The organism is Mesorhizobium sp. LMG17149 (genome assembly GCF_024518695.1).
In the GTDB taxonomy this organism is placed as follows: Bacteria; Pseudomonadota; Alphaproteobacteria; order Rhizobiales; family Rhizobiaceae; genus Mesorhizobium.
The window spans coordinates 115,344-172,793 of the sequence record NZ_JANIFL010000013.1 but is presented as its reverse complement, the minus strand read 5'-3'; the positions used below and the strand labels follow the sequence as shown (position 1 = coordinate 172,793).

53 protein-coding genes and 1 pseudogene (2 of these 54 running past the window's edge) are annotated in these 57,450 nt (G+C 63.4%); 29 read left to right on the top strand and 25 right to left on the bottom strand.

The window, feature by feature from the left end:
• Positions 1-158, bottom strand: partial view of an RsmB/NOP family class I SAM-dependent RNA methyltransferase gene (locus NP945_RS27215; RefSeq protein WP_256748051.1) — the beginning only. It extends 1,270 nt beyond the left edge of the window; only the first 158 of its 1,428 coding nucleotides appear in the window; it begins with the start codon at positions 156-158; its stop codon lies off the left edge, out of view.
• The gene (gene htpX / locus NP945_RS27210; protein WP_256748050.1) at positions 116-1,132 is read right to left on the bottom strand and encodes a zinc metalloprotease HtpX; all 1,017 of its coding nucleotides are present in this window, start codon (positions 1,130-1,132) and stop codon (positions 116-118) included. The genes NP945_RS27215 and htpX overlap by 43 nt, the downstream gene beginning before the upstream one ends.
• A gap of 119 nt (positions 1,133-1,251) precedes the next feature.
• On the opposite strand from htpX, the gene NP945_RS27205 reads away from it, so the two are divergent.
• Positions 1,252-1,473, top strand: coding sequence for a DUF1674 domain-containing protein (locus NP945_RS27205; protein WP_256748049.1), 222 nt, complete (start codon positions 1,252-1,254; stop codon positions 1,471-1,473).
• Between the two features lie 7 nt (positions 1,474-1,480).
• Here NP945_RS27205 and NP945_RS27200 read toward each other — a convergent pair whose 3' ends face one another.
• Positions 1,481-2,146, bottom strand: coding sequence for an HAD-IA family hydrolase (locus NP945_RS27200; protein WP_127301864.1), 666 nt, complete (start codon positions 2,144-2,146; stop codon positions 1,481-1,483).
• Positions 2,147-2,317: 171 nt separating this feature from the next.
• Here NP945_RS27200 and NP945_RS27195 point away from each other — a divergent pair, with 171 nt between their 5' ends.
• The 3 genes from NP945_RS27195 to NP945_RS27185 all read left to right on the top strand — a co-directional run bounded on the left by NP945_RS27195 (position 2,318) and on the right by NP945_RS27185 (position 6,626).
• Complete coding sequence (locus NP945_RS27195) at positions 2,318-3,187, top strand: transglutaminase family protein (protein ID WP_127269220.1); 870 nt, start codon at positions 2,318-2,320, stop codon at positions 3,185-3,187.
• Positions 3,188-3,526: 339 nt separating this feature from the next.
• Complete coding sequence (locus tag NP945_RS27190) at positions 3,527-5,002, top strand: TadE/TadG family type IV pilus assembly protein (protein ID WP_256748048.1); 1,476 nt, start codon at positions 3,527-3,529, stop codon at positions 5,000-5,002.
• A 355-nt stretch (positions 5,003-5,357) separates the two neighbouring features.
• Complete coding sequence (locus NP945_RS27185; protein WP_128287919.1) at positions 5,358-6,626, top strand: cyclopropane-fatty-acyl-phospholipid synthase family protein; 1,269 nt, start codon at positions 5,358-5,360, stop codon at positions 6,624-6,626.
• Between the two features lies 1 nt (position 6,627).
• Here NP945_RS27185 and NP945_RS27180 read toward each other — a convergent pair whose 3' ends face one another.
• Together NP945_RS27180 and acs are read right to left on the bottom strand one after the other, a co-directional pair.
• Positions 6,628-7,371, bottom strand: a complete 744-nt coding sequence (locus NP945_RS27180; RefSeq protein ID WP_127272273.1) for an MOSC domain-containing protein — start codon at positions 7,369-7,371, stop codon at positions 6,628-6,630.
• Entirely contained in the window at positions 7,371-9,326 is a 1,956-nt protein-coding gene (gene acs, locus NP945_RS27175; protein WP_127268243.1) for an acetate--CoA ligase, read from the bottom strand. The genes NP945_RS27180 and acs overlap by 1 nt, the downstream gene beginning before the upstream one ends.
• Before the next feature lie 302 nt (positions 9,327-9,628).
• Between acs and NP945_RS27170 the strand changes: the two genes are divergently transcribed.
• Entirely contained in the window at positions 9,629-9,901 is a 273-nt protein-coding gene (locus NP945_RS27170; protein ID WP_013529022.1) for an usg protein, read from the top strand.
• 307 nt (positions 9,902-10,208) lie between these two features.
• Here NP945_RS27170 and NP945_RS27165 read toward each other — a convergent pair whose 3' ends face one another.
• Both NP945_RS27165 and NP945_RS27160 read right to left on the bottom strand, forming a co-directional pair.
• A complete protein-coding gene (locus NP945_RS27165) occupies positions 10,209-11,243 on the bottom strand; it encodes an aldo/keto reductase (RefSeq protein ID WP_127268244.1) in 1,035 nt (344 codons plus the stop codon).
• Positions 11,244-11,295: 52 nt separating this feature from the next.
• Positions 11,296-12,477 carry an MFS transporter gene (locus NP945_RS27160; protein WP_127268245.1) on the bottom strand — a complete coding sequence of 394 codons (1,182 nt, stop codon included), beginning with the start codon at positions 12,475-12,477 and terminating at the stop codon, positions 11,296-11,298.
• Positions 12,478-12,596: 119 nt separating this feature from the next.
• Between NP945_RS27160 and NP945_RS27155 the strand changes: the two genes are divergently transcribed.
• Positions 12,597-13,505 carry a LysR substrate-binding domain-containing protein gene (locus NP945_RS27155; RefSeq protein WP_256748047.1) on the top strand — a complete coding sequence of 303 codons (909 nt, stop codon included), beginning with the start codon at positions 12,597-12,599 and terminating at the stop codon, positions 13,503-13,505.
• 44 nt (positions 13,506-13,549) lie between these two features.
• Here the strand turns inward: NP945_RS27155 and NP945_RS27150 are convergent, their stop codons facing one another.
• The 3 genes from NP945_RS27150 to NP945_RS27140 all read right to left on the bottom strand — a co-directional run bounded on the left by NP945_RS27150 (position 13,550) and on the right by NP945_RS27140 (position 16,133).
• Positions 13,550-14,599, bottom strand: coding sequence for an aldo/keto reductase (locus NP945_RS27150; protein ID WP_256748046.1), 1,050 nt, complete (start codon positions 14,597-14,599; stop codon positions 13,550-13,552).
• 177 nt (positions 14,600-14,776) lie between these two features.
• Positions 14,777-15,031, bottom strand: a complete 255-nt coding sequence (locus tag NP945_RS27145; protein WP_127268248.1) for a type II toxin-antitoxin system Phd/YefM family antitoxin — start codon at positions 15,029-15,031, stop codon at positions 14,777-14,779.
• Positions 15,032-15,470: 439 nt separating this feature from the next.
• Entirely contained in the window at positions 15,471-16,133 is a 663-nt protein-coding gene (locus NP945_RS27140; protein WP_127273581.1) for a YggS family pyridoxal phosphate-dependent enzyme, read from the bottom strand.
• Positions 16,134-16,288: 155 nt separating this feature from the next.
• On the opposite strand from NP945_RS27140, the gene leuS reads away from it, so the two are divergent.
• The 3 genes and pseudogenes from leuS (at position 16,289) to NP945_RS27125 (ending at position 22,472) form a co-directional block, all read left to right on the top strand.
• The gene (gene leuS, locus NP945_RS27135) at positions 16,289-18,913 is read left to right on the top strand and encodes a leucine--tRNA ligase (RefSeq protein ID WP_127269445.1); all 2,625 of its coding nucleotides are present in this window, start codon (positions 16,289-16,291) and stop codon (positions 18,911-18,913) included.
• Positions 18,900-19,478, top strand: coding sequence for an LPS assembly lipoprotein LptE (lptE, locus tag NP945_RS27130; protein ID WP_127269446.1), 579 nt, complete (start codon positions 18,900-18,902; stop codon positions 19,476-19,478). Before leuS ends, lptE begins: the two co-directional genes overlap by 14 nt.
• Before the next feature lie 310 nt (positions 19,479-19,788).
• Positions 19,789-22,472, top strand: a pseudogene (locus tag NP945_RS27125) (DNA translocase FtsK).
• Between the two features lie 87 nt (positions 22,473-22,559).
• On the opposite strand, the gene fsa reads toward NP945_RS27125, so the two are convergent.
• Entirely contained in the window at positions 22,560-23,216 is a 657-nt protein-coding gene (gene fsa / locus NP945_RS27120) for a fructose-6-phosphate aldolase (protein ID WP_127320636.1), read from the bottom strand.
• 90 nt (positions 23,217-23,306) lie between these two features.
• Between fsa and NP945_RS27115 the strand changes: the two genes are divergently transcribed.
• Positions 23,307-25,490: a primosomal protein N' gene (locus NP945_RS27115; protein ID WP_256748045.1), complete on the top strand. Its 2,184-nt coding sequence runs from the start codon at positions 23,307-23,309 to the stop codon at positions 25,488-25,490.
• Between the two features lie 24 nt (positions 25,491-25,514).
• Here NP945_RS27115 and NP945_RS27110 read toward each other — a convergent pair whose 3' ends face one another.
• Positions 25,515-25,781 carry a type II toxin-antitoxin system Phd/YefM family antitoxin gene (locus NP945_RS27110; RefSeq protein ID WP_236382932.1) on the bottom strand — a complete coding sequence of 89 codons (267 nt, stop codon included), beginning with the start codon at positions 25,779-25,781 and terminating at the stop codon, positions 25,515-25,517.
• 69 nt (positions 25,782-25,850) lie between these two features.
• On the opposite strand from NP945_RS27110, the gene NP945_RS27105 reads away from it, so the two are divergent.
• The 9 genes from NP945_RS27105 (at position 25,851) to lepB (ending at position 33,656) form a co-directional block, all read left to right on the top strand.
• Positions 25,851-26,546 (top strand): aspartate/glutamate racemase family protein, encoded by a 696-nt coding sequence (locus NP945_RS27105; protein WP_127267281.1) that lies wholly within the window; start codon positions 25,851-25,853, stop codon positions 26,544-26,546.
• A 95-nt stretch (positions 26,547-26,641) separates the two neighbouring features.
• Positions 26,642-27,037 (top strand): DUF4345 family protein, encoded by a 396-nt coding sequence (locus NP945_RS27100; protein ID WP_127267282.1) that lies wholly within the window; start codon positions 26,642-26,644, stop codon positions 27,035-27,037.
• A gap of 246 nt (positions 27,038-27,283) precedes the next feature.
• Positions 27,284-27,844: a F0F1 ATP synthase subunit delta gene (locus NP945_RS27095; protein ID WP_023762496.1), complete on the top strand. Its 561-nt coding sequence runs from the start codon at positions 27,284-27,286 to the stop codon at positions 27,842-27,844.
• Entirely contained in the window at positions 27,844-29,373 is a 1,530-nt protein-coding gene (atpA, locus tag NP945_RS27090; protein WP_127267283.1) for a F0F1 ATP synthase subunit alpha, read from the top strand. Before NP945_RS27095 ends, atpA begins: the two co-directional genes overlap by 1 nt.
• A gap of 31 nt (positions 29,374-29,404) precedes the next feature.
• A complete protein-coding gene (locus tag NP945_RS27085; protein WP_127261419.1) occupies positions 29,405-30,289 on the top strand; it encodes a F0F1 ATP synthase subunit gamma in 885 nt (294 codons plus the stop codon).
• A gap of 70 nt (positions 30,290-30,359) precedes the next feature.
• Positions 30,360-31,955: a F0F1 ATP synthase subunit beta gene (gene atpD, locus NP945_RS27080; RefSeq protein WP_164748765.1), complete on the top strand. Its 1,596-nt coding sequence runs from the start codon at positions 30,360-30,362 to the stop codon at positions 31,953-31,955.
• Between the two features lie 3 nt (positions 31,956-31,958).
• Positions 31,959-32,183, top strand: a complete 225-nt coding sequence (locus NP945_RS27075; protein WP_256748044.1) for a hypothetical protein — start codon at positions 31,959-31,961, stop codon at positions 32,181-32,183.
• A complete protein-coding gene (locus NP945_RS27070) occupies positions 32,176-32,583 on the top strand; it encodes a F0F1 ATP synthase subunit epsilon (RefSeq protein WP_127267285.1) in 408 nt (135 codons plus the stop codon). The genes NP945_RS27075 and NP945_RS27070 overlap by 8 nt, the downstream gene beginning before the upstream one ends.
• Positions 32,584-32,909: 326 nt before the next feature.
• Entirely contained in the window at positions 32,910-33,656 is a 747-nt protein-coding gene (gene lepB, locus NP945_RS27065; protein WP_127397902.1) for a signal peptidase I, read from the top strand.
• A 45-nt stretch (positions 33,657-33,701) separates the two neighbouring features.
• Here lepB and NP945_RS27060 read toward each other — a convergent pair whose 3' ends face one another.
• A complete protein-coding gene (locus NP945_RS27060; RefSeq protein WP_256748043.1) occupies positions 33,702-35,231 on the bottom strand; it encodes a mannitol dehydrogenase family protein in 1,530 nt (509 codons plus the stop codon).
• A 142-nt stretch (positions 35,232-35,373) separates the two neighbouring features.
• Between NP945_RS27060 and uxaC the strand changes: the two genes are divergently transcribed.
• From uxaC to NP945_RS27020, 8 genes are all read left to right on the top strand, one after another.
• On the top strand, positions 35,374-36,786 hold the full coding sequence (uxaC, locus tag NP945_RS27055) for a glucuronate isomerase (RefSeq protein ID WP_256748042.1): 1,413 nt from the start codon (positions 35,374-35,376) through the stop codon (positions 36,784-36,786).
• Positions 36,787-36,822: 36 nt separating this feature from the next.
• Positions 36,823-37,800 carry a TRAP transporter substrate-binding protein gene (locus tag NP945_RS27050; protein ID WP_256748041.1) on the top strand — a complete coding sequence of 326 codons (978 nt, stop codon included), beginning with the start codon at positions 36,823-36,825 and terminating at the stop codon, positions 37,798-37,800.
• Between the two features lie 100 nt (positions 37,801-37,900).
• Complete coding sequence (locus NP945_RS27045) at positions 37,901-38,431, top strand: TRAP transporter small permease (protein ID WP_127269376.1); 531 nt, start codon at positions 37,901-37,903, stop codon at positions 38,429-38,431.
• 4 nt (positions 38,432-38,435) lie between these two features.
• Positions 38,436-39,716, top strand: a complete 1,281-nt coding sequence (locus NP945_RS27040; protein WP_127269374.1) for a TRAP transporter large permease — start codon at positions 38,436-38,438, stop codon at positions 39,714-39,716.
• A gap of 7 nt (positions 39,717-39,723) precedes the next feature.
• Positions 39,724-40,500 carry a FadR/GntR family transcriptional regulator gene (locus NP945_RS27035; RefSeq protein WP_127269375.1) on the top strand — a complete coding sequence of 259 codons (777 nt, stop codon included), beginning with the start codon at positions 39,724-39,726 and terminating at the stop codon, positions 40,498-40,500.
• 22 nt (positions 40,501-40,522) lie between these two features.
• On the top strand, positions 40,523-41,374 hold the full coding sequence (gene kduI / locus NP945_RS27030; RefSeq protein ID WP_127270496.1) for a 5-dehydro-4-deoxy-D-glucuronate isomerase: 852 nt from the start codon (positions 40,523-40,525) through the stop codon (positions 41,372-41,374).
• Positions 41,371-42,129, top strand: coding sequence for a 2-dehydro-3-deoxy-D-gluconate 5-dehydrogenase KduD (gene kduD / locus NP945_RS27025; protein ID WP_256748040.1), 759 nt, complete (start codon positions 41,371-41,373; stop codon positions 42,127-42,129). Before kduI ends, kduD begins: the two co-directional genes overlap by 4 nt.
• Positions 42,130-42,241: 112 nt before the next feature.
• Positions 42,242-42,577, top strand: a complete 336-nt coding sequence (locus NP945_RS27020) for a cupin domain-containing protein (protein WP_127270498.1) — start codon at positions 42,242-42,244, stop codon at positions 42,575-42,577.
• A 189-nt stretch (positions 42,578-42,766) separates the two neighbouring features.
• Here the strand turns inward: NP945_RS27020 and NP945_RS27015 are convergent, their stop codons facing one another.
• Positions 42,767-44,188, bottom strand: a complete 1,422-nt coding sequence (locus NP945_RS27015; RefSeq protein WP_256748039.1) for a coniferyl aldehyde dehydrogenase — start codon at positions 44,186-44,188, stop codon at positions 42,767-42,769.
• Between the two features lie 297 nt (positions 44,189-44,485).
• Between NP945_RS27015 and NP945_RS27010 the strand changes: the two genes are divergently transcribed.
• Together NP945_RS27010 and recQ are read left to right on the top strand one after the other, a co-directional pair.
• The gene (locus NP945_RS27010; protein ID WP_256748038.1) at positions 44,486-45,247 is read left to right on the top strand and encodes a sulfotransferase; all 762 of its coding nucleotides are present in this window, start codon (positions 44,486-44,488) and stop codon (positions 45,245-45,247) included.
• The gene (gene recQ / locus NP945_RS27005) at positions 45,247-47,088 is read left to right on the top strand and encodes a DNA helicase RecQ (RefSeq protein WP_256748083.1); all 1,842 of its coding nucleotides are present in this window, start codon (positions 45,247-45,249) and stop codon (positions 47,086-47,088) included. Before NP945_RS27010 ends, recQ begins: the two co-directional genes overlap by 1 nt.
• Before the next feature lie 374 nt (positions 47,089-47,462).
• Here recQ and NP945_RS27000 read toward each other — a convergent pair whose 3' ends face one another.
• The 11 genes from NP945_RS27000 to NP945_RS26950 form a co-directional block, all read right to left on the bottom strand.
• Positions 47,463-48,824: a Xaa-Pro aminopeptidase gene (locus tag NP945_RS27000; RefSeq protein ID WP_256748037.1), complete on the bottom strand. Its 1,362-nt coding sequence runs from the start codon at positions 48,822-48,824 to the stop codon at positions 47,463-47,465.
• A gap of 121 nt (positions 48,825-48,945) precedes the next feature.
• A complete protein-coding gene (locus NP945_RS26995) occupies positions 48,946-49,194 on the bottom strand; it encodes a TOBE domain-containing protein (RefSeq protein WP_256748036.1) in 249 nt (82 codons plus the stop codon).
• Between the two features lie 22 nt (positions 49,195-49,216).
• A complete protein-coding gene (locus tag NP945_RS26990; RefSeq protein ID WP_256748035.1) occupies positions 49,217-49,990 on the bottom strand; it encodes an ABC transporter ATP-binding protein in 774 nt (257 codons plus the stop codon).
• Entirely contained in the window at positions 49,991-51,010 is a 1,020-nt protein-coding gene (locus NP945_RS26985; RefSeq protein ID WP_256748034.1) for a dimethylarginine dimethylaminohydrolase family protein, read from the bottom strand.
• Between the two features lie 46 nt (positions 51,011-51,056).
• A complete protein-coding gene (locus tag NP945_RS26980; RefSeq protein ID WP_256748033.1) occupies positions 51,057-51,866 on the bottom strand; it encodes an ABC transporter permease in 810 nt (269 codons plus the stop codon).
• Positions 51,863-52,702 (bottom strand): ABC transporter permease, encoded by an 840-nt coding sequence (locus NP945_RS26975; RefSeq protein ID WP_256748032.1) that lies wholly within the window; start codon positions 52,700-52,702, stop codon positions 51,863-51,865. Before NP945_RS26975 ends, NP945_RS26980 begins: the two co-directional genes overlap by 4 nt.
• 48 nt (positions 52,703-52,750) lie before the next feature.
• Positions 52,751-53,770 (bottom strand): ABC transporter substrate-binding protein, encoded by a 1,020-nt coding sequence (locus NP945_RS26970; RefSeq protein WP_256748031.1) that lies wholly within the window; start codon positions 53,768-53,770, stop codon positions 52,751-52,753.
• 115 nt (positions 53,771-53,885) lie between these two features.
• Entirely contained in the window at positions 53,886-54,992 is a 1,107-nt protein-coding gene (locus NP945_RS26965; protein WP_256748030.1) for a LacI family DNA-binding transcriptional regulator, read from the bottom strand.
• A gap of 119 nt (positions 54,993-55,111) precedes the next feature.
• Positions 55,112-55,825, bottom strand: coding sequence for a GntR family transcriptional regulator (locus NP945_RS26960; RefSeq protein ID WP_256748029.1), 714 nt, complete (start codon positions 55,823-55,825; stop codon positions 55,112-55,114).
• 92 nt (positions 55,826-55,917) lie between these two features.
• Positions 55,918-56,841 carry an NAD(P)-dependent oxidoreductase gene (locus tag NP945_RS26955; protein WP_256748028.1) on the bottom strand — a complete coding sequence of 308 codons (924 nt, stop codon included), beginning with the start codon at positions 56,839-56,841 and terminating at the stop codon, positions 55,918-55,920.
• 3 nt (positions 56,842-56,844) lie between these two features.
• Positions 56,845-57,450 carry the 3' portion of a class II aldolase/adducin family protein gene (locus tag NP945_RS26950; RefSeq protein ID WP_256748082.1) on the bottom strand. Its footprint extends 162 nt past the window's final position, so 606 of the gene's 768 nt are visible here — the last part of the coding sequence; the start codon falls outside the window, past its right edge; it ends in the stop codon at positions 56,845-56,847.

Here is a 57,450-nt window from a genome sequence, read left to right as displayed (position 1 = left end):
GCGGCAAGCAGGCGCGCCGCCGCCTTGCGTGCGGCGAGACCGGCAACGAAGTCGCCGCCGTCCCTGTGTTCCTGATCACCTGAAACCGTGCGTCGTGGTCCTCTGTCCGCCACGCTCACGACCACCGGCCCTTGGGCCCGGTCGGATTGCGACCCCATGGGTTGGATTTGGGCTTGGCGGGCTCCGCCGGCTGCTCGGGCTGCGCTGCCTCGCCCCACGGGCCGGATGGCCGCGGTTGATCTGCCTGCCGTGGCGTCGACGCCTGGCGCGGGGCGGCCTGGGCTTCGCCTTGCATCTGCTGCGCCATCGCCTGCAAGGCTGCGATGCGGTTCTCAGTGGCGGGGTGGGTGGAGAACAGGCTGTCCATGCGCTCGCCGTGAAGGGGATTGATGATGAAGAGATGCGCGGTCGCGGGATTGCGCTCGGCATCGGGGTTGCGGATGCGTTCGGCGCCGCGGGCGATCTTGTCAAGCGCCGATGCCAGCCAGAGCGGGTGTCCACAGATTTCAGCGCCACGCCGGTCGGCCTCGTATTCGCGGGTGCGGCTGACCGCCATCTGCACGACCATCGCGGCAAAGGGCGCTACGATCATCGCCGCCAGCACGCCGACAAAGCCGAACGGATTGTTGTCGCGATTGCCACTGAAAAAGAAGGCGAAATTGCCGAGCATCGAGATGGCACCGGCAAAGGTGGCGACGATCGTCATGGTGAGCGTGTCGCGGTGCTGCACATGGGCGAGCTCGTGCGCCATGACGGCTGCGACCTCTTCAGGCGTCAGCGCCTGCAACAGGCCGGTGGAGGCAGCAACCGCCGCGTTCTGCGGGTTGCGGCCGGTGGCAAAGGCGTTCGGCTGCGGGTTGTCGATCAGATAGGTCTTCGGCATCGGCAGGCCGGCCTGTTTGGCCATTGCCTGGACGATGGCGTAATATTCGGGCGCGTTCCTTTCGTCGACCTCGACGGCACGGTTCATCGACAGCACCATCTTGTCGGCATTCCAGTAGCTGAACAGATTGGTGCCGGCCGCGAACAGGAAGGCGATCATCATGCCGCCGGTGCCGCCGATCAAAAAGCCGACGCCCATGAACAGCGCCGTCATCGCGGCAAGAAGCATGGCGGTGCGGATGGTGTTCATCGTCTGCTCCTGTCGAAATGGCACCGAAAAGGGGTCGATCGTCGTGCGTTCATGGCTATATGATGGGAAACGCCAGTTCCTGTTTCAATTGACTGGGCTCAATCTGCCGAGATTATCGCATGACCGACGAAATCAGTAAAACAGGCGCCGCTTCTGCCGAAGCGGCATCGCAGAGAGAGCTAACGCCGGCCGCACGCCGTGCGTTGGCCGAGGCCGCAGCGCGGCGGGAAGAGTACCGCGAAAAGGAGGCCGCGCTGCCGAAGGAGATCGGCGGCCGCGGCGGCAAGGAGCCAGGGCGCTACGGCGACTGGGAGGTAAAGGGCCTCACCAGCGATTTCTAGATGCCGCCTAGGCGGCGTTGCGCTGCGGCTCGAGCGCGATCCAGCCACGCTCGTCGACGGTGATGCCGACCATGTCGTAGCCTGCGATCGCGGCATGTTGCGTTGGCAAGGGGTGCTTGTGCGTGGCGCTGATGACCATGACCGCGGCGCCCGCCGCTTCGGCTGCCGCGATGCCAGCTGGAGCATCCTCGAAGACGAGGCAATCGCGCGCGTCGAAGCCGAGCCGTTCCGCGCCAAGCCGGAAGCAATCGGGCGCCGGCTTGCCGCGGGAGACATCTTCCGCCGCGACGATGATGGCCGGGACGGGGATGCCGGCGGCCTTCATGCGCAACAGCGCCAGCTCACGTGGGGCGGAGGTGACGATTGCCCAGCGTTCGGGCGGCAGCGAATCGAGGAATGCCACGGCGCCTGAGATCTGGATAATGCCATCGAGATCGGCCGCCTCGGCCTTCAGCAGCAGATCAGCCTCGTATGCCGGGTCGACGCCCGGCAGTGCCAGGCCGGTGATGGTCTCGATCGCGCGCACGCCATGGATCGTCGGCAGGAAGGCGGCGACGTCGAGCCCCTGGCGGAGAGCCCAATTGCTCCACACCCGTTCCGCCGAGGCGATGGAATTGATGAGCGTGCCGTCCATGTCGAAGAGGAAGGCCGCGAATTTTCTGCCTGAATACATGATTTTCCTTGAGTCCGGGGAGGCGCTTGGTCGGGTGACCGAACCTAACGTCTCGACTGCGGCAGGGGAAGACACGGGGGCGTGCTTTTCGATCGGCCCAGGGAACCACGATATCCTCCGGGCGTTTGGGAAGGACTGCTTCTCACAACAACGATCGAAGGGGGACCAACGGTGCTGATCCGGCTCGGCTACGAAATCGCCATCGAATGCGTAGCCGCCACGCCGGTGATTTCAGTGCTCGAGATCCATCGGGACAGGCAGGGCGACATCAAGCGGCAGACGCGGGTGCTGACCTCGCCCGCGGTGCCGACAAGACTGTACCACGATCTGCATGGCAATGCCTGCCGGCGCTTCACAGCGCCCGCCGGTGGTTTTCGCATCCTGTACGACGCGGTCGTAGAGGACAGCGGCGAGACGGACGAGGTAAACACCCTGGCCAGGGAAGTGCCGGTGGCGGATCTGCCCGACGAAGTTCTCGGTTATCTCCTCGGCAGCCGCTATTGCGAGACGGATCATCTGAGCAGCCTAGCCTGGCAGCTCTTCGGTGACATCCCGTCCGGCTGGGCGCGCGTGCAGGCGATCGTCGACTATGTCCACAACCGGCTGTCGTTCGGCTATGGCTATGCGCGCTCGACCCGCACCGCGGCTCAGGCGCATGAGGAGCGCGTCGGGGTTTGCCGCGACTTCGCCCATCTGGCGATCACGCTTTGCCGCTGCATGAATATTCCGGCACGCTATGTGAACGGCTATCTCGGCGATATCGGCGTGCCAGCCGATCCGGCGCCGATGGACTTCTCGGCGTGGCTGGAAGTGTTCCTCGACGGCAAATGGTACACGTTCGATCCTCGCCACAACACGCCCAGAATCGGCCGTATCGTCATCGCCCGCGGCCGCGACGCCACCGACGTGCCGCTGCTGCACAGTTTCGGCCCCCACCGGCTCAGCCTGTTCAAGGTGTGGACCTATGAACAGGAAGGCAATCTGTTCAACCCGCCCTACCACGGCATCGACAGGACCGTCAGCGCACAGATGCTGGCGTAGTCGCGATGCCTGCCGATGCGACAGGTGGCAGCGAGGTTCTTTCCAGGCACAATTTTCGGGACACATGGTCCGCTTCGGCACAGTGAGCTTGTGCCGCAACAGGACGCCGTCGATGGCGTCGCGATGCCTTGGGCCAGATCATGGTAAGCGGCCGGTAAACGCGAGCGCCACGGCGCGTTCCCGTTTACCAACCGTTCACCTTTGTGGGTTCCAAAACTTAACAAAAACAACGACTTGCTGTTGGAAGGCGAGCTCTCCGCCAGGCCAAGGCGTCATCCGGCGGGAATCCTGCATTGCCCTTTCCGCGGCGACGAGGCCGAGGCGAGTGGAGGCTGTAGGATGCGGAATTACGGGGGTCTTGTTCACGCGGTCGGCGGCTTCGCCAGGGATCGCGGTGGAAATTTCGCGGTCCTGTTCGGCCTTAGCGCCTCGGTCTTGGCGCTGGCAGCGGGCTTCTCGGTCAACGTATCGCAGCTCTACAATGCCAGATCGAGCCTCCAGAGCGTGGTCGACGCCGCGGTCACGTCAACGGCACGCGACCTGACGACCGGCGCCACCAACGAAGCCGATGCCGACACATCGGTGCAGGCCTTTCTCGACGCCAACAGCCAAGCAGGCATTCTGCAGGCCGACCAGATCGTGCTCGACAGGTTGATCGTCGACAGGACTGCCAAGACGGTTCAGGCCGACGCCCATATCGATGTCGCGCTGTACTTTCCGATTTTCGGCACGGGCGACATGAAACGCGTCACCGCTTCCACAACGGCGCTCTATTCGGACAAGACCGTCGAAGTGGCGATGATGCTGGACATAACGGGATCGATGGCCAAGCGCGGCAAGGTCGACAAGATCGGCGATCTGAAAGCTGCTGCAAAAAATGCTGTTCTGACGATGCTGCAGAAGCAGGATCCGCAGAACCCCCGCATCCGCGTCGCGATTGTGCCTTATGCATCTGGCGTCAACGCCGGCAAGCTGGCGGAAAACATCTATGCCGAGAAGCAAGGCAGCTCTGAGCTCCCACCCGTCGCCGGCAGTCCGCTTCTCGTCGCCAAGACAGGCAAAAATCTGCTGCCGTCCTTCAGCGACTACATCTCCATTGTCGGCGCGGCGATGCCACGCCCCGACAATTGCGCCACCGAGCGCAAGGACAAGAACGGCAACGCGGATATGAGCGCCGACGGCCCAGACACTGTTCGCACCGACAGGAACGGCAAGAAATACTATGCCCTGGTCAACCGGGACGATCATCTCGGCGGAGGTATGAACAGGTGCCCTGGTGCGGAGGTGATCCCGCTGACCGCCGACTCCGATGCATTGCTTGAATCGATCGAGGACTTCCAGGCCGATGGCTACACGGCCGGCGCGATCGCCATTCAGTGGACCTATTATATGCTGTCGCCGCAATGGCGCACTGCAATCAGGAACGCCGGTCTCGGCAAAGGCGCCTCGGATGCCGATCCGAAGAAGATCGCCAAGGTCGCGATCCTGATGACCGATGGCCAGTTCAATACCGCCTTCGCCGGGGCTGGGGACAGGTACAACAGCCAGGGCAACCTTGCGCGCGGCAACGCCGAAACGCTGTGCGAAAACATGAAAAATGATGGCATCGAGATTTTCACCATCGGCTTCGATCTGGACGACAAGGACATGTCGGCAACCGAGCGGGACCAGGCAAAGGCGGTGCTGAAGGACTGTTCGTCGAAGGACACCTCCGCCGCCAAGAGGCATTTCTTCGACGTGTCCACCGGAGCCGAATTGGACGACGCCTTTCAGGAGATCATTCGCAACACCGAAAAGGTCGCATTGACCCAGTAGTCCGCAAACGGAAAAGGCCGCCGCTTCTTTCGAAGCCGGCGGCCTTCCGTGTTTCCGTCCGTGGCGCGGCCTTGGCGGCGACCTATCGGGTCACCCGCCGCGCATTTCGCGCCTTAACGGGAAGACTGCTTCCCGAAAGTGCAATCCGCTGAGGCCACGTTCTGGAAAACGAAATCACTCGACATCGGATCACCTCCTTTCGATTTGTTGAGCACATACTGATGATGGGGTGCATTGCAGCAAAAGACAAGGTGCAGGTCTGAAATTAGCCAACGGGGGGCTTGGTGCGAGCCGCTTGCGATTGCCAGGCCGGCCGGGCAAACTTCTGCCTGGGGCCAGCATTCGGAGGAGTCGCATGGAGGCAGCCGAAAAGGCCGCTCGCATCGTTCGAACGGTGATCGAAACATTGAAACCGGGGTTTGCCGTCAGGCTATGGACCGGGGAGCGGATCGGCCCCGCCACGGGTCCGGTGCTCACCATCAATGACCAGGACATCGTCTGGCAGATCGTGAAGCGGCCGTCCCTGTCGACGCTGATCGAGATGTGGATTTCCAAGACGATCAACATCGAAGACGGGACGATTTTCGACTTTTATGCCCTGCCGTCGCAAGGCAAGCTCAGAACCAAGCTCAAATCGCTGCCGAAAATGGCGATCCTGCGCGACCTGCCTTCCGTGCTGTTGGCACGCAAGCAGATGACGGCGCGGACCGATCTGTCGGGGCGCAATCCCTATGTCAGCGGTTCGAGCCAGGAAGCGATCCAGCATCACTATGACATTTCGAACGCTTTCTACCGGCTCTTCCTCGACGAGCGCATGGTCTACAGCTGCGGCTACTTCAAGGATTTCGCCAATGGCATCGATCAAGCACAGATCGACAAGCTCGACCATATCTGTCGCAAGCTCCGGCTGAAGCCTGGCGAACGACTGCTCGACATCGGCTGTGGCTGGGGAGCGATGCTCATCCATGCCGCGAAGAACTATGGTGTTGTCGGCCACGGTGTCTCGCTGTCGCAGGCGCAGACCGATCTTGCCCGCGAACGCATCCGCGCCGAAGGGCTGGAGGACCGCATCACCATCGAGATCAAATCCTATGCCGAACTCACCGGCTCGTTCGACAAGATCTCGTCGATCGGCATGTTCGAACATCTTGGGCTCGCCAACCACGCCACCTATTTCAAGACCATTCATCGCCTGCTGAAGCCGGGCGGCATCTATCTGCACCACGCCATCACCCGGCGCAGCAAGGGCGACATGAAGAAGACCCTGCGCAAGGGGCCGGAGTACAAGGCGCTGCTCAAATACATCTTCCCCGGCGGCGAACTCGACACGATCGGAATGACAACAGGCAATCTCGAGGCGCATGGTTTTCTCGTCTACGATGTCGAGAACCTGCGCGAGCACTATGCCCGCACCTGCAGACTGTGGGCGGAGCGGCTGCACGAAAGGTTCGACGAGGCAATCGCCGAGGTGGGCGAAGCCAAGGCACGGCTATGGTTGCTTTACCTGACGGGCTGTTCGATCACCTTCGAACGCGCCTCGGCGCAGATTTTCCAGACCGTCGTGACCAAGCGCGCGCGTGGTCCAAGCGGCCTGCCGCCGACGCGGGCGGATCTGTATCGATAGCTTACAGGAAGCGCATCGCGTCGCCGGTTTCGACGCGCGCCGGCCGGTCGACCGTGCAATAGACGCCGAGATTGTGGGCGTTATGGCGAACCAGATTGCGCAGGATCGCCGGATCATGGTCGAAGCCATCCTGGGCGATGATGGTGAAACCGCAGCGGCGGCAGGGTTCGGAGATGGTCAGCAACAGGTCGCCGATGGCAAGCTTGCGGCCGATCCATTCCGTCTCCGGAAACGACCCTTCGAGTGCCGCCATGTCGACGACGATGTTGGGACGAAAACGGCGCGGATCGGGGGTGCCTTCCGGATGCAATGCCTTCAGGCGCGCCAGCGAAGCCGTGGTCAACAGATGGATCGGCGCCTTGCGATAACGCTCCGCCGTCAGCGGGCCGGAATAGTCAGGCGCGGCATTCTCGCGACGAAACGGCCGGATCGAGGCCTCGAAGCCGAGATAGGCCGATACCGCGCGGTCGCTCTCGATACTTGGCGCAGCCAGCCAGTTGCCCTCGGGAACGGCAATCTCGAGTTCCAGGGTCGGCGACAGCCGGGTTCGGATGCGCGGCACCTTGTGCCATTTCGGGTCGCGGTCCGGTCGCGCGATCTCATTGTCGGACGCGTCGACAAGGCCGAACATGCGGTCGCCCTTAATGCTCTCGATGTCGACCGAGATTGTCTCCCGGCGCTCGCCGGCAAGCGAACTCGCCGGATAGCGCCAAAGCTCACTGACAGTGCCAAGCGCTGCCTGCATCAGCTCTTCTTGTTTTGCCGGTTGGCGACCAAATCATCGACGACGGCCGGATCGGCGAGCGTCGAAGTATCGCCGAGCGCTGAAAAATCGTCCTCGGCAATCTTGCGCAGGATGCGGCGCATGATCTTGCCGGAACGCGTCTTCGGCAGGCCGGGCGCGAACTGGAGCTTGTCGGGCGAAGCGATGGCGCCGATCTCCTTGCGGACATGGGCGACCAGCTCCTTGCGCAGCTCCTCGCTCGGCTGCTCGCCGGCCATCAGCGTGACGTAGCAGTAGATGCCCTGTCCCTTGATGTCGTGCGGATAGCCGACGACGGCGGCTTCCGAAACCTTGTCGTGGCTGACCAGTGCGGATTCGACCTCGGCCGTGCCCATGCGATGGCCGGAGACGTTGATGACGTCGTCGACGCGGCCGGTGATCCAGTAATAGCCGTCGGCGTCACGGCGGCAGCCGTCACCGGTGAAATACTTGCCCTTGTAGGTCGAAAAATAGGTCTGCACGAAGCGGTCGTGGTCGCCATAGACGGTGCGCATCTGGCCCGGCCAGGAATCGGTGATGCACAGATTGCCGTCGGCCGCACCTTCCAGCACCTTGCCCTCGCCGTCGACCAGCTGCGGCTTGACGCCGAAGAAAGGCCGCGTCGCCGATCCCGCCTTGAGGTCGGTGGCGCCGGGCAGCGGCGTGATCAGGATGCCGCCGGTCTCGGTCTGCCACCAGGTGTCGACGATCGGCACCTTGCCGTTGCCGACGATGTTGAAATACCACTCCCAGGCTTCCGGATTGATCGGTTCGCCGACCGAACCCAGTACGCGCAGCGACTTGCGCGATGTCTTGGCGACATGCGCGTCGCCGGCGCCCATCAGCGCGCGCAGCGCCGTCGGCGCGGTGTAGAAGATGTTGACCTTGTGCTTGTCGATGACTTCCCAGAAGCGCGACTGCGACGGATAATTCGGCACGCCTTCGAACATCAGCGTGGTGGCGCCGTTGGCGAGCGGGCCGTAGACGATGTAGCTGTGGCCGGTGACCCAGCCGACATCGGCGGTGCACCAGTAGATGTCGCCGTCATGGTAATCGAAGACATATTGGTGGGTCATCGAGACGTAGACGAGATAGCCGGCGGTGGTGTGCAGCACGCCCTTCGGCTTGCCGGTCGAACCCGATGTGTAGAGGATGAACAGCGGGTCCTCGGCCTTCATCTTCTCGGGCTTGCATTCGGCTTTCACCGTCGCGACCTCGTCGTGGTACCAGACGTCGCGGCCTGAAACCCAGCCGGTCTTGCCGCCGGTGCGGCGCACGACCACCACCTTTTCGACTTTCGTTCCGGCTTTCGCGGCGATCTCGATCGCCTTGTCGGTGTTTTCCTTCAAAGGGATGGGCTTGCCGCCGCGCAGGCCTTCATCAGCCGTGATGACGAAGGTCGACTTGCAGTCGTCGATGCGGCCGGCCAGCGCATCCGGCGAGAAACCGCCGAAGACGATCGAATGGACGGCGCCGATACGCGTGCAGGCCAGCATCGCATAGGCGGCTTCCGGGATCATCGGCATGTAGATGGTAACGCGATCACCTTTCTTGACGCCGTGTTTCTTCATCACATTGGCGAGCCGGCAGACATGCTCGTAGAGCTCGTTATAGGTGACCTTCTTGTCATCGTAGGGATTGTCGCCTTCCCAGATAATGGCGGTCTGGTTGCCGCGCTTCTTCAGGTGCCGGTCGATGCAGTTGTAGGAAACGTTGGTCAGTCCGTCCTCGAACCATTTGATCGAGACCTTGCCGTCGAAGGAGGTGTTCTTGACCTTGCTGAAGGGCTTGAACCAGTCGATGCGCTTGCCGTGCTTGCCCCAGAATTTGTCCGGGTTCTTGACGCTGTCGGCATACCATTTCAGGTAGGTGTCATTGTCGATCAGCGCGTTTTTCTTCCACGCCGGCTGGACGCGATGGACATGAACCTCGGACATTCCTGACTTTCCTCCCGAACCAATCGCCGGCTTGAAATGCCGGCGGGATCGCGGCGACAGGGCCGCGAATTCGGCGGCATTATTACCAGTTCCGCCGTTACGGCAACATTAGACGTTGGATTCGCGCGGCGGGATGCCGCAGGGGGCTTCCCCGAGGCTGTCAGCACTCGGCCAAGTGCGCTGCTAACTGCATGTTTTCGCATGCTAAAGCCGGTTCAGATGAAGAAAAAATCAATAGACGATTAATCAGCGGCGCGCACAATCAGCCATGGGAGGACAGGCGAATCAACCTGGGGACCGTAATGCGCGACCATGCCGAAATGGACCTGATGCTCAAAGGCTATGGCTTGACCACGGCCAAGATTCTCTATCACTTTCCCGATCACCCGCATCTGCTGCAGAGCTTCATCTGGCAGGACTACGATCTGGCGCCGAAGTTTCCGGTGCTGATCAAGTTCATCGAATTCTGGAAGGCCAAGCTGGACGGGCCGCTGCATTCGATCAGCTACACCCACCAGAAGCTGATCGCGCCGAATGAGTGGCGCAAGGTGGATGGGGAGTTCGTGCTGCACTGAGAGCAGTAGGCAGGCATTTTGTCGACCATTAGTGGTTGGCGCAAACGCCTATCGCGTCGTCATCCACGGGCGAAGCAAGGAGCGAAGCGACGCGGCGCAGACCCGAGGATCCATGCCGGGACTCCGAAGCGTCACAACGGTGCAGAATTCTGCTCCGCTGCACTTTACGGCCAAGGTCGCGGCATGGATCCTCGGGTCTTCGCGACGCCGCTTCGCGGCTGCTCCGCCCGTGGATGACGAAGTTGAGGGGCTTCGGCTACCCCCAAATGTCTCTATGGCGGCCCCGGAACGTAAGACTGTGACTTAATCAAACAGCCGGCGGGTTCAGCCGGGCAAAGCCTTCCTGCCGCCGATACGGGAAGTACGGGTAGGGCGCGGTGACTTCGCTTGCGGCGTCGAGTTTCCCGATCTGCTCCGGCGTCAAGGTCCAGCCGACGGCGCCGAGGTTCTGGCGAAGCTGTTCCTCGTTGCGGGCGCCAATGATGACCGACGACACGGTCGGGCGCTGCAGGAGCCAGTTGATGGCGATCTGCGGCACGGTCTTGCCGGTTTCCTGCGCCACCGCATCGAGCGCATCCATCACCCGATAGAGATGCTCGTCCTCGACCGGCGGTCCGAAGCTTGCCGTGTCGTGCAGCCGGCTCTTTTCCGGCAAGGGCTGGCCACGGCGGATCTTGCCGGTCAGGCGGCCCCAGCCAAGCGGGCTCCACACGAGCGCGCCAACGCCCTGGTCGAGGCCGAGCGGCATCAGCTCCCATTCGTAGTCGCGGCCGACCAGCGAGTAGTAGACCTGGTGCGCGACATAGCGCGGATAACCGTGCTTGTCGGCTTGCGCCAGCGACTTCATCACTTGCCAGCCGGAGAAATTGGAGACGCCGACATAGCGCAGTTTGCCGGCGCGCACGAGTTCGTCCAGCGTCGACAAGACCTCCTCGATCGGCGTCCCGGCATCGAAAGCGTGCAGTTGCAACAGGTCGATATAGTCAGTGCCGAGGCGCTTCAGCGCGGCGTCCACCGACTTGATCAACCGCGACCGGGAAGAGCCATAGTCAGCCGGTCCGTCGCCCATCGGCAGCGCGGTCTTGGTCGATATCAGGACGGCATCGCGGCGGCCTTTTATGGCTTCGCCAAGCACCTCTTCCGAGGCGCCGTTCGAATAGACGTCGGCGGTGTCGAACAAATTGACGCCGGCCTCCAGGCAAATGTCGATCAGCCGCCGCGCTTCCCTGGCGTCGCTGTTGCCCCAGGCGCCGAACAGCGGGCCGGAGCCGCCAAAGGTTCCCGCGCCGAATGAGAGTGCGGGCACTTTCAGGCCCGATGCACCGAGACGTCGGTAGTCCATCTTTTTACTCCTGTGGAATGAAGGGTGTGGGAAGCGGGTTTGCAGAGGACGGTCACGACCGGATGGAGGCAGGCTCGCCGAGCGTGGCGGTGCGATCGAGACGCAGCGCCAGCCCCGCCACACCGAGTGCCGCGAGCGGCAGCAGGGCGGCGACCCAGGTAAGGGAGCCCAGGCCAAGGCCATGGGCAATCACCGCACCACCAAGCCAGGCGCCTGCCGCATTGCCGAGATTGAAGGCGGCGATGTTGAAGGACGAGGCGAGGCTCTGGCCGGCACCTTGCGCCTTGTCCAGCACCCACATCTGCAGCGGCGCCACTGTGGCGAAGGCGGCGGCACCGAGCAGGCCGACATAGATGACGGCCATGACCTGGCTGTGGATGGCGAAGCTCATGGTGGCGAGCACCAGGGCCAGCACCACGAGACTGCCCAGCACGGCCGGCACCAGCCAGCGGTCGGCGACCTTGCCGCCAAGCAAATTGCCGGCGATGAGACCGCCGCCGAAGACGAGCAGGATCGGCGACACGGCCGCTTCCTTGAAGCCGCTGATCTCGGTCAGCAGTGGTGCGATATAGGTGAAGACGGCGAAGACGCCGGCATAGCCGAGCACCGTGGTGGCGAGGCCGAGCAGGACGGGCGTGCGGCGCAGCACGGCGAGATCGGCGCGCAGATCGCTCTTTTCGGGCGCCGTCCGGCTGCGTGGCACCAGAGCCAGGATGACGGCGAAGGCCGCCACGCCGACCAATGTCACCGCCCAGAAGGTCGCTCGCCAGCCGAAGGCCTGGCCGAGCCAGGTGCCGAAGGGCACGCCGAGGATGTTGGCGATGGTCAGACCGGTGAACATCAGCGCGATCGCCGAGGCTTGTCTGTTGGGTGCGACCAGCCCGGTGGCGACGACAGAGCCGACGCCAAAGAATGTGCCGTGGGCGAAGGCGGTGATAATGCGGGCGCCCATCAGCGTCCAGTAATCGGGGGCCAGCGCACAGGCGAGATTGCCAAGCGTGAAGATCGCCATCAGTGCCAGAAGCACGGTCTTGCGTGGCCAGTTGCCGGTGGCGATGGTCAGCAGGGGCGCGCCGATGACGACGCCGAGCGCATAGCCCGAAATGAGCTGGCCGGCGGCCGTGATCGAAACGCCGAGATCCTTGCTGACATCGAGCAGCAGACCCATGATGACGAATTCGGTGACGCCGATGCCGAAGGCACCGGCGGCAAGCGCGTAAAGAGCAAGAGGCATGGCGGTTTCCACTTCGATGGCGAAGAGCGCCGTCCCGCGCCCCGACCCCTGAGATCGTGCTTCCCTGCATTGTGAACCAGACTTGCCTTGGGCACATTTTCTGTGAAATAGATTCACAAATGGCCAGGCCCGATATCAATCGCTCCGGCGAGATCGAAGTGTTCGTGCGCGTCGTCGAGGAAGGCAGTTTTTCCTCCGCGGCACGCGCGTTGCGCATGACACCGTCGGCGGTGAGCAAGCTGATCGCGCGGCTGGAGGCCCGGCTTGGCGCGCGGCTGGTCAGCCGCTCGACGCGAAAGCTGCAACTGACGCCGGAAGGTACCGCGTTCTACGAGAGCGGCCTGCGCATCCTCGCCGACATGGCGGCGGCCGAGCAGGAGGCGGCGGCGGGTGCTTCACCGCGCGGACGGTTGCGCGTCAACAGCTACGTGCCCTTCGGGGTACACCGGCTGATCCCGCTTCTGCCACGCTTCCTCGAACGCTACCCCGAGATTTCGGTCGATCTGGTGCTGACCGACAGCGTCATCGACCTGATGGCGGAACGCGCCGATGTCGCTATCCGTGCCGGGCCGCTGAGTGAGTCACGGCTGGTGGCGCGCAAGCTGGGGCAAAGCCCTGTGGTGGTCGTTGCAGCACCTTCCTACCTCGAAACGCAGGGCACGCCGCTGACGCCAGCCGATCTCGACAGGCATAACCGCATGGGCTTCGGGTTCGTCAGGCATCTCGATGGCTGGCCGTTCCTCGACGCGGACGGCCGCGCCATCATGGTTCCCATCACCGGCAACACGCTGGTCAGCGATGGTGAGGCGATGCGGCTGATGGCGCTGGCGGGCGCAGGCATCGCCCGGCTGGCGCGCTGGCATGTGGCGGAAGACATGGCGGCCGGCCGGCTGGTGTCGCTGCTGGAGGCATTCAATCCGGGCGACGAGGAGCCGACCCACGCCGTCTATGTCGGCCAGGGCCGGCATCTGCCGGCGCGGGTGCGTGCCTTTCTCGATTTTCTCGGAGAGAGCGTCCGGCTGAGCTGACATCTCCGGAGCCACGGCTCCCGGGATGTCAGCGTGGGCTGTATTTATGCTTTCGGCGTGAACGGCGCCGGGCGGCGGCCCACTGCCTGGCGCTCCAGCATCCAGCCGGGATATTCGGACGGCAGGGCGCTGACCTCGTCGAGACGAAGCAGATCGTCGGTGTCGAGCTTCACTTCAGTCGCGGCAAGGTTCTGCTCCAGCTGCTCCATGCGGCTGGCGCCGATGATGACGCTCATCACGAAGGGCTTGGCCAGGACATAGCCGAGCGCCACCGTGGCGACGCTGACATCATGCTTTTTGGCGATTTCGCGCATGACGGCCACCGCGGCCCAGGCGCGGTCTTCGTTGACCGGCGGGAAGTTGAAGGACGCGCGGCGGCCTTCGCCATTGCCGGGCGCGCCGGGGCCGTACTTGCCGGAGAGCAGGCCACCGGCCATCGGCGACCACACCATCAGGCCGAGCTTCTCTTCGTTGAGCAGCGGCACGATCTCGCGCTCGAGGTCGCGGCCGGCGATCGAATAATAGGACTGGACGGTCTCGAAACGGGCAAAGCCCTTGCGCTCGGCGATGCCGAGCGCCTTGGCGATGCGCCATGCCGCCCAGTTGGAGACGCCGACATAGCGAACCTTGCCGCTGGCAACGAGATCGTCGAGCGCCCGCAGCGTTTCGTCGATCGGCGTCACGGTGTCGGTGCCGTGCAGCTGGTAAAGATCGATATGGTCGAGCTGCAGCCGCTCTAAGCTGGCATCGACCGAGTCCATGATGTGGCCGCGTGACGAGCCGCGCTGGTTGGGGCCTTCGCCCATGGCGCCATGCGCCTTGGTGGCGATGACCACGTTCTGCCTGTTCACACCGAGATCCCTGAGCGACTGGCCGAGCAGCCGTTCGGATTCGCCAAAGGAGTAGACGTCGGCCGTATCGAAGAAATTCACGCCGGCGGCGAGCGAATGGGCAACGATCTCGTTGACACCCTTCTGGTCGAGGCTGGCGATCAGGCCCCATTGGGCATTCTGACCGGCGGCGCCGAAGGTCATGGTGCCGAGGCACAGTTCGGAGACGAACATCCCCGTATTTCCAAGCTGGTTGTAGCGCATGGTGGCGGCTCCAGAGAATTTGTGATGACGCAAAGCAAATAGGAACGGTACGTTTCGTTTCCAATTGCTGGCTCAACGAGCCCGCCGAGTTGGCCTATAACCCCTCACCGCATCTAATGCCGCCATCAGAAAAGCGCCCGCTGCATTCACCGAACGAGGTTCGCATGAGTATGCGGATTATAAGTCTATAACTCGGATCTTCGTCTTCGGGCGGCGATTGACCTCCTCGACGAAGTCGTCATCCCACACGGGACCTGAGAGAAGATATTCCGCAAGCGAAGGTGTTGCGCCGACCAGTCGGTCGTAGTCCTCGGGGGAGAGTACGACAGCAGTTGGCTTTCCGCGCACCGTGATGGTTTGTGGCCCTTGTTCCCGCGCCTGCCGTACGAGTTTCGCCAGATTGTTCTTCGCGTCCTTAAGATGCCAGTTCAAGGGCACTACTCGCTAGATGGCTTCGCTAGTCATATACCAGATGCCGTTGAAGCATGGCAGGGTTTCCGCTCGAACAGATGTGTTCGCTAGTTCCTCGACATGGGTTGGAAGCTATTGGCAGCGAGAATCTATAGCCTCTTTCGGCGGCAGATCGCAAACCTCGGGGATTGGCCTAAACATCTCTCTCGTCGTCATCCACGGGCGGAGCAAGGAGCGCAGCGACGCAGCGCAGACCCGAGGATCCATGCCGCGACATCTGCCGAAGAATGCAGCGGAACAGAATTCTGCACCGCTGCATTTTCCTTGTCGTCACGGCATGGATCCTAGGGTCTGCGCTCCGCTTCGCGTCGCTCCGCCCTAGGATGACGAAGGTGTGGTGGCCTGCAGCCAATCGAATATGTTGGAATTTAGCGACTAGAGACCGGTCTGTGCATCGGAACTATCGGCTGCCGAAGATCGCCGAACCGACGCGGACGCTGGTGGCGCCGAAGGCGATCGCGGTCTCATAATCGCCGGACATGCCCATCGAAAGTTTGGCGACGTTGGCTTCCTTGCCGAGCTTTTCCAACAGCGCGAAGTGCGGGCCGGGATTCTCGTCGGCCGGCGGGATGCACATCAGGCCCTCGATGGCGAGGCCATGGACGTCGCGGCAGCGGGTGACGAAAGCCACGGCCTCGCGCGGCTCGATGCCGGCCTTCTGCGGCTCGGAGCCGGTGTTGACCTGGACATAGAGTTTTGGCGCGCGGCCCTGTTTGGCGATCTCCTTGGCCAGTTCGGCGGCGATCTTCTCGCGATCGATCGTCTCGATGACGTCGAACAGCGCCACAGCCTCCTTGGCCTTGTTGGATTGCAGCGGGCCGATCAGATGCAGTTCGATGCCAGGAAAAGCGTCCTTCAGATCAGGCCATTTGCCTTGCGCCTCCTGCACACGGTTCTCGCCGAAGACGCGCTGGCCGGCTTCGATGACCGGGCCGATGTCGGCAGCGTCAAAGGTCTTGGAGACCGCGACCAGCGTCACGGCGCCGGCTTCGCGGCCGGCCTCGCGCTCGGCGGCGTCGATCTTCGCCTTGACCGCGAAAAACTGCTGAACGGCATCGCCCATATGCAAATCCTGCTGTTTTGACCGGCGTTTTTGTCAGACGCGATACCCATATGGTTGACGGGTTTGCCAAACCATGGTGAACACCCGGACCACATTCCCTGAACTGCCGAGCCGTCGCCCGCAGTTCGCGCATGCTTTTAAGTGAAAAACGTCCCATGGCAACCGAACGATACAATCCGCGCGCGTCAGAGCCCAAATGGCAGAAGGCCTGGGACGCCAAGAAGCTGTTCGAAGCGCACAATGACGATCCGCGCCCGAAATACTATGTGCTGGAGATGTTCCCCTATCCGTCGGGGCGCATCCATATCGGTCATACCCGCAATTACACGATGGGCGACGTGGTGGCGCGCTACAAGCGGGCCAAGGGTTTCAACGTGCTGCACCCGATGGGCTGGGACGCCTTCGGCATGCCGGCCGAAAACGCGGCGATGCAGAACAAGGTCCATCCCAAGGAGTGGACCTACCAGAACATCGCCACCATGCGCGAGCAGCTCAAGGTCATGGGGCTGTCGCTGGACTGGGCGCGCGAATTCGCCACCTGTGACGTCGACTATTACCACCGCCAGCAGATGCTGTTCCTCGATTTTGTCGAGAAGGGGCTGGTGACGCGCAAATCCTCCAAGGTCAACTGGGATCCGGAGGACATGACGGTGCTCGCCAACGAGCAGGTCATCGACGGGCGCGGCTGGCGCTCGGGCGCGCTGGTCGAACAGCGCGAGCTGACGCAGTGGTTCTTCAAGATCACCGATTTCGCGCAGGATCTGCTGGATTCGCTCGACGGCCTCGACGAATGGCCGGAAAAAGTGAAGCTGATGCAGCAGAACTGGATCGGCCGCTCGGAAGGCCTGCTGATCCGTTGGCCTCTGGCCGACGCCTCTGGTGGCGAGCATGAGCTGGAAGTCTATACGACAAGGCCCGACACCATCTTCGGCGCTTCCTTCATGGCTGTCGCCGCCGATCATCCGTTGGCCAAGAAGGCCGCTGCGCACAATCCGGCGCTGGCGAAGTTCATTGAGGATATCGGCCATATGGGCACCTCGGTGGCGGCGCTGGAGACAGCTGAGAAGAAGGGTTTCGACACCGGCCTCCGCGTCGTCCATCCGTTTGACGACAACTGGACGCTGCCGGTCTATGTCGCCAATTTCGTTTTGATGGAATACGGCACCGGCGCCATTTTCGGCTGTCCGTCCGGCGACCAGCGCGACCTCGACTTCGCCAACAAATACGGCCTGCCGGTGATTCCGGTGGTGATGCCGGAAGGCGAGAATCCGGCGACGTTCCAGATCATCGACGAAGCCTATGTCGATGACGGCGTGATGATCAATTCGCGCTTTCTCGACGGCATGAAGCCGGATCAGGCTTTCGACGAAGTCACCAAACTGCTGGAGCAGAAGACCATCGGCAACCGGCCGATGGCCGAGCGCAAGGTGAATTTCCGCCTGCGCGACTGGGGCATTTCGCGCCAGCGCTACTGGGGCTGCCCGATCCCGATGATCCATTGCGAGGCTTGCGGCGTGGTGCCGGTGCCGAAGGTGGACCTGCCGGTGAAGCTGCCCGACGATGTCGATTTCGATCGCCCGGGCAATCCGCTCGACCGGCATCCGACATGGCGCCATGTGAAATGTCCGCAATGCGGCAGGGATGCGCGGCGCGAAACCGACACGATGGACACGTTCGTCGATTCGTCGTGGTACTTTGCCCGCTTCACCGCGCCGTGGGCGCATGAACCGACCGATCCCAAGGCGGCCAACGAATGGCTGCCGGTCGACCAGTATATTGGCGGGATCGAGCACGCGATCCTGCATCTGCTCTATTCGCGCTTCTTCACCCGCGCCATGCGCGAGGCCGGCCATGTCGATCTGGCCGAGCCGTTCAAGGGCCTGTTCACGCAAGGCATGGTGGTGCACGAAACCTATCGCGTCGGCTCGGCATCGAATGGCCGCTGGCTGGCGCCCACCGAAGTTCGGCTGGAGGACGTCGACGGCAAGCGCAGCGCCATCGACATCGCCACCGGCGAGGCCGTCACCATCGGCCCGCTGGAAAAGATGTCGAAATCGAAAAAGAACACGGTGAGCCCGGAAGACATCACCGATGGCTACGGCGCCGATACGGCGCGCTGGTTCATGCTGTCCGATTCTCCTCCCGAGCGCGATGTCGAGTGGACCGACGATGGCGCTGCCGGTGCGCATCGCTTCATCCAGCGCATCTGGCGCCTGGTGTCGACGGCGGCCGAAACACTGGCCGGTATCAAGCCCTTAGCGGCCAGCAGCGGCGAGGCCGCGGTGGTTTCCAAGGCCGCGCACAAGATCCTGAAGGCGGTCGGAGAGGATATCGAGAAGCTCGCTTTCAACCGCGCCATCGCCCGCATCTACGAACTGGCCAACGCGCTGACCACGCCGCTCAACGAGGTGGCCGAAGGCAAGGCCGATGCAGCGCTGAAAGGCGCCTGTCGGCAGGCGGTGGAGATTCTCGTGCATCTGATCGCGCCGATCATGCCGCATCTGGCCGAGGAGTGCTGGGCAACGCTTGGCGGCACCGATCTCGTTGCCGAACGGCCCTGGCCGGTCTTCGATCCGGCGCTGGTGGTCGACAACGAAGTCACCTATCCGGTACAGGTCAACGGCAAGAAGCGGGGGGATTTGACAATTGCCCGCGACGCGGACCAAGGTGCGGTCGAAAAAGCGGTATTGGCTCTCGACTTCGTGCAGAAAGCACTTGAAGGTAAGGCTCCGCGCAAGGTGATCATCGTGCCGCAGAGGATCGTCAATGTCGTTGCCTGATCGGGAAAAGACAGAGTTGAACCATTTGCTGCGCCGCATTGCGCTTGCCGGCCTGATAGGTTCGCTCGCGCTTGTCTCGGCCTGCACGGTGCGGCCGCTCTATTCGAGCGCGCCACTGTCGGGTTCGCAGGCCAGTGCCAGTGCCGAACTGGCGTTGATCGGCATCAAGCCGGTCAATACGCGTTACGGCCAACAGGTGCGCAACAATCTGATTTTCGGGTTTGGACGAGGCGCCGGCGAGCCGGCCTCGCCGGTCTATTCGCTCAATCTCGGCGTGACCGAAGCGGTCGAGTCCGCGGCACTCGTGCAGGTCGGAACGGATGAAGACGAACCGACCGCCGGTTCCGTGACGCTGACCGGCAGCTATACGCTGGCCGATGCGAAGACCGGCGTGGTGATCGCATCCGGCAAGCGTTCGATCACCTCGTCCTTCGACAGGCCGCGTCAGGAATTCGCCGCATACCGGGCGCAGATCGACGCCGAGAATCGCGCTGCGCGAGAGTTGGCGGAAGCGCTGCAGCTGTCCATTGCCCAGGACCTTGTCCGGCACGGCAAGACCGGCTAGCGCACCTCATCGCTTCACGGAAACGGTCCGGCGCCCCAGGCATGATGGGGTGATCGCGGGATCATGACCAGATTCTCGAACAGAGCCAGATTCCGAACAGGGATTGTCCGAAGATACCCATCGAGCTGCTGCGGCACGGCGAGTAGATCGCGCCACCGGCGTGGATGCGGCGAGACGACGATCGTGCCGTGTCGCTCGCAGATTACCACGAAGATTTTGGTGCCCAGGATGGTCGGCGATCCATCCGGGAAGCAACTGTTAACCACTCGCTCCCTATTGCTCGGCAGACATTTCAGAGTGAGTCTTGAGAATGGAAGCCAAGCGTTTTTCCCGGGTCAATTTATCGACGGCCGCATCGCCTGATGATCCCGAGGGGAAGCGCTCCGAGAGCATCGGCGACAGGGGTGGTCAGCGAGGTTCTTCTGCGGCAGGCGACCTTGATCGTCCGGCTCGCAAGGAGCCGGGCGGCCGGCAGCCCGCCACACGCCAGGCCGGCTATTCAGCGCCGGTGGTCGATCTCGGTGGCAACAAGCGGCCCTATATGGAGCCGCGGGGCGGCTCGGACGACACGCTTTCGAAAATCGGCGATATCGAGAGCCCTGCCTGGCAGGAATATTTCTTCCTTGCACCCAACGTGCGTTTTACACGCACGCCGGACTATGAGGCCAGGAAGCATCGTCCGCAGCACGAGCGTGTTGTCGAACACGCCGCGACGCGCCCAGCAGAGCAAGCCGTTGCGCAATCCATGATCAAAGGGGCGTCCTCCGCGCCTTCGCTCCTGGCATTGCCGGCTTCGGTGAAAAGCCCTGCTTCCCAGCCGCTGGCCGGCCACGCCACGCAAGGGCCACTGCCGCCGGCTGCTGCTTTTGTTGCCGCGGGGCGCGCCAGGGAGAAGGTGCCAGCCGTTGCGCCGATGCCGCCGAGGACGGCCGCGACGGGGCAGGCATCCGCGCGTGCGTCCGTTGCTCCGGGCGGCCCGATCAAAACGACCACTTCCGAAAGGCTGCGCTGGCCGTATCTTTCGGATCATGCCTTCTTCGAGGCCATGGCCCCCTATCTGGTCGACGTTTCGTCGCCGGCCCGGCAGACCGGTCCAGCGTCGCCTGCATCGCTCGCCGTGGCGCCAGTCACCACTACGCCGATCGATATTCGCCCAGGGACCGATGCCACCGCATTGTTTCGTGTCATCGACTGCCTTCCGGGCCAGGCCTTGAAGCCGTTGCCGGATGTTTGGCCGGCCAATTCGAACCAGGCCGTCGCCCAACCCGGCGTGCCGGCGAGCGATGCGCCGTCGCCGGTCCAGCCTGTCGCAATCCCAGCCGCCAAAAGCGACGCCGTTTCCGCGTCGGCCGCGCCAAGTGTGAACGTCCCTGCCAGGGCCGTTGCCGCCCGCTCTGCGCGCTTGCCTGGGGCTGGAAAGGTCGTGCTGTCGAGCGCGGGCGATCCCTATGAGCTTCCCTCGGAAGAGCTGTTGCAGCAGCCACCGGAGGGACAAGGCTTCTACATGTCGCAGGAGCGGCTCGAGCAGAACGCCGATCTGCTGGAAAGCGTGCTCGAGGACTTCGGCGTGCGTGGCGAGATCATTCATGTTCGCCCAGGCCCGGTGGTCACGCTTTATGAGTTCGAGCCGGCGCCGGGCGTCAAATCTTCTCGCGTCATCGGGCTTGCCGACGATATCGCCCGCTCAATGTCGGCGATTTCGGCGCGCGTCGCCGTCGTGCCTGGCCGCAACGTCATCGGCATCGAGCTCCCGAACGAGACGCGCGAACCGTCTATTTCCGGGAGCTGATCGAATCGGAAGGCTTCCGCAAGACCAGTTGCAAGCTGGCGCTTTGTCTCGGCAAGACGATCGGCGGCGAGCCCGTCATCGCCGAGCTGGCGAAGATGCCGCATTTGCTCGTTGCCGGAACCACCGGTTCAGGCAAGTCGGTGGCCATCAACACCATGATCCTGTCGTTGCTCTACCGGCTGAAGCCGGAAGAATGCCGGCTGATCATGGTCGATCCCAAGATGCTCGAACTTTCCGTCTATGACGGCATCCCGCATCTTTTGACGCCTGTCGTCACGGATCCCAAGAAAGCCGTCACGGCGCTCAAATGGGCGGTGCGCGAAATGGAGGACCGGTATCGCAAGATGGCGCGGCTCGGTGTGCGCAACATCGACGGCTACAACGAGCGTGCCGCTCAAGCCCGCGACAAGGGCGAAACCGTCGTCATGACCGTGCAGACCGGCTTCGAAAAGGGCACCGGCGAACCGCTTTTCGAACAGCAGGAAATCGACCTCGCGCCGATGCCCTACATCGTCGTCATCGTCGACGAGATGGCCGACCTGATGATGGTCGCCGGCAAGGAGATCGAAGGCGCGATCCAGCGACTGGCGCAGATGGCGCGCGCTGCCGGCATTCACCTGATCATGGCAACGCAGCGCCCCTCGGTCGACGTCATCACCGGCACGATCAAGGCCAACTTCCCGACCCGGATTTCCTTCCAGGTGACATCGAAGATCGACAGCCGCACCATCCTGGGCGAGCAGGGCGCCGAACAATTGCTTGGCCAGGGCGACATGCTGCACATGATGGGCGGCGGGCGCATTTCGCGCGTGCATGGGCCGTTTGTTTCCGACGCCGAGGTCGAGCATGTGGTCGCGCATCTCAAGGCGCAAGGGCGCCCTGAATATCTGGAAACCGTGACGGCCGACGAGGACGAGGAAGAAATCGAAGAAGACCAGGGCGCGGTCTTCGACAAGGGATCCGTCGCAGCCGAAGACAGTGATGCGATCTACGACGAGGCGGTGAAGGTGGTGGTGCGCGACAAGAAGTGCTCGACGTCCTACATCCAGCGCCGCCTCGGCATCGGCTACAACCGCGCCGCGTCCCTGGTCGAGCGTATGGAAAAGGAAGGCCTGGTCGGCGCACCCAACCATGTCGGCAAACGCGAAATCATCATGGGCCGGCGCCAGCCGGCAAGCGCGCCCGAGGACGATGGCACGGACTGATCGGCAGCCCGCTTGAAGCGCACATCAAAAAGGCCGGTTGCCCGGCCTTTTTGATTACAAGCGATTGGTCTCAGCCGATCGCCATTCTCAGCCGATCGATTGGCCGGTCTTTGCCCAGTCGGCGAGGAACTGTTCCAGGCCCTTGTCGGTCAGCGGGTGCTTGACCAGCGCCTTCAGTGTCGCCGGCGGCGCGGTCACGACATCGGCGCCGATGAGGGCCGCCTGCTTGACGTGGTTCACGGTGCGCACCGAAGCGACGAGGATCTCGGTCTGGAAATCGTAATTGTCGTAGATCTGCCTGATCTCCTGGATCAGCTCCATGCCGTCGATGCCGATGTCGTCGACGCGGCCGACGAAGGGCGAGATGAACGAGGCACCGGCCTTGGCCGCCAGCAGCGCCTGGTTGGCCGAAAAGCACAGCGTGACGTTGACCAGGCGGTTCATCTCGGTGCGGATCGTCTTGCAGGCCTTGAGACCGTCCAGCGTCAGCGGCACCTTGATGCAGACATTGTCGGCGATCTTGGCCAGAACCTTGGCCTGCTGCATCATCTCGGAATATTCAGTGGCGGTGACTTCAGCCGAGACCGGACCCTTGACGATGTCGCAAATCTCTTTGGTCACGTCGGCGATCTTGCCGCCGGATTTGAGGATCAGCGACGGATTGGTGGTGACGCCGTCGAGCAGCCCCAGATCATTCAGCTCACGGATATCCTTGACGTCGGCGGTGTCGACAAAAAATTTCATGGCGGGTCTCCTGAAGATTCTTATGTGCATGCCATGCACATTCGGGGTCGGCCTTTGATCTAGACCAAAGTCAGGGCAAGGTCACGCCTCATGATCGAAGATTCGCCCTTTGTCGCAGCCGCACCGGTGCTGGTGCCGATGCCCGCCGAACGCCCCTACACCTATGCCGTGCCGGCCGGCATGCCCGTGGTGCCGGGCTCGATCGTGCGCGTGCCGCTCGGGCCGCGGCAGGTCGCCGGCATCGTCTGGGATGGCGCGGTCGAGAAGGTCGACGCGAAAAAGCTGCGCCCCATCGAACAGGTCTTCGACTGCCCGCCGATCGACCGAGCGATGCGCCGTTTCGTCGACTGGGTGGCGCAGTACACGCTGTCGCCTCCGGGCATGGTGGCGCGCATGCTGCTCAGGGCGCCGGAGGCTTTCGACCCCGAACCCTGGATCGAAGGGCTGCAGCGCACGCTCCTCGCACCCGACCGGATGACGGGCGCCAGGCAGCGTGTGCTGGAGACGGCCGAAGGCGGCCTTGCCTGGACGCGCTCCGGCCTCGCTCACGCCGCCGGCGTGTCATCGACGGTGATTGACGGCCTGAGGGCGCAAGGCGTGTTCGAGACTGTGATGATCCCGCCGCGCCCGGTGGTGGCCGCGCCCGATTCCGGCTACGCCATTCCGGAACTGATGCCGGACCAGAGCGACGCGGCGCAGATGCTGCGCGCCAATGTCGCAGCCGGCGTGTTCAACGTTGCGCTGCTCGACGGCGTCACCGGATCCGGTAAGACCGAGGTCTATTTCGAGGCGGTGGCGGCTGCGCTCGACCAGGGCAGGCAGGTGCTGATCCTGCTGCCGGAAATCGCGCTGACGCATGCCTTTCTCGAGCGCTTCCAGCAGCGCTTCGGCGCCAAGCCGGGCGAATGGCATTCCGACCTGCCGCCGCGGATGCGCGAGCGGGTTTGGCGGCAAGTGGCGGAGGGCGGTGTGCGGGTCGTCGCCGGCGCGCGCTCGGCGCTGTTCCTGCCGTTCAAGGAGCTCGGCCTGATCGTCGTCGACGAGGAGCACGACCCTGCCTACAAGCAGGAGGACCGCGTCTTCTACAATGCGCGTGATATGGCCGTGGTGCGCGGCCATATCGGCAGCTTTCCGGTGGTGCTGGCGTCGGCGACGCCGTCGGTCGAAAGCCGGGTCAACGCCAGCCAGGGCCGCTACAACAGGGCCGTGCTCTCAGCTCGCTTCGCCGAGGCGGCACTTCCGCATCTGAAGGCCGTCGACATGCGGCGCGCACCGCCGGCGCGCGGTGGCTTCCTGTCGCCGGTGCTGCTCGACCAGATGCGCCAGACGCTGGAGAGGCAGGAGCAGTCGCTGCTGTTCCTCAACCGGCGCGGCTATGCGCCGCTGACGCTGTGCCGGGTCTGCGGCCACCGCTTCGGCTGCCCGGTCTGCTCGGCCTGGCTGGTCGAGCATCGCTTTCGCGGCCAGCTCGTCTGCCATCATTGCGGGCACAATGAGCGCCGCCCCGAAGCCTGCCCGGAATGCGGCACGCTCGATCATCTGGTCGCCTGCGGACCGGGTGTCGAGCGGATCGCCGAAGAGGTCGTGACGCATTTTCCCGACGCGCGTACCATCGTCTTGTCGTCGGACCTGATGGGCGGCGTGCGGCGGCTGCGGCTGGAGCTGGAGGCGATCGCCGATGGCGAGGCCGACATCGTCATCGGCACGCAGCTCGTCGCCAAGGGCCACAACTTTCCCAACATGACCCTGGTTGGCGTTGTCGATGCCGACCTCGGCCTTGCCAATGGCGATCCGCGCGCCGCCGAGCGGACGTTCCAGCTGCTCAGCCAGGTCACCGGCCGCGCCGGCCGCACCGGCAAGAAGAGCCTTGGCCTGCTGCAGACTTTTCAGCCCGAGCATCCGGTGATGCGGGCAATCGTCTCCGGCGACGCCGAGGCGTTTTACGAACGTGAGATCGCCGAGCGCGAACGGGCCGCACTGCCGCCCTTCGGTCGGCTCGCCGGCGTCATCGTCAGTGCGGTGACGCGGGCGGAAGCCGAGGGCCATGCACGCGGCCTGCGCCGCGCCGCGCCCGAGGCGTCAGATCTGTTCGTGCTGGGTCCAGCCGAGGCGCCGTTGTCACTGCTCGGCGGCCGCCACCGCTTCCGTCTGCTGATCCAGGGCGAACGGCGCGCCGACATGCAAGGTTTTATTCGCGCGATGCTTGCCAATGGGCCGAAGCAGCGCGGCTCGGTCAGGGTGCAGGTGGATATCGATCCGCAGAGTTTTTTGTAGTTGCCGGGCGCTTGGTAGGTGGATTCAAATAGGTACGTCGGGCGGCTCAAAACTCGGCATCTCGTGACGGCGATTCGTTTCGCTCAAATTCGATGCCGCCGGGATACCGAGTAACCAATCAGCCAAATTTCTCCGACTGTCTTGCGGATAGAGCTTTCGCCCTTCATCGTCCGGGACGATCATGGCAGCCGGCCTGCCGTTTTCTGTGATGATGGTTGGCTCGCCATTTCCCGCGGCCTCCACAATTGCCGAGAGTGTCGCCTTGGCCTGCTGAAGCTGAACGGTTTTCACTGCGACCTCCTTGTGGTCTCATGTGTTTATAGTATCGAGGATCGCCTAGGAAAAGGAACAGCTCGCGCAATGAAAACCCTTGGCCTTCTGGGCGGCATGAGCTGGGAATCGACGGCCATCTACTATCGGCTGCTCAACGAGATCGTGCGCGAGCGGCTGGGCGGCTTGCATTCGGCCAGGCTTCTGCTCTGGTCATTCGACTTCGCCGAAATCGCCGAGCGGCAGCATCATGGCGACTGGGATGGCGCCGGTGTGCTTCTCGTCGAAGCCGCACGCAAGCTCGAGGCCGGCGGCGCGGAGGGTCTGCTTTTGTGCACCAACACCATGCACAGACTGGCCGACCAAGTGCAGGCGTCGGTGTCGATCCCGCTGATCCACATCGCCGATGCCACCGCGGTGGCGGTCAAGCGCGCCGGCATGCAGCGTCCGGCACTGCTGGCGACGCGCTTCACCATGGAGCAGGATTTCTACAAGGGCCGGCTCGCCGACAGATTTGGCTTGAACCCTGTCGTACCCGATAGTGCCGGGCGCGACATGGTCCATCGCGTCATCTACGACGAGTTGTGCCAGGGCATCGTCAAGGAGACTTCAAAGGCGGCCTATATCGCCGAGACCGAGCGCCTGCGCCGCGAAGAGGCGGCCGACAGCGTCATCATGGGCTGCACCGAGATCACCATGCTCATAGGCGAGCAGGATTTCGACATCCCGGTCTTCGACACGACGCGCATCCATGCCGAGGCGGCTGTGGAATTCGCGCTCGGTTGATGCGCGCCGCCTAAAGTGCGTGGATCCATCTGGCGCGCTTCTTTTCCTCCGCTAGAATGCCCGGAATTTCAAAACAGGCATTTCGAGGGGACAAGATGGATTTTGCGCTTCCATGGCCGACGAGCCAGGGCGAATGGCTGGCCTGGTCGAGCGCCGTCGTCACCGTGCTGCTCGGTCTTTTGTTTTTTCTGGCTCCTGGCCTCGCCTTCCATGCCCTGCGCTTGCAGGTCAAACCAGAGAAGGCTGCGGCGATCGCCGAGGGGCGCGGCAGGATGTCGGGCTTCTATCTCGGCGTCGGCCTGTGCTGTATCCTGCTGGCGCAGCCGCTGATCTACATGGCGCTTGGCTTCTCCTGGCTGTTCACCGCCTTCGGCCGGCTGCTGTCGATGATGTCGGATGGCGCCAACACGCCTTTCAATTGGGTTTCCATTGTGGTGGAATTGGTGCTGGCGGCGTTGCCGCTCGCCTTTGCCTTCGGCTTTCTGCCTTGAATCGTTGGGTATTCCGCGATGGAAGACGGGTGACTTTCGCCGGATGCGACAATAGTGCCTGAAAACCATGCGGAACGACGCATTGCGGTCTTAAAATGCCTGTGCTAGACGGCAATCGACTTTCGGCCGGGGATAGCGGAAGCCGCGTCTCCGTGCTTGAAAAAATGCAGTAAGGTCAAAGATTTAGCCAGAGTTTTTGCTCGCGCCAACAATCTACGGCCTGTCAGACAAGAGAAAAGACGGTCCGTGGCTCAATCGTCATCGCCAATCTCAGGTGTCGCAGAACGCTATGCGGGTTCGCTGTTCGAACTCGCCCTGCAGGCAAATTCCGTGGCCAAGGTCGAAGCTGACCTCAACAGCTTCGAAGCCATGCTCGCGGGCAGCGCTGATCTCACCCGGCTGATCAACAGCCCGGTGTTCTCCAGCGAGGACCAGGCGAAGGCCATCGCGGCAATCGCCGACAAGGCCGGGATTGCCGGCCTCACCGGCAATTTCCTGCGCGTCGTCGCCCGTAACCGCCGGCTGTTCGCCATTCCCGGCATGATCAGGGCGTTCCGCCAGATATCAGCCGAACATCGTGGCGAGACCGCTGCTGAAGTGACGTCGGCTCACGAACTGACGGCTGCCCAGCAGACCGAACTCAAGGCGGCGCTGAAGAGCGTTGCCGGCAAGGACGTGGCTATCTCCGTCACCGTCGATCCGTCGCTGCTCGGCGGGCTGGTGGTCAAGATGGGCTCGCGCCAGATCGATACGTCGCTCAAAACCAAACTCAATTCGCTCAAGCTTGCACTGAAAGAGGTCGGCTGATGGACATCCGCGCCGCGGAAATTTCCGCAATTCTGAAAGACCAGATCAAGAATTTCGGCAAGGAGGCCGAGGTCTCCGAAGTCGGACAGGTGTTGTCCGTCGGTGACGGTATCGCCCGCGTCTACGGCCTCGACAATGTCCAAGCCGGCGAAATGGTCGAATTCCCCGGCGGCATCCGCGGCATGGCGCTCAACCTCGAAGCCGACAATGTCGGCGTCGTCATCTTCGGCGCCGACCGCGACATCAAGGAAGGCGACATCGTCAAGCGCACTGGCGCCATCGTCGACGTCCCCGTCGGCCCAGGCCTGCTCGGCCGCGTCGTCGACGCGCTCGGTAATCCGATCGACGGCAAGGGTCCGATCAAGGCGGTCGAGCGCAAGCGCGTCGACGTCAAGGCGCCCGGCATCATTCCGCGCAAGTCGGTGAACGAGCCGATGTCGACCGGCCTCAAGGCCATCGATGCGCTGATCCCGGTCGGCCGCGGCCAGCGCGAGCTGGTCATCGGCGATCGCCAGACCGGCAAGACCGCCATCATCCTCGACACGATGCTCAACCAGAAGTCGGTGCACGACAACGGCCCCGAGAAGGAAAAGCTCTACTGCGTCTACGTCGCCGTCGGCCAGAAGCGCTCGACCGTCGCGCAGTTCGTCAAGGTGCTGGAAGAGCGCGGCGCGCTCGAATATTCGATCATCGTCGCCGCCACCGCTTCCGATCCGGCACCGATGCAGTTCCTGGCGCCGTTCGCCGGCGCCACCATGGGCGAATATTTCCGCGACAATGGCATGCACGCGCTGATCAGCTACGACGATCTGTCGAAGCAGGCCGTCGCCTATCGCCAGATGTCGCTGCTGCTGCGTCGCCCGCCGGGCCGCGAAGCCTATCCGGGCGACGTCTTCTACCTGCACTCGCGCCTGCTCGAGCGCGCCGCCAAGCTCAACGACGATCTGGGCGGTGGTTCGCTGACCGCGCTGCCGATCATCGAAACGCAGGCCAACGACGTGTCGGCCTATATCCCGACCAACGTGATCTCGATCACCGACGGCCAGATCTTCCTCGAGACCAACCTGTTCTTCCAGGGCATTCGTCCTGCGGTGAACGTCGGTCTGTCGGTCAGCCGCGTCGGTTCGGCCGCGCAGATCAAGGCGATGAAGCAGGTTGCCGGTTCGATCAAGGGCGAGCTTGCGCAGTACCGCGAAATGGCGGCCTTCGCGCAGTTCGGCTCGGATCTCGATGCCGCCACCCAGCGCCTGCTCAACCGCGGATCGCGCCTCACCGAACTCCTGAAGCAGCCGCAGTTCTCGCCGCTGAAGACGGAAGAGCAGGTCGCGGTGATCTTCGCCGGCGTCAACGGCTATCTCGACAAGCTGCCGGTCAACCAGGTCGGCAAGTTCGAGCATGGCCTGCTCAGCCACATGCGTTCGGCCGGCAAGGACGTCCTCGAAGCCATCCGCAAGGAAAAGGCGCTGTCGGACGATCTGCGCGCCAAGCTGAAGGCCGAGATCGACGCTTTCGCCAAGACCTTCGCCTGAGCGAATTGCAAGACGGGATCAGGTTTGAAGCATGCCTTCATTAAAAGACCTTCGTAACCGTATCGCCTCGGTCAAGGCGACGCAGAAGATCACCAAGGCGATGCAGATGGTCGCCGCGGCGAAGCTGCGCCGTGCGCAAGAGGCTGCGGAAGCGGCGCGCCCCTATTCGGAGCGCATGGGTTCCGTGCTGGCCAACATAACCCAGGCAATCGGCGGCGGCGGCGATGCCCCGGCGCTGATGACCGGCACCGGCAAGGATGACGTGCATCTGCTCGTCGTCTGCACCGCCGAGCGCGGCCTGTGCGGCGGCTTCAATTCGCAGATCGCCCGCCTTGCCCGCGACCATATCCGCAAGCTTTTGGCCGACGGCAAGCAGGTCAAGATCATCTGCGTCGGCAAGAAGGGTTTCGACATCCTGCGCCGCGACTACGCGTCGATGATCATCGACCGAGTCGACCTGCGCGAGGTCAAGACACTCGGCTTCGTCAATGCCGATGCCATCGCCAAGAAGGTCATCCACCTCTTCAACGAAGGCGGCTTCGACATCTGCACGCTGTTCTATTCGCAGTTCAAGTCGGTGATCAGCCAGATCCCGACCGCGCAGCAGATCATTCCGGCCGGCGTTGCTTCGGCTCCTGCCGAGGCGATTGATGGCGGCAACGCCGTCTACGAATATGAGCCGGAGCCGGGCGAAATCCTCTCCGACCTCATTCCGCGCAACATCTCCGTGCAGGTTTTCCGGGCGCTGCTCGAAAACGTGGCCGGCGAAATGGGCGCCAAGATGAGCGCCATGGACAATGCGACGCGCAACGCCGGCGACATGATCAACAAGCTGTCGATCACCTACAATCGCCAGCGGCAGGCGCAGATCACCAAGGAACTGATCGAAATCATTTCGGGCGCCGAGGCGCTCTAGGCGTGGTTCGCGGGTCATCGACCCGCGACTGGACCGCGTGAGAAACAAAGGACGAAAAAGGGTAAAGACGATGGCGAAAGCAGCGACCCCCCAGAAGGCAGCCCCCAAGGCCGCAGCCGCGAAAACCGCAGCCCCCGCGAAGGCGGCGGCAAAGGCTCCAGTAGCAGCCGCGAAGGCCGCCCCGGCCAAGGCGGCAGCACCGGCGAAGGCCGCCGCTGCCAAGACATCGGCAGTGGCCAGCAAGGCAACCGGCGTTGTCGGCAAGGTTCGCCAGGTCATCGGCGCCGTTGTCGACGTGCAGTTCGGCGATCACCTGCCGGCGATCCTGAACGCGCTCGAGACGACCAATGTCGGCAACCGCCTGGTGCTCGAAGTTGCCCAGCATCTGGGTGAAAACACCGTGCGCTGCATCGCCATGGACTCGACCGAAGGTCTGGTTCGCGGCCAGGAAGTGCGTGACACCGGCGCGCCGATCACCGTGCCGGTCGGCCCGGGCATGCTCGGCCGCATCATCAACGTCATCGGCGAGCCGGTCGACGAAGAAGGCCCGGTCGACGCGACCGAAATGCGCTCCATCCACCAGCCGGCTCCCACCTATGTCGAGCAGTCGACGGAAGCACAGATCCTGATCACGGGCATCAAGGTGCTCGACCTCTTGGCCCCCTACGCCAAGGGCGGCAAGATCGGCCTGTTCGGCGGCGCCGGCGTCGGCAAGACCGTGCTGATCCAGGAACTGATCAACAACATCGCCAAGGCGCATGGCGGCTATTCGGTGTTCGCCGGCGTCGGCGAGCGCACCCGCGAAGGCAACGATCTGTATCACGAGTTCATCGAATCCGGCGTCAACAAGAAGGGCGGCGGCGAAGGCTCCAAGGCCGCACTCGTCTATGGCCAGATGAACGAGCCGCCGGGCGCGCGCGCCCGCGTCGGCCTGACCGGCCTGACGGTTGCGGAATACTTCCGCGACCAGGGCCAGGACGTGCTGTTCTTCGTCGACAACATCTTCCGCTTCACGCAGGCTGGTTCGGAAGTGTCGGCTCTGCTCGGCCGTATTCCTTCGGCCGTGGGCTATCAGCCGACGCTCGCCACCGACATGGGCGCGCTGCAGGAACGTATCACCACCACCACGAAAGGCTCGATCACGTCCGTGCAGGCCATCTACGTGCCCGCCGACGATCTGACTGATCCGGCGCCGGCGACCTCGTTCGCCCACCTTGACGCGACGACGACGCTCAACCGCGCCATCGCCGAAAAGGGCATCTATCCGGCGGTCGATCCGCTGGATTCGACCTCGCGCATGCTCGACCCGCTGGTCGTCGGTGACGAGCATTATGGCGTCGCGCGCCAGGTGCAGTCGATCCTCCAGCGCTACAAGTCGCTGCAGGACATCATCGCCATTCTGGGCATGGACGAGCTGTCGGAAGAGGACAAGCAGACCGTGGCCCGCGCCCGCAAGATCGAGCGCTTCCTGTCGCAGCCGTTCTTCGTCGCCGAAGTGTTCACCGGCGCGCCGGGCAAGCTGGTCGACCTCGCCGACACCATCAAGGGCTTCAAGGGCCTCTGCAACGGCGACTACGATCACCTGCCGGAAGCCGCCTTCTACATGGTCGGCGGCATCGAGGAAGCAGTCGAGAAGGCACAGCGCCTCGCGGCTGAAGCGGCGTAATATATGCAAAAGAAGTTCTGTTGCTCGACCTTGCAAGAGGTGATGACAGAGCTTCCCTCGCCGTCGTTCTTCGAGACCGACGATGGGGTGCTAATGGTGACGGTCGGGACTGTCGAAACAGAGGACGGTCCTGGGTATTTTGATCAAGCGGTCATGTTCTGTCCATTCTGCGGGACCGAGTTGCAGACTGACGAAATTATCGCCGGCAAGGTGAAGCAAAATGGCTGAAGCTTTCAAGTTCGAACTGGTCTCGCCGGAACGCCTGCTGGTTTCTGAGCAGGTCGAATCCGTCGTCATTCCGGGCGCCGAAGGCGAGATGACCGTCATGGCGCATCACGCCCCGGTCATGACCACGATCAAGCCGGGCGTCGTCACCGTGAAGACCGCGGCGGGCGGCGAAGAACGCTATGTGGTGTTCGGCGGCTTCGCCGACATCGTTCCGGCCGGCTGCACGCTGCTGGCGGAATCGGCTGTCGCCGTGAAGGATGTCGACCGCGCCGATCTCGCGCGCCGCATCCAGGAAGCCAAAGAAGACGCTGCCGACGCCAAGGACGACGAGGCTCGCAGCAAGGCGGAGCAGTTCCTTAGCCAACTCACCACGCTGGAAGGCGCCATCCTGCCGGCTTGAAATTCGGTTTCGATGAAAGAGTAAAAAGCGGGGCCTTGCCTCGCTTTTTTGTTTGTTGGACAGTCGCGCTGCCTTGGGATGGGGGTGGGCCGGTGACGGAAGAAACAGCGCAACGAGAAACAGCCTCACGCTCCTGGTGGTCGACGGCCCTGGTGTCGGCCTTTGGCGGTCCATTCGGCGGATTTCTGTGGATCGGCAGCGGCAAGCCGGCGGTTGCCAGCCTGGTGGTGATCAGCGCCATCGTTTTCGCACTCGCCTACACCGGATTTCCGGTGCTGCCGGGAACCGATCTTGCCTGGCTGGCCAATTTTTCAGGTATCGGTTCGATGATTCTGGGGGCAGCGCTCGTCGTGCCCTTCGCCCATCGGTTCAAGCCGGTGAGATGGTATGCGCACGGGTTTTGGGTGCTGGTGCTTGTCTTTCTGACTACCTATCCGGCTGCATTTGCGATCCGTTCGTTTCTGTTCCAGCCGTTTTCGATACCATCCAGCAGTATGGTGCCGACATTGCAAGGCGGCGACTATCTCTTCGTCTCCAAATTCGCATATGGCTACAGCCGCTACAGCGTGCCGTTCAATCTGTTGCCGATAGAAGGCCGCATGTTCGGCGCGGAGCCCAAGCGAGGGGATGTGGTGGTGTTCAAATTCCCGCCCGACCCCAGCGTGGATTACATCCAGCGGATCGTCGGTCTACCCGGGGACAAGATCCAGATGGTCAATGGCGTGCTGCACATCAACGATGTGGCCGTCGGCCTCAAGGATGCAGGCACTTTCTCCTACGAGGAACGCGAGCAACCTGCCAGGCTTGAACGGGAGACCCTGCCGGGTGGTGTCACCCATTTCGTTCTCGACCTGACGGACAGTTCCATCGGCGACAACACGCGGGAATTTGAGGTGCCCGAAGGCCACTATTTCATGCTGGGCGACAATCGCGACAATGCCTCCGACAGCCGATTCATGGTCGGCTTCGTTCCCTACGAAAACCTCGTCGGCAAGGCCGTGCGATTGTTCTGGAATTCAAAAGGCACGGAGTATTCTTCCCGGCAAACGCTGGACGGTTCGGTCGGCAAATAAGCCTGAATCGAGTTGGTTCGGACCCGCACCAAGTCTGGTTGATGACTACTTCATATCTATGCCGAGCGCGGCGAAGGCCAAGGTCGGACCGTCGCGTCGCAGGTGGACGAGATGCACAGCCACAAGTTCGATCAACGTCTGGCGTTCGGCGTGATCCCCAGCGAAGCCGGCTAGGTCGAACACCGCGGTCACGGTTTCATTCGCCGGCAGTTGCTCACTCAAAAGTTCCGTCAACGCCGCGTCGAGCGGATCGGTGAAATGGCCCTCCGGCAAGGTTTTCCCTCGCGCGGCGCAGGCGGCGATCCAGGCAGCCACCACCAGGGTCAGATGGACCAGTTCGGTACCGGCTTCCAGGCATTCGATGGCGGAAGCGATGATGCGCTGCGGCAGTTTCTGGCTGCCGTCATTGGCGATCTGCGCCGTGCGATGGGCAAGTGCAGTGTTGGAAAAACGCTCCGCGAGTTCCGCGGTATAGGCGCTCGTGTCCAATCCGGCATCCTCGGGCAGGGTCGGGATGGCTTCGGCCCACAAGGCATCGACAAATTGCCGGATCGCCGGGTCGGCGAAGGCGCGGTCGACGGTGGCATGACCGCTGAGCAGGCCAAGATAGGCGATGGCCGAATGCGAGCCGTTGAGCAGCCTGAGCTTCATGTCCTCGAACGGGCCGACGTCGCGAACCATGGTGACGCCGAATTGTTCCCACGCGGGCCGGCCAGTCGGGAATTTATCTTCGACCACCCACTGACAAAACGGCTCGGTCATCACGGGCCAGGCGTCCTCGACGCCGAGTTCTTCAGCGATCCGCGCCCGATCGGCGTCGGTGGTTGCAGGCACGATACGATCGACCATGCTGGAGGGAAACGCGACCTGATGGGCGATGTGGTCGGCGATTCCAGCGTCGCTCGATTGGGCGAGCCCGGCATCTCGCAACTGGGCGAATTCGACCAACAGCCGGTGCAGCGTGGCGCCGTTGGCCGGCAAATTGTCGCAACACAGGACAGTTAAGGGCGGCGTGCCGGCGGCGCGTCGCAGGGCAAGCGCCTCGGTCAGAAGACCATGCGCTGTCTTCGGCATCCGAGGATTGGCCAGATCATGGGCGATATCGGGATGTGCGGCGTCCAATCCGCCGCCTGCCGCCCTCAGATAGGCTTTTTCGGTGATCGTCAGCGTGACGATGCGGGTGCGCGGATCGGTCAGCGTGGCCAGCACAGCGCTGGGGTCTTCGGGCGCCACCAGCATCGCGCCGATCGAGCCGATGACCTGAAGCTTTTCGGTTCCACTGCTTCTGATCGCCAGCGTGTAGAGCCCGTCCTGCGGCGTGAGAGCGTCGCGCGTGTCGGTGCTGCGCAGCGAAACGCCTGTTATGCCCCAATCCGCCTCGCCTGCCGCCAGGCAATCGTCGACATAGGCTGCCTGATGGGCGCGGTGGAAGGCGCCGACACCAAGGTGCACGATGCCCGGGACGACGCGGCTGCGATCATACGCAGGTGTCGCGATCGAAGCCGGCAGTGCGCGCACGGTCTTCGTGGAAAGGCGTTCGGTCGTCGTGGTGCGACTGGTCTGGTCGGATGACATGAGTGGCCTCGGCAGGGATCGGCAAAGCGGCGTAACATTCGATTTCCTGCCACACAATGGGTCGAAAAGTCATCATACAACAATCGCATTTTTGTATGTTGACATTATTTCTTGCCGCCCCTACCGATAGTGGCTTGGGAGGATGATCGTGGCACTGACCCATGCGGATTTGCTGTTTCCCGCCGAGGCGCATTCGCGCGCGATTGCCCGTGATCTCTATGCCGGGATCAAGGACCTGCCCCTTGTCAGCCCGCATGGTCACACCGATCCGCGCTGGTATGCGCTGAACGAGCCATTCCCGGATCCGGCGCAACTGCTCATCGTCCCGGATCACTACATCTTCCGCATGCTGTTCAGCCAAGGCGTCCGCCTTGAGGATCTCGGCGTGGCGACGCTCGACGGCGCGCCGGTCGAGACCGACGGCAGGGCGATCTGGCGGCTTTTTGCCGAGCACTATCATCTGTTTCGCGGCACGCCGACCCGGCTGTGGTTCGATCATGTGCTCGCCGATCTGTTCGGCATCGACGAACCGCTGACCGCGGCGACTGCCGACCGCCACTACGACACCATCGCGACGCTGCTGCAGTGGGAGAATTTTCGCCCGCGCGCGCTGTTTGAGCGTTTCAACATCGAGGTCATCGCGACCACGGAAGGAGCGCTCGACGATCTCCAATGGCACCAGATGATTCGCGACAGCGGCTGGCAGGGCCGCGTTATCACCGCCTATCGGCCGGACGCGGTCGTCGACCCAGATTTCGAAGGGTTTTCAACCAATCTCGACCGGCTCGGCGAGATCACCGGCTGCGACACCGGCAATTGGGCCGGCTATCTCGATGCGCATCGCCAGCGGCGTGCCTTCTTCAAAGGCTTCGGCGCGACTTCGTCGGATCATGGCCATCCGACGGCCGAGACCGCCAATCTTTCGGTTGCGGCGGCGCAAGAGCTGTTCAATCGAATCCGCCGTGGTTCCGACGACGAGCGCGAGCGAAAACTGTTCCGCGCCCAGATGCTGACCGAGATGGCCAAGATGAGCCTCGACGATGGACTGGTCCTGCAGATCCATCCCGGCTCCTGGCGCAATCATTCGCCCGCGATCTTCCAGAAATTCGGCCGCGACAAGGGTTTCGATATCCCGACCAGGACCGACTATGTGACGGCGCTGAAGCCGCTGCTCGACTGCGTCGGGCTGGAGCGCGACCTCACCGTCATCCTGTTCACGCTCGACGAGACCAGTTATGCGCGCGAGCTGGCGCCGCTGGCCGGTGTCTACCCGGCGCTGAAGCTCGGGCCGGCATGGTGGTTCCACGACAGCCCGGAAGGCATGCGGCGCTTCCGCGAGATGACCACCGAGACGGCCGGCTTCTACAACACCGTCGGTTTCAACGACGACACCCGTGCCTTTCCATCGATCACGGCGCGTCACGATGTGGCGCGGCGAGTCGACTGCGCGTTCCTGGCGCGTCTCGTCGCCGAGCATCGGCTGCGCGAGGACGAGGCGCATGAGCTGGCGCGGGAACTGACCTATACGCTGGCGAAAAAGGCGTATCGGCTCTGAAGGGGCAACTCGCCCGCAATGCAAAGGGAGGAAACCATGTTGCATTTTTCAAGACTGACGGGAGCTGCGCTACTCGCCGCCGCACTGATGGCCGGAACGGCAAGCGCCCAGACGGTTCTGCGCTCGTCCGACACCCACCCGGACGGCTATCCGACGGTCGAGGCAGTCAAATATTTCGGCGAGCTTGTAAAGGAGCGTACGGCCGGCCGCTATGCGGTCGAGCTCTATCCTTCCGCGCAGCTCGGCGAAGAAAAGGACACGATCGAGCAGGTTCGCACCGGCGTGATCGACCTCAACCGCATCTCGATGGCGCCGTTCAACGGGCTCATTCCCGAAACCACTGTGCCCTCGCTGCCCTACATCTTCCGCTCGGAAGACCATATGCACAAGGTCATGGACGGGGCGGTCGGCGACCAGATCGCGGCGGCGTTCGAACAGGTCGGGCTGGTGCTGCTCGCCTTTTACGACAGCGGCGCGCGCTCCTTCTACAATTCGAAGAAACCGATCAACTCATTAGCCGATCTGTCCGGCATGAAGTTCCGCGTCATCCAGTCCGACATCTTCGTCGACATGGTGGCGGCACTCGGCGCCAACGCGACGCCGATGCCGTATGGCGAGGTGTATTCGGCGATCGAGACCGGGGTCATTGACGGTGCGGAAAACAATTTTCCAAGCTACGACACCGCCAAGCATGCGGAAGTCGCCAAGTTCTATTCGCTCGACGAGCACACTATGGTGCCGGAGGCCTTCGTCATGGCGAAGTCGAGCTGGGACAAGCTGACGCCGGAGGATCAGGCGATCTTCAAGGCGGCCGCCAAGGAGAGCGTCGCCAGGCAGCGCGAGCTGTGGACCGCCAAGGTCAAGGAATCGCGCGCCAAGGTCCAGGCGGCCGGTTCGCAGATCACGACGCCGGACAAGCAGCCCTTCATCGACGCCATGGGTCCGGTCTACGAGAAGCACGTCAAGGACGACAAGCTGAAGGCCATGGTCGAAGCCATCAAGGCCGTGCAGTGATCAAGCGGCGGCGCGGGCATTCCGCGCCGCCGTCCTCTTGCGGAGAGAACCGGTGACCTCCAGCCCAGAACACAGACCGCCCCTGTCCGGCGTCGCGCGCATGATGTCGCGCGTCAGCACAGCGGCGCTATGGGTCGCAGGCATCGGGCTGGTGCTGATGACCGCCTTCGTCGCCTGGCAGGTGTTCGGTCGTTATGTCCTGAACCGCTCGCCAAGCTGGACCGAGCAGGGCTCGGTGATGCTGATGAGCTGGTTCATTTTCCTCGGCGCTGCCGTCGGGGTGCGCGAGAACTATCACCTCGGCTTCGACGTCCTGCTCTACGTGCTGCCCAAAGGCGGCAAGCGTTGGCTGCGGATGATCTCGGACCTCGTCGCGCTCGCCTTCGGCATCGGTATGATCTGGTATGGCAGCCAACTGGTCGCATTGACCTGGGGCGCTACCTTGCCGTCGCTCGGCATATCGGGGGGCTGGGACTACGTCCCGCTGGTCGCGGGAGGCGTGCTCGTCGTGCTCTTCACGCTGGAGCGCATCGTGCTTCGTCTTTCCGGTGCGCCGATCGACGATGTGCTCGATGAACTGCCGCCGGCGGAAGTCGCAACCGAACTCGACACGGCGAACGTGAAGGTCTGACGCCATGGAACTCTGGATTCTCTTCGGCGTCTTCACCCTTCTGATGCTTATCGGCACGCCGATCGCTTTCTGCCTCGGCGTCGCAAGCTTTGCCACCGTCCTCTATATGGGCCTGCCGCCGCTCATCGTGTTCCAGCGCCTGAATTCCGGCATGAGCGTCTTTTCGCTGCTGGCCATTCCCTTCTTCATCTATGCTGGCGACTTGATGGTGCGCGGCGGCATCGCCAGCAAGATCGTTGCCTTCGCCGGCTCGCTCGTTGGCCATTTGCGCGGCGGCCTCGGGCAGGTCAACATTGCGACCGCTACACTGTTCGGCGGCATTTCCGGCTCCGCGGTGGCCGAGGCGGCGGCGGTCGGCGGCTTGATGATCCCGCAGATGAAGGCGCGTGGATATGGAGCGGATTACGCCGTCAACGTCACGTCGATGGCGGCGCTGATCGCGCTGCTCCTGCCGCCGTCGCACAACATGATCATCTACTCGATCTCGGCAGGTGGAAAGATCTCCATCGCCGACCTGTTCACGGCCGGCATCATTCCGGGCCTGCTGTTGGCCCTGTCGCTGATGATCACCGCCTATTTCGTGGCGCGCTCCCGCGGCTATCCGACCGAGCCGTTTCCGGGCTTCACCGCCGTCGCGCATCTCTTCGCTGTCGCGGTGCCCGGCCTGCTGCTGATCGCGATCATCTTCGGTGGCGTACGATCGGGCGTTTTCACGGCGACCGAGAGTTCCTGTGTCGCGGTCATCTATGCGTTGCTCGTCACTGTCTTCGTTTACCGGCAGATGACTTGGGAAGGTTTCGTTCATGCCACCCATGGTGCCGTGCGCACCACGGCCATGGTGCTGCTCATCATCGGCATGGCGGCGGCGTTCTCGTGGTTGATGGCCTTCCTGAAAGTGCCGGCAGCGCTCATAGCCTCCATGAACGCGATCTCGGACGATCCGCTGGTCGTGCTTCTCCTGCTCAACGTCTTGATGCTGTTCCTCGGCACCTTCATGGACATGGGGCCGACGATCATCATCTGCACGCCGATCTTCCTGCCCGTGGCGCAAGCCTACGGCGTCGACCCGGTACATTTTGGCGTTATCATGATCCTCAACTTCGGCATCGGGCTGAATACGCCGCCGGTGGGCGCTGTGCAGTTCGTGGCGTGCGCAGTGGGCAAGATATCCGTCTGGGAGGCGATGCGCTCGATCTGGCCGTTCTACGGGGCCGGGCTCGTGGTACTGGGGCTCGTCACTTACATTCCGGCCATTTCGCTCTGGCTACCGAGCGTCTTCAAATAGGGGCGACATGGCATCGGACACCGCAACCGACCTCAGGGTCGAGAGAAAACCCAAATTGTCGGAGACAGTGGTCACGACGATCCGCAAGCAGTTGCAGGCGGGTGAGATCCTGCCCGGCCATAAATTGCCGACCGAAGGCCAACTGACCGAAACCTTCGGCGTCAGCCGCACCGTCATCCGCGAGGCGCTGGCCAAGCTTGCCGCCGACGGGCTGGTCGAACCGCGCCAGGGCGCCGGCGTCTTCGTCACAGAGCACATCTCGACAATGTTCGGCGCGCTTGCCGCCGACATGGGCAGCAAGGATTCGATCGCGCTCAACGTGCTCGAAGTGCGGCTGGCGATCGAGATTGAATCGGCCGGGATCGCCGCCGTCCGCCGCAATGCCGCGCAGGAGGCGGCGATCCAGGAAGCCTTCTTCGAATTCGAGCGGCTGCTGCTTGCCAGCGAGCCGACCGGTCCGGCCGACCTCGCCTTCCATCGCGCGATCGCCAGCGCCACCAGCAACCCATTCTATGTCGAGATGCTCGACGTGCTCGGCCGGCGCGCCATCCCGTGCGACGTGACTTCGCCCTGGTCGACCGAATTGGCGCAATCCGATAGCTACCAGCGCGGACTGCAGCGCGAGCACCTGGTGATCCTCAACGCCATTACCTCTGGCGATGCCGAGGCCGCGCGAGAGGCGATGCGCGCGCACCTCACCGCCAGCCAGCAGCGTTACCGCGAACGCCTGCATGCGCGTCAGGCTTTTTATTCCAGTTCGGTCAAGGCCGCCGCCGGCGAATGACCCATCTCAAGTCAGGATTGAAATGAACCAGAGCCACACCGACTATACATCCCGCTTTGCCATCGACCCGGTCGCCGCCGCGGCGATGGGAACCGATGAGCTGCGCCACAACTTTCACATTGACGGCCTGTTCCAGCCCGGCCGCATCAGCCTGACCTACACACATTACGACCGCATGATCGTCGGCGGCGCCGTGCCGACGGACGCCGCGCTTCAACTGGAAACGATCAAGCCGACCGGCACCAAGAACTTTCTCGACCGTCGCGAGCTGATCGCCGTCAACATCGGCGGTGCAGGCGTCATCAAGGCCGGCGGCCAGTCCTTCGAATTGCAGGCGCGCGACATGCTCTATCTCGGCATGGGCATCGCTGATGTGTCGTTCGCGTCGGCCGATGCAGATGCGCCGGCCAAATTCTATCTGCTCAGCGCGCCGGCGCATCAGGCCTGGCCCAGCCGGCTGATCCGCATCGGCGACGCCAAGCGCCTCGATCTCGGCAGCAAGGACACTTGCAACGAGCGTTCGATCTTCCAGTTCATCCATGCCGACGGCGTGAAGACCTGCCAGCTGGTGGTCGGCATGACTCAGCTGGCGCCGGGCTCGGTGTGGAACACCATGCCGTGCCATGTGCATGACCGGCGCATGGAGGCCTATCTCTATTTCGACCTGGCGGAGACGGCACGCGTCTTCCACTTCATGGGCGAGCCGGACGAGACGCGCCATATCGTCATGGGCAACGAGGAAGCGGTGCTGTCGCCGGGCTGGTCGATCCATTCGGGCGCCGGCACTTCCAATTATGCTTTCATCTGGGCGATGGCTGGCGACAATGTCGACTATACCGATGTCGACCCGGTGGCGTTGAGCGATCTGCGGTGAGCGACCCCTTCAGCCTTGCCGGAAAACGTTTCCTGGTCACCGGCGCCAACACCGGCATCGGCCAGGGCATCGCCGTATCGATCGCACGCGCCGGGGGCGCGGTGGTCGGCGTCGGCCGCTCGTCGATGGACGATACGGCAGACAAGGTCGCCGCGCTGGGAGGGCAATTCGAGGCGGTCAGCGCCGACCTTGCCGACATTTCGGCCGCCGGCCCGTTGCACGACCGGATCTGGGACGAAAGCGGTCCGCTCGACGGGCTGGTCAACAATGCCGGCATCATCCGCCGCGCCGATGCCGTCGATCTCAGCGAGGCCGATTGGGACGACGTCATGGACGTCAATCTGAAAACGGTTTTTTTGCTCTGCCAAAGCTTTGCAAGGCGTGCCTTGGCCGCTGAGCGGAAAGGCAAGATCGTCAACATTGCCTCCGTGCTGAGCTTCCAGGGTGGCATCCGCGTTGCGTCCTACACTGCCTCGAAGCACGGTGTGCTCGGCATCACGCGTCTGCTCGCCTGCGAATGGGCGGCAAAGGGCATCAACGTCAACGCCATCGCGCCGGGCTATATCGAGACCAACAACACGCAGGCGCTGCGCGCCGATCCCGACCGCAGCGCCGCCATCCTGGCGCGTATCCCGGCCGGCCGCTGGGGCGAGGCGGGCGACATTGGCGACGCCGCCGTCTTCCTGCTGGCGCCGGCATCGGACTATATGCATGGAACGGTGGTGCCGGTGGATGGCGGCTGGCTGGCGCGCTAGCGAGGTTCATCGTTTAGCGGAAACGCTGAACCGCGCTATCTCATTGTTTTAACGCAATTCCGGACGGAAAACCGTTTCACACTTTTCCTGGAATTGCTCTGAGGAGACAACGATGACCGCAAAGATTTTCGCGCAAGCCGGCGAGGGCGCCTGGACGAAGACGCCAGACGGCAACAGGCGGCGCGTTCTCCTGCACACCGACGAGTTGATGCTGGTCGAATTCGGCTTCGACAAGGGTGGCGTCGGCGCCCTGCATTCGCACCCGCATGTCCAGGCAAGCTACGTCGCCGAAGGCCGCTTCGAGGTGACCATCGACGGTCGGACCGAAACCATCGAGACCGGCGGCAGCTTCATCGTGCCGTCCGGTCTGGTGCACGGCGTCAAGGCGCTGGAAGCAGGGCGGCTGGTCGACAGCTTTACACCGCACCGGGCCGATTTCCTCGGCTAGCCAAGGGTAAGAGATCGAGCGGGAATGACCCGCACCCCGAAAGAGGCGCGGGTCTGTTGCCTGGGCGCTTGTGGCGCCGCGGTACTCAAGACATCACCGCAGGATGAGGACCCTGCCGCACCGTGGTGAAGATAGTCTTAATGCGCCGGCGCTGCATGGCACGACGAACCCGAGGCTGCGCTCGCTCGATCAGGTGATGTGACGCAGGAGGCTGAAGAGCCGCTCGAACGTCTTGCCGTAGGGCGGGCGCAACAAGGCTCCGGCGCTCAGCCGGGACTGTGTGAAAACCGGCTTCTCCTTGCTGAACGTCCGGAATCCCCACTCGCCGTGATAGGCGCCCATGCCGCTGGCGCCGACCCCGCCGAAAGGCTGGTTTTCCTGTACCAGATGCAGCATGCAGTCGTTGATGGTGACGCCGCCGGCAATAGTCTCGTGCAGGATGCGTTGACGATTGCCGCTGTCGCGGCCGAACCAGTAGAGCGCCAGCGGTCGGGCTGCCCCGTTCACATGCGCGATCGCTTCGTCGATCCCGGTGTATTCTACGATGGGCAGCACCGGCCCAAAAATCTCCTCGCGCATCAGCCGCAGGTTTGCGCCGGCGTTGCGGACCAGGGTCGGCAGCAGCTTCCGGCTTTTGGCACCCAGCTCTTCGCCGGCCGGGTTGATTTCGGTGACATCGGCGCCGGCGTCACGCGCTTCAGTGATCATGTCGCGCAGGCGCTGGTGGTGCCGGTCGCTGATGGTGGCGGTATAATCGGGGTTGTCGCGCAAGGTCGGGTAGAGCTTCGCGATCGCCGTTGCGAGCTTGACAGCGACCGTGCCTGCCTGTCCCTTCGGCACCAGCAGATAATCCGGCGCGATGCAGGTCTGCCCGGCATTCAACAGCTTGCCATAGGCAATGCTGGATACCGCCGCATCGAGGTCGCATGACGGATCGAAGATTGCCGGCGACTTGCCGCCGAGTTCGAGCGTGACCGGGGTCAGGTTGGCGGCCGCCGCGATCGCGACCTGGCGGCCGACCGATGTCGAGCCGGTGAACAGCAAATGATCGAAAGGCATCGACACGAAGGCCTTTCCCATCTCGGCATCGCCGGTGATGACGCTGAGTTCATCGGCCGCGAAATGCTCGGCAACGAGTTTGGCCAGCAGCGCGGAAAATTCCGGCGTCAGTTCGGAAGGTTTTATGAGCACGCGGTTGCCGGCGGCAAGGGCCGCGGTGACCGGCGCGACAGCGAGCTGGAAAGGATAATTCCAGGGCGACACGATGCCGACGACCCCGAGCGGCTGCGGGATGAGACGGTTTCTGCCCGGCAGGAACGGCATGGCGGTGGCAATGCGACGTTCGCGCATCCAGCCCCTGAGATGGGACAGCGCGTGGCGGATACCGGCGCGCACGACGAACAGTTCCGCAAGCCGCGTCTCGTGCGCGGAGCGGCCGCCGAAGTCGGTGTCGATGGCGGTGCAGATGTCGGCTTCATGCCGCTCGGTCAGCGCCAGCAGGCGTTTCAGGCGATCCTTGCGGATGCCAAAGTTGGGGAAAGGCTGCGCCTCGAAGGCGGCGCGCTGCAGGTGGAACCGCTCGCCGAGAACATCCTGTCTGGTCTGCAGCATCGCATCCTCCCTGGCTAGCGGAGCCGAGCTTACATTGCTGGGTAAAGGAATCCAGCGCGAGTGCAGGTGTCGCCAGGGAAGGCGCAGGCTGCGGGCGACCTGTTCCTGTTGTGGCACGATGACAGCTGCGCTAAGGCATGGTGCCCATGCAGAGAGTCGTCTTGACCGGTTTCCACATCCTCTCCAGTCCACGAAATTCCAGTCCGGTGTCTGCCTGATGCTGATATCGGCGACAAGCATCTTGGCCATGGACCCCAGGCGGCGCGTTTCGTGCCGGGCGGCCCAGCGGAATTGCGGATGAAGGGCGCTCACAGGCTTGAGGCTGCGTTTGGAGCGGCTGCGCGAAGGGTTGTGCGGGAGTTTCTGCGGTTCGTGCCGCTGTCTCTGAAACAGCGCATGCAAAAACGCACATACGCACGCGCGGCGCCCGCCAACAGAATTTTCATTTCGGGTTGCGCGCGCAGCGGCACGACGCTGACACAGCGGCTGATGAGGTGTTTCGAGGACATTTTCGTCCATCCGCCCGAAGCGCGATACACAATGCTGGACATGTTGGACCGGCCGGAATCGAACCTCGTCGTCAAGCGCGATGCGCGCGGTTTTGCGCATCTGGCGAAGCTCCCTCCCTCCATCGGCTTGATCTATTGCGTGCGCCATCCGTTCGACACGCTGACAAGTTCGCATCCGCAAACACGCAACGAGCGTCGGTTCCACGTCACGCCGCATCGCTGGCTGGCCGAATACGACGCGCTGACCCGGCTGAAGAAGGCACAACCGCACCGGCAGATACTCTTTGTCCGCTACGAAGACATGATCGGCGCGCCCGATGCGCAGCAGGACAAAATCGCGCAGTCGTTCGGACTGACACCGCGCATTCGTTTCAGCGAGGATCCGGATAATCCGATCCGGTTGGTTTCGTTGAGAAAATGGGAAAGGAATGAAGAATTCAGGACTTATCTCGGCGGCCTGCCCCCGGCATTTCTCGTCCGCGTCCAGCGTTTCTGCGCCGAGTTCGGCTATGACATGCCAATGAGCACGCCGACCGTGGACGCGCGATGATGCAGGCACCGGCGGCCCTCGCGACAGACGAGCGAGATCCCAAGCGGCGCGTGCTGAAGGACGTGTTCGGCTTCGATGATTTCCGCCCCGGCCAGGCCGATGTCATGGATGCGCTGCTGGCCGGGCGTCATGTGCTGGCCGTCATGCCGACAGGTGCGGGCAAATCGCTCTGCTACCAGGTCCCGGCACTTGTCCTGGGCGGGCTCACCATTGTCGTTTCGCCGTTGGTGGCGCTGATGCAGGATCAGGTCGCCGCCTTGCGGCTTGCCGGCGTGGCTGCCGATACGATCAATTCCTCGATCGACCGCGATGCCAATATCGCCGCATGGCGTCGCGTCGCCTCAGGCCAGACGCGCCTGCTCTATCTCGCGCCGGAGCGGCTGATGACCGAGCGGATGCTCGAGGCGCTGGCCAGGCTCGATGTCAGCCTGATCGCCGTCGACGAGGCGCATTGCATCTCGCAATGGGGGCCGGCGTTCCGGCGCGAATACGAGGACCTGTCGCGGCTGCGCGGCATCTTCCCCAACGTGCCGATCATCGCGCTGACGGCAACGGCGGACGAAGGCACGCGCACCGATATCGAAGCCCGGCTATTTGCCGAGCGCGTCGAGACCCTGGTGCTGGGCTTCGACCGGCCGAACATCAAGCTTGCCATCGAGGCCAAGCAGGACAGCAAGCGGCAATTGCTGCGCTTCGTCGAGCGCCATCCCGGCCGCAGCGGCATCGTCTACTGCCTGTCGCGCAAGAAGACGGAGGAGATGGCGGCCTTCCTCGAGAAGAACGGCGTCACCGCGCTCGCTTATCATGCCGGCATGAGCAAGGAGGCGCGCGACGCCAACCAGAACAGCTTCATGACCCTGTCCGGCGTCGTCATGGTGGCGACCATCGCCTTCGGCATGGGCATCGACAAGCCTGACGTCGCCTATGTCTTCCACACCGACATGCCGGGCAGCCTGGAGGCCTACTACCAGGAGATCGGCCGCGCCGGCCGCGATGGGCGGGACGCCGAGGCACATATGCTGTTCGGCCTTGGCGATATCCGCATGCGCCGGATGTTCATCGACGACGAGGATGCGCCGGCCGAGCACAAGAGGCGCTCACATGGCCGGCTCGACACGCTGATCGGCTATTGCGAGACGGCGCAGTGCCGTCGCCAGGTGCTGCTCGGCTATTTCGGCGAAGAAGCGCAGCCTTGCGGCAATTGCGACACCTGCCTCGACCAGGCGCCGCGCGCCGATGGCGGAGCGGAGGCGCGGATAATCCTGGCAGCCATCGCCCAGAGTGGCGAACGCTTCGGTGCCGGCCATGTCATCGACATCCTGCTCGGCCATGAAACCGAGAAGGTGCTTGCCAGGAACCACCAGAGGCTCACGAGTTTCGGCAGCGGTCTGGCGCACAAGAAGGATTTCTGGCTGTCGCTGATCCGGCAGCTCGTCGCAGGCGGGTTCCTGATGCCGGATCCGGCCGGTCATGGCGGCCTCGCCATCGCCGAAAAAGGCCATGCGCTTGGGCGTGGCGAGATGCCGTTCCATTATCGTGTCGAGGTGCGCAGCCGCGCCTTGCGCGGCAAGACGTGCTCCGGGCAGGATTCCGGGCAATCGGATGTGGACACCGGGCTGCTGGCCGCGCTGAAGACCTTGCGACTGCGGCTCGCCAAGGAGCGCCAGGTGCCAGCCTATGTGGTGTTTTCCGATCGCACCCTGATCGACATGGCCGAGCGCCGCCCGCACGACCTCGACGCCTTCGCTGAAGTGAATGGAGTTGGGGCGGCAAAGCTGAAGGAGTTCGGCCAGGTTTTTCTGAGTGCGATTGCCGAGCACCAATCCGATGGCTCGGCCTGAGGCCAGATCAGCGACTGGTCACGCGCCCTGAAGCATAGGGATCTTCGGAGAAGGCATCCGTTCCGAGAGCTTCTGTTCCGTCGCCGCCCATTCCTACATCGCCTATGCCGCCCTTGGACGTCTCGTTTCCGCAGTGGGCCTTGCTGCGCGCGCCGGAAGCCGACGGTCTGGCCGGACCTTGTTGCGGGATCGTGAGATTGGGCGGGGTCGGCGCAAGGTCGAGGGCCTCGCGGATGAAGTTGCGCAGCGAAACGAGATCGTACGTGTGCGCGGGATGCCCAGCCACCATCTCCCGGATGGCGTGTCGACCAGCCGGACCTGCTCTTCGGTGCCAAGCAGGAGGATGTCTGACAGGCATGCCCGGGTGATGGTTCTCAGTCGCGGCCCAGAAGCTTGCTGCTGGCCAACCAGAAAGGCGGCAGGCAGAGCGGGATGGCGGATAGCAGCAGGATATCCTCCTTCACCGTGACGCCGATCCGTTCGGTGACGAACCGCCGGCGTGCCTCGAACCGCTGCGAAAGTGCTGGATGACGGCGCGCGATTTCGGCACGCAGGCCGGCATCGGCGAAGGTCACCGCATCCTCGGAGTTGAGCGTCCATCCATCGGGCATCGGCACGGGTATGATGTCGACCTGGAATGGCATGCCGGAGACGATGCGTTCGGTCGAACCGGGACGAATCGGCGAGTTCATCCACTCGTCGAGGCCGACGAGATGACCCGGATTTAGGGCCGGGCGCAGCTTGCCTTCCGCCAGCGTCGAGATCACGGCCTCATGGATCGCACCGCCCTCGGCGCCAATGCCGGCCGCCTCGTACCAGGCGATCAGACCGCGGAAATAGGCTTTGGCCACCTCCAGAAACGTGTCGTCATGTTCTGCGATCAGGCCGGCTCGGGCTGTCAGTCCGCCCCAGTAGCCGACCGCCGTGGTGGCGCCGTCGCCGCGCTTCGGCACGCGAGCCGTGGGACTGCGCAGGCCTATCACCGGGCCGGATGCATCGTTGGTTGCGAACATCGGATGACAGTTCATCGGCTCGCCGGCATAACCCATGCGCGAGGCCGCCGTCAGCTCGGTGTCGCCGAGCGTGAAGCCGCTCAGGATACGCCACACCGCCATCGAAGAGCGGGCGGCACCCCATTCGGCCTCGGCGATCTGGTCGGCATCGACGACAGCGCGCAGCCCATTCGTCTGGTGCATCAGCACCGGCGTTGCATCGGTGATCGAAGACGCGGACACGATCGAAGCGATTGCATCGACGATAAAGGCCGGCACCACGAAGGTCGGACGCTGCGCGGCCCATTCTTCCTTCTCGAGATATTTCCAGCCCACCAGGCCGACACTGTCGCCCGACGCGATGCCGGCCTCGCGCAGTACGGCCACGAGGTCCGGCTTCTGCGTGCGGTCCTGCGCCATCAGGCTCAGGGACTGCGCCAGCATGGTGACGATGCCGGGCAGTCCGGCGATAGGCGTGTAGCCGAGATTCTCGTTGCCGGTGACGACGATGCGCTGGCCCGATTTGCCGAGCAGCAGGATTGCCTCCTCGAAACGCGGCTCGAATCCGGTCAGGAAGGCGATGTTGGCGGCATGCTCGCGATCGGCATAGACGGCAAGCCAGTCCGTGCCGGCGCGCTCTAGCGCCTTGGCGCAACGTGCCGCATAGGTCGTGGCCGGAATGGCGGGACGCTCGACAGGGATGCCGAAATCGGGAATGTCGACGGTGCGAAGGCTGATGGTCATCATGTCTCTCAATCTGTCAGGAAAGGCGGGCTGTCAGGAAAGGCGGGCTGTCAGGGAAGGCGGGCTGTCGGGGAATACGGATTTCGGCTGAGGCCGATCGTCAGTCGGATGCGCCGGCGAATTATTCATCGGCAAGAAAGCCGATGCTGGAGGGCAGAACGCTGCAGGTGACCTTGTCGCCGGCAGCGATGTCGCGAGCCGCCGCCGATGATGCCATGACCAGGATTTCCCAGCCGTCCGGGGTGGATACTGTCACGCGCTCGGACGAGCCGACGAAGGAAACGTCGGTGACAACAGCGCGAAAGGCGATGGCCCCAGGCGGCGGCTCGCCGATGGCGACGTCTTCCGGCCGCATCCAGACCGTGAGCACCGATCGGCCATGCCGCGACGCATCATAGCCCCCGGGCCCCGAACAGCTCGATCCCGCCATCGACGGCGCGTGCCGAAACGATGTTGTTGCCGCCCAGGAAGCCGGCGACGAAGCGCGAGGCGGGAGCGCGGTATATGTCGCGTGGGGTGCCGACCTGGACGATTGCGCCATTATGGAAGACGGCTATGCGGTCCGACATGGCATAGGCTTCCTCCTGGTCGTGAGTAACGTAGACGAAGGTCACGCCGGTTTGCCGATGCAGCCGTTTGAGCTCGCGTTGCATGGTGTCGCGCAATGTGCGGTCGAGCGCCGACAACGGTTCGTCGAGCAGCAGTATCTTCGGCCCGAAGGCCAGCGCACGGCCGATCGCAACGCGCTGCTGCTGGCCGCCCGACAGTTCGCGCGGCTTGCGCGCTGCCAACCTGTCGAGACCGACGAGGTTCAGGACCTCCTCCACCCTCGCGGCGATCCTGGCCTTGTCCCATTTGCGGACCCGCAAAGGGAAGGCGATGTTGTCGGCGACGTTCAGGTGGGGAAACAGCGCATAGCCCTGAAAGACCAGTCCGAAATTCCGGTCCTCCGGATCGACGCGCGTGATATCGGCGCCATCCAGCAGGATGGCGCCTTCGTCCGGCTTGGTGAACCCGGCGACCGACATCAGCAGCGTGGTCTTGCCCGACCCCGAAGGGCCGAGCAAGGTTACGAACTCCCCCGCCTCGATCGACAGGTCGATCCCGTCGAGCGCGACGGCGGAACCGTACGTCTTGCGAAGGTTTCGGACGTCGAGAAAGGACATTCAGATCGGATCCCGGGCGAGCGGACCCGTCGAGCAATGAATGCCGCCCCCGTTCAGTTCGATGCATTCATAGTCCAGCGTCAGGATCTCGATGCCGGCGGCGTCGAGCCGATCGGCCAGCCGCGGCGTGCGGGTGGCGTGCATGACGACCCGGCCGGGCGCGATCGCCAGGCAGTTGAGCGAGAAGGCGTTGTCTTCCGGCGGCAGCTCGATCAGCTTCATGCCACGCTTGTTCAGATACTCGATGAAGACATAGGGCAGCTCGTTGATGTTGATGATCGCTGTCTCCTTGTCGATCATCATGAAGCTGCCGTCGATGTGAATGCGATAGCCGGGCATCGGCACCTTGATCAGCTCGACGCCGAGGCTGTTGAGGATCATCTCGACCTGCCGCACACCCTCGGCATTGCAGGCGACGGAGACGGAGCAGACGGCCGTCTTGTCGTCGAGGAGCGCGAAGCCGCCGCCTTCGAACACCGCCTCGCCATGCAGTGTGCCGAGGATCGGGCAGCCGGCCCTGGCGAGCGCCTGGGTGACCATCAGTTCTTCGCCGCGGCGTGCCCTGCGGGCAAGGCGGGTGACGATCGCGCCCCCCTTCACGCCGATGACGCTGTCGCGGCAGAAGGTCGACTTGAGCGCGCCGGGCGCGGCCTTTTCGGTGAGGATGACGTCGACGCCCTGCGACCGCAACAGCTCGGTGAAAGCGTCATGGGCGGCCTGCATGGCCGCAAGATCCGGCGGCGTCTTGCCCATGAAGTACCAGCCCTTTTCCGGATCGCCGAAGCCGCCGATCTCGGGCATAGGCTTGTTCTTGTCGACGACATTGATCTCCTCGCCCGGCCGGTGCATCAGCACGGCGCGCAGCTTGCCGACATCGTTGGTGCAACCCCAGGGCCGGCCCCAGACGCGGGTCTGTTCTTCCGGGTCGTGGAAAGCCGGTGTCGGGACGGAGCCGAAGGTTTGAAAGAACTTGGCCTCGCGGTATTCGTGCTCGCTCATTGCGGCGCTGTGGGCAGTCATGTCTTCGATTTCCTTTCTGAAACAAGCGAAGCTGTTGAAGGTCGTGTCATGACCGGCGCTGGGCAATCCGGTCCCAGACGGTCATGCGCAGGATGAGGCCGACGATGGTGACCGCCAGCATGACGGTAGCGATCGCGGCCAGCGCGGGGTCGACGGCATCGGCGATGCTCGTCCAGATCTTGCGTGGCAGGGTGACGATGCCTCGGCTGGTGATGAACAGCGTCACCGTGATCTCGTCCCAGGAGACGATGAAGGCGAGGACCGCCCCTGCGACCGTGCCCGGCACGATATTGGGCAGGATGACGCGGCCGAAGATCGTCGCCGGGCGTGCGCCGAGCGAGCGGGCCGCCTGCACCAGCCTCGGATCGAGGTTCGAAAGCGATGCGCCTATCGCCAGCACGGCGAGCGGCATCGCAAGGATCACGTGGACGATAGTGACGCCAAGCCATGTGTCGAGCAGGCCCAGCTTCGACCACAGGCGCACCATGCCGACCGCATAGATGATCGGCGGTACAATCAGCGGTGAAAGCAGAATGACGCGCAGGATCGACGGCCAGCGTCCGACATAGACCCAGGCGCCTATGGCGAAGGCCACCGAAACGGCCGTCGCTACGACGCTCGAGGCCACGGCGATGCCGAGGCTCGTGAGTATGCTCGCCAACCAACCCGCGCGCCAATTGGCCAGCGCCGCGAAATGGTCGAACGAAATGCCGTTGTTGGGCAGCGACAGGTAGTCCCGATCGGTCAACGCCACCGGAATGACCACGAGCACCGGAACGAACAGGAAGGCGAGCAGCAGCCAGGCCAAAAGCTTGGGCAGCGCGCGTTCGAGCAGACGGCGGCTGCGTGGCGTCATTTGCGGCCACCTTCGAAGGCGGCACGCAACGCCGGGCTGCGCATGGCCAGCGCGACAAGGATGCCGACGACCAGCAGGAGCATGGTCGACAGCGCCGTCGCCACGCCCCAGCGCAGCGTCGAGGATATCTGCACGGAAATGTATTCGGCGACCATCAGCACCCTGCCAGCGCCCAGGATCGCCGGAGTGACGAGGAAGCCGAGCGAGAAGATGACGATGAACAGGCCGGCGATTGCCAGGCCGGGCATGCTGAGCGGCACCCAGACGCGGAAGAAGATGGTGACCGGGCGCGCGCCAAGCGATCGTGCCGCCTGGATGATCCTCAGGTCGATCTCCGACAGGTTCGCGTAGAGCAGCATGATGGCGAAGGGCATCATGTAATGCACCATGCCGACGATGACGCCGAACTGGTTGTAGACCAGTTCGAGAGGCTCGCTGACAGCGCCGCTGCCCACCAGGGCCGAGTTGAGCACGCCATTGCGACGCAGGATGGTGACCCAGGCAAAGGCGCGCACCAGCACCGATATCCAGAACGGCACCATGACCATGAACAGCGCGACGCGGCGCGGCGCCGGCCGCATATGAACCAGCGCGAAGGCGACCGCATAGCTCATGACGATCGTCAGCACGGTTGTGACCGCCGAGACGAAGACGGTCGTGCGCACGACGCGGCCGATCGCGGCGTTCTGAAACAGAGCCACATAATTGCCGAAGCCGAGGGTCGGCTCGGTGAAACTGAGCGCCAGCACCTGAAGGATGGGCAGCACGTAGAGACACAGGGTCAAAAGCGCAGCCGGCACCGTCAGGCAGAAGGCCCAACGCTGGAATGACGTCATGATCTTTCGAACCACCACCGGCCATCGGCCGGTGGTGGTCTCCGATGGTTAGCGTGAGATGAAGTCGAGGAACTTGTTCTGCAGCTCGGCCTCGTTGTCGGCATAGTATTGCGCCGAGATCGCCAGACCTGTCTTGGCGTTCTCGGGGGCCAGCGAATAGACCGCCTTGTCCTCATCGGTCATCAGCGCCAGCGCCTTCGGGTTCGACGGGCCATTGCCCATGACGCGCAACAGCGTCACCTGGCCTTCCGGGTCCATCGACGAATTGATGAAGTCGAAGACCTTCTTGCCGGCGGGATTGCCCTTCGGCACCGACCAGGCGCTGGCAAACATCAGGTTCTGGTTCCAGGTCCAGGTGTAGTCCGGGTTTTCCTTGCGCAGCAGGTTGGCGCGCGTATGCCAGATATTGCCCATGACCACCTCTCCGTCGCGGAAGAGCTGCTGGCTCTGCGCGCCCGACTCCCAGAAAATCAGATTGGGCAGCAACGGTTCGAGCTTCTTGAAGGCGCGGTCGACGTCGAGCGGGTACATCTCTTCCGGCTTGACGCCATCGGCGAGCAGCACGGCTTCGAGCTGCCCCTGGATCCACTTGCACATGGTGCGCTTGCCGGGAAACTTCTCGAGGTCGAAGAAGTCGTTCCAGCTTGAAGGAGCGGTGGCGCCGACCTTCTTGGCGTCATAGGCCAGCACGTTGGAGTAGGTGTAGTTGCAGATGCCGAACTCGGCCGCGAGGCCTTCGCCGACAAGGGACTTGTCGACGATGGAATAGTCGATCGGCACGACATAGCCGCCCTTGCCGAGCACGACGGCGTCCGTCATGCCGCCATCCGTGGCATCCCAGGTGACATTCTTGGAATCGACCATGGCGCGGATCGCACCGGTCGCCGGGCCGGTGCCGTCGATGACGACTTCAATGCCTGACTTGGCCTTGAACGGCTCGCCATAGGCCTTCTGAAAGGCTTCGAGGGCAGCCCCGCCCCAGTTGCAGACGACGATTTCCGACGCCTCGGCGGAGGCTCGCCCGGGCTTGAACGCGACTGCCATGCCGAGCCCGGCCATAGCGGTCATGAAGCTTCGGCGATCGATCTTCCCAGTTTTGAATTTATCAAGCGCAATCAACGCTGCGTCTTGACCAAAGCGATTTATGGACATGTGTGTTCCCCTTTCACGTCCGCGGAAGCGGCTAACTTTCTTGCTCTTCCTCCCTGGCCGACACCGGGAGCCCATCGGGGCTTCCAGCGCCGGTATGCACTATCGAACGTCCTGACAGACGGCCGTGTGGCGGCGCCACCGAACTGCGTATGACGAGTTCGACGCCGACCCGTTCGGTCACCGTTTCGGATTTCCTGCCGGCGATGAAATCGAGCAGCATTTTGACGCCGCGCGTGCCGAACTCGGCTGCCGACTGACGCACGGTGGTCAGCGCCGGCGCGAGCAGATCCGCATTGTGGATATCGTCGAAGCTGACGAGCGAAATATCGTCCGGAATGCGGATTCCGGCCTGCCGAGCGGCCCGGATTGCGCCAGTGGCCAGCATGTCGCCGAACGTGAAGATCGCGGTAGGCGGCTCGTTCTGTTCCAGAAGGTCGAGAAACGCGATCGAGGCCGGCGCCTCCTCATATTCGCAGAACCTCAGCAGTGCGGGATCGGCGTGAAGACCGACCTCCGCCAGCGCCCGCGTGAAGCCGTCGAGACGTTCGGTGGTGCTGAGAAGTCCCCTCGGCCCCGCGATAGCGGCGATGCGGGTATGGCCACACGATATCAGGTGGCGTGTCGCCAGGAGGCCGCCATGGACGTTGTCGGCGAACAGGCGCGGCGCCTTCGCGCCCGGCACGTCCTCGTCGAGGAGCACGATTTTTCCGGTCTCGTTGATCCGCCGCAAAAGCCGCCCGTCATCATGGTGGTTGGTGAGAAGCAGGATGCCGTCGACCTGTCGGTCATCGATGCGCGACAGGAAAGAGACTTCCTTCTCCACCAGGTTCCGGCTGTTGAACATCAGCAGATTGTAGCCATGCCTTGCGGCTTCGGCCTCCGACGCGCTGGCGATCTCGGCGAACAGCGGATAGGCGATGTCGGCGGTGATGAGGCCGAGTGTCTCGCTCTTGCCGCTGCTGAGCCTGCGGGCGATCGCGTTGGGATGATAGCCGAGGCGCTCAGCCGCCTGCCGGATGCGGCTCGCCGTCGGCTCCGGCAGGCTGATCTGCCCGTTGAGATGGCGGGAAACGGACGTGACGGACACTCCGGCTGCCCGGGCGACGTCGCGAATGGTGATTTTCGATCTTCCCGACAAGCGGCCCCACTCCCGCGAGATATGTGCGGATAAACGCTTCAGTAAACCGGTTTCATAGACGGTCCAAAAAAAATCGCGCGCGCTTTCCGCAACCGAACAGGAGCGAATGCCGGCGGCGATCATGACAGGTCTCCGGTTCGGAAGAATTCCTGATGTTCGCGCTTCAAGCCCAGCTGATCAAAGTCCACATTTCGGATGTGCGCCGCCATGAGCCGTGCGGCCTCGTCCATATTGCCGACCCGGACCTCGTCGAAAATGGCACGGTGCTCGGCGATGATCGAACGGATATGATCCGGCTTCATGCCGATCAGGAACTGAACGCGCATCATGTCGGCCGAAATGTGCTGACACGCAGTCCAGGCCCGAGCATGCCCGAAAGCACCGAGCAGGCCTGCATGGAAGTCCATGTCGGCGCGGTGCAGGGCGCCCCTGTCGTCGCCATGGACGAGGCGCTCCTGTGCCCGAAGCAATAGCTCGACCTCGTCCAGCAAGCCCGCATCGGGCCTGATGCCGCTGTTGGCGATGACCGCACTTTCAAGCGTGGAGCGGATGAACACCGCTTCGCGGACGCGCGCCATGTCGATCAGCGAGACACGGGTGCCGGTTTGGGTTGAAATTTCGATCAGACCTTCGTCGAAAAGCCGCGTGAAAGCCTCATGCACCGGGGTGCGGCTGATGCCGAGCGACTGGGCGACGTCTGTTTCCGAGAAACTGGCACCGGGCGCGACACGTGCGGTGATGATCGCCTCACGCAACTCGACATAGGCCTTCGACGAGATTCTGTTTCGACGCTCGTTCTGATCCGCAAGGAGTGAGGTGCTCAAGTTCAGCATGGCGGTATGCTGGCATTCAGGCTTATTTCGAGTCAAGCATATTCTTTGTGCAGCTGCGAAATCGGCTCAATTTTCGGTCAGTCTTGCTTCGATCATGCTCGGACCGTGCCGGGCAGGCTTCGGCCTTGTTCGAGTGCCGTCGCGACGGCGGCGATGGACGCCGCTGCGCCCTGTGGCGTTGGTAGGCCGGCACGATGAGGCGTCAGCCGGATTCGTTCGTGCCGCCAAAACCAGTGCTCGGGCGGCAAAGGTTCGACGGCAAAGACGTCCAGCCATGCAGCGCCGAGCCAACCCCGGTCGAGCGCGGCGTGCAGCGCCCCTTCATCGAGGTGATCGCCGCGGCCGAGATTGACGACATAAGCGCCGGCTGCGAGGCGGGAAAACAGCCGGTCCGACAATATGCCCTTCGTTTCGGGGCTGGAGGGCAGGAGATTGACCACGACATCGGCGTCGTCGACGCAGGCGCCGAGCCCATCATCGCCGAATAGACAGGCGACGCCGTCGATCCGGCGGGGCGTTCTCGACCAGGCGGACACCGGGAAGCCGGCTGCCGACAGCCCTTGCGCGACCTGCAGGCCGAGCAGACCCAGTCCAAGGACAGCCGCCCGCAGCGATCCGCGTGTCCGGTTCTGACGATCAGCCGGGCGCCACAGGCGGGCATGCTGGTCTGCCCTAACGGCTGTATCGTCATGCAGGCGTGCGAAGGCCGCATGCATCGCATAGTCCAGCAGTTGCTCGGCCTGGCCTTGATCCTGCAGGCGCACGATCGGGAGATCGGCCGGGACGCGGGGATCATGGAGGAGCTGATCCGTTCCCGCGCCAAAACAGAAGAGGGCACGCAGCGAGCGCGGCAACTCGACCATCTCCTCGGGCAGATGCCAGGCAACCAGAAGATCGTATTCGGCGCCGTCCGCCAGGTCAGGCCAGCGGACGAAGTCCGCCGAGGGGAGCGCGGTGCGCAGCGCGCGCTCGAAAATGTCGCTGTAGGCAAGCGGATCGGCGATGACGATCCGCACGGATCAATGCCTGTCGATGGGCATTCCGGCAAGCCGGCGCAGCGCCAGCCATTCCAGTTCCGCGGCGCCGTCCGGATCCGCCTCATACTGCCTGGCGGTGCGCTCGCACACCTCCTTGCTGGGCAGGTGGATGGGCCGCCCGCTGGCCAACGCGGAAAGCTGGATGCGGCACGCCTGCTCGAGGTTGTACATCAGGGCGAAAGCCTCCCCGACGGATCGCCCGACGGTCAACAGGCCATGGTTTCTCAGGATCATGGCACGATTGGCGCCGAGATCGGCGACCAGGCGCTCCTGCTCGCCCGGGTCGAGCGCGATGCCCTCGAACTCATGATATCCAACCTGCCCATAGAAGAGCAGCGACGTCTGGTTGAGCGGCAGAAGTCCCTCCTCCAGGCAACTGACCGCAACCCCCGCGGCGGTATGCGTATGCATGACGCAGACCGCATCCGGGCGCGCCGCGTGGACCGCCGTGTGAATGACGATGCCCGCCGTGTTGATCGGCACCTGCTGGCCGCGCATCTGCTGGCCATGGTGATCGATCACCGCCAGCGATTCCGGCGTCACTTCCCGAAAGAGATCGCCGTAGCGGTTGATCAGCAGGAGTTCCGG

Bases quoted from the DNA above. Each gene is read 5' to 3' on its own strand.
- htpX (WP_256748050.1), bottom strand. From the start codon at position 1,132: ATGAACACCATCCGCACCGCCATGCTTCTTGCCGCGATGACGGCGCTG.
- NP945_RS27205 (WP_256748049.1), top strand. From the start codon at position 1,252: ATGACCGACGAAATCAGTAAAACAGGCGCCGCTTCTGCCGAAGCGGCA.
- NP945_RS27200 (WP_127301864.1), bottom strand. From the start codon at position 2,146: ATGTATTCAGGCAGAAAATTCGCGGCCTTCCTCTTCGACATGGACGGC.
- NP945_RS27190 (WP_256748048.1), top strand. From the start codon at position 3,527: ATGCGGAATTACGGGGGTCTTGTTCACGCGGTCGGCGGCTTCGCCAGG.
- NP945_RS27185 (WP_128287919.1), top strand. From the start codon at position 5,358: ATGGAGGCAGCCGAAAAGGCCGCTCGCATCGTTCGAACGGTGATCGAA.
- NP945_RS27180 (WP_127272273.1), bottom strand. From the start codon at position 7,371: ATGCAGGCAGCGCTTGGCACTGTCAGTGAGCTTTGGCGCTATCCGGCG.
- acs (WP_127268243.1), bottom strand. From the start codon at position 9,326: ATGTCCGAGGTTCATGTCCATCGCGTCCAGCCGGCGTGGAAGAAAAAC.
- NP945_RS27170 (WP_013529022.1), top strand. From the start codon at position 9,629: ATGCGCGACCATGCCGAAATGGACCTGATGCTCAAAGGCTATGGCTTG.
- NP945_RS27165 (WP_127268244.1), bottom strand. From the start codon at position 11,243: ATGGACTACCGACGTCTCGGTGCATCGGGCCTGAAAGTGCCCGCACTC.
- NP945_RS27160 (WP_127268245.1), bottom strand. From the start codon at position 12,477: ATGCCTCTTGCTCTTTACGCGCTTGCCGCCGGTGCCTTCGGCATCGGC.
- NP945_RS27155 (WP_256748047.1), top strand. From the start codon at position 12,597: ATGGCCAGGCCCGATATCAATCGCTCCGGCGAGATCGAAGTGTTCGTG.
- NP945_RS27150 (WP_256748046.1), bottom strand. From the start codon at position 14,599: ATGCGCTACAACCAGCTTGGAAATACGGGGATGTTCGTCTCCGAACTG.
- NP945_RS27140 (WP_127273581.1), bottom strand. From the start codon at position 16,133: ATGGGCGATGCCGTTCAGCAGTTTTTCGCGGTCAAGGCGAAGATCGAC.
- leuS (WP_127269445.1), top strand. From the start codon at position 16,289: ATGGCAACCGAACGATACAATCCGCGCGCGTCAGAGCCCAAATGGCAG.
- lptE (WP_127269446.1), top strand. From the start codon at position 18,900: ATGTCGTTGCCTGATCGGGAAAAGACAGAGTTGAACCATTTGCTGCGC.
- fsa (WP_127320636.1), bottom strand. From the start codon at position 23,216: ATGAAATTTTTTGTCGACACCGCCGACGTCAAGGATATCCGTGAGCTG.
- NP945_RS27115 (WP_256748045.1), top strand. From the start codon at position 23,307: ATGATCGAAGATTCGCCCTTTGTCGCAGCCGCACCGGTGCTGGTGCCG.
- NP945_RS27105 (WP_127267281.1), top strand. From the start codon at position 25,851: ATGAAAACCCTTGGCCTTCTGGGCGGCATGAGCTGGGAATCGACGGCC.
- NP945_RS27100 (WP_127267282.1), top strand. From the start codon at position 26,642: ATGGATTTTGCGCTTCCATGGCCGACGAGCCAGGGCGAATGGCTGGCC.
- atpA (WP_127267283.1), top strand. From the start codon at position 27,844: ATGGACATCCGCGCCGCGGAAATTTCCGCAATTCTGAAAGACCAGATC.
- NP945_RS27085 (WP_127261419.1), top strand. From the start codon at position 29,405: ATGCCTTCATTAAAAGACCTTCGTAACCGTATCGCCTCGGTCAAGGCG.
- atpD (WP_164748765.1), top strand. From the start codon at position 30,360: ATGGCGAAAGCAGCGACCCCCCAGAAGGCAGCCCCCAAGGCCGCAGCC.
- NP945_RS27075 (WP_256748044.1), top strand. From the start codon at position 31,959: ATGCAAAAGAAGTTCTGTTGCTCGACCTTGCAAGAGGTGATGACAGAG.
- NP945_RS27070 (WP_127267285.1), top strand. From the start codon at position 32,176: ATGGCTGAAGCTTTCAAGTTCGAACTGGTCTCGCCGGAACGCCTGCTG.
- lepB (WP_127397902.1), top strand. From the start codon at position 32,910: ATGATTCTGGGGGCAGCGCTCGTCGTGCCCTTCGCCCATCGGTTCAAG.
- NP945_RS27060 (WP_256748043.1), bottom strand. From the start codon at position 35,231: ATGTCATCCGACCAGACCAGTCGCACCACGACGACCGAACGCCTTTCC.
- uxaC (WP_256748042.1), top strand. From the start codon at position 35,374: ATGATCGTGGCACTGACCCATGCGGATTTGCTGTTTCCCGCCGAGGCG.
- NP945_RS27050 (WP_256748041.1), top strand. From the start codon at position 36,823: ATGTTGCATTTTTCAAGACTGACGGGAGCTGCGCTACTCGCCGCCGCA.
- NP945_RS27045 (WP_127269376.1), top strand. From the start codon at position 37,901: ATGATGTCGCGCGTCAGCACAGCGGCGCTATGGGTCGCAGGCATCGGG.
- NP945_RS27040 (WP_127269374.1), top strand. From the start codon at position 38,436: ATGGAACTCTGGATTCTCTTCGGCGTCTTCACCCTTCTGATGCTTATC.
- NP945_RS27035 (WP_127269375.1), top strand. From the start codon at position 39,724: ATGGCATCGGACACCGCAACCGACCTCAGGGTCGAGAGAAAACCCAAA.
- kduI (WP_127270496.1), top strand. From the start codon at position 40,523: ATGAACCAGAGCCACACCGACTATACATCCCGCTTTGCCATCGACCCG.
- NP945_RS27020 (WP_127270498.1), top strand. From the start codon at position 42,242: ATGACCGCAAAGATTTTCGCGCAAGCCGGCGAGGGCGCCTGGACGAAG.
- NP945_RS27015 (WP_256748039.1), bottom strand. From the start codon at position 44,188: ATGCTGCAGACCAGACAGGATGTTCTCGGCGAGCGGTTCCACCTGCAG.
- NP945_RS27010 (WP_256748038.1), top strand. From the start codon at position 44,486: ATGAAGGGCGCTCACAGGCTTGAGGCTGCGTTTGGAGCGGCTGCGCGA.
- recQ (WP_256748083.1), top strand. From the start codon at position 45,247: ATGCAGGCACCGGCGGCCCTCGCGACAGACGAGCGAGATCCCAAGCGG.
- NP945_RS27000 (WP_256748037.1), bottom strand. From the start codon at position 48,824: ATGACCATCAGCCTTCGCACCGTCGACATTCCCGATTTCGGCATCCCT.
- NP945_RS26990 (WP_256748035.1), bottom strand. From the start codon at position 49,990: ATGTCCTTTCTCGACGTCCGAAACCTTCGCAAGACGTACGGTTCCGCC.
- NP945_RS26985 (WP_256748034.1), bottom strand. From the start codon at position 51,010: ATGACTGCCCACAGCGCCGCAATGAGCGAGCACGAATACCGCGAGGCC.
- NP945_RS26980 (WP_256748033.1), bottom strand. From the start codon at position 51,866: ATGACGCCACGCAGCCGCCGTCTGCTCGAACGCGCGCTGCCCAAGCTT.
- NP945_RS26975 (WP_256748032.1), bottom strand. From the start codon at position 52,702: ATGACGTCATTCCAGCGTTGGGCCTTCTGCCTGACGGTGCCGGCTGCG.
- NP945_RS26970 (WP_256748031.1), bottom strand. From the start codon at position 53,770: ATGACCGCTATGGCCGGGCTCGGCATGGCAGTCGCGTTCAAGCCCGGG.
- NP945_RS26960 (WP_256748029.1), bottom strand. From the start codon at position 55,825: ATGCTGAACTTGAGCACCTCACTCCTTGCGGATCAGAACGAGCGTCGA.